Annotated in this window: 59 protein-coding genes, 1 tRNA gene and 1 pseudogene (2 of these 61 cut by a window edge); 44 read left to right on the plus strand and 17 right to left on the minus strand. The window is 68.9% G+C overall.

The window, feature by feature from the left end:
• On the plus strand, positions 1–171 hold the 3' end of the coding sequence (locus AC27L4_RS01560; RefSeq protein WP_487140190.1) for an NAD-dependent epimerase/dehydratase family protein. 726 nt of this gene lie to the left of the window's left edge; 171 of the gene's 897 nt are visible here — the last part of the coding sequence; the start codon falls outside the window, past its left edge; its stop codon occupies positions 169–171.
• Positions 172–295: 124 nt separating this feature from the next.
• Here AC27L4_RS01560 and AC27L4_RS01565 read toward each other — a convergent pair whose 3' ends face one another.
• Positions 296–1,033: an aspartate/glutamate racemase family protein gene (locus tag AC27L4_RS01565; protein ID WP_487140191.1), complete on the minus strand. Its 738-nt coding sequence runs from the start codon at positions 1,031–1,033 to the stop codon at positions 296–298.
• Positions 1,034–1,171: 138 nt separating this feature from the next.
• Here AC27L4_RS01565 and AC27L4_RS01570 point away from each other — a divergent pair, with 138 nt between their 5' ends.
• From AC27L4_RS01570 to aspA, 5 genes are all read left to right on the plus strand, one after another.
• A complete protein-coding gene (locus tag AC27L4_RS01570; RefSeq protein ID WP_487140192.1) occupies positions 1,172–2,599 on the plus strand; it encodes an NAD-dependent succinate-semialdehyde dehydrogenase in 1,428 nt (475 codons plus the stop codon).
• Between the two features lie 10 nt (positions 2,600–2,609).
• Complete coding sequence (locus tag AC27L4_RS01575; RefSeq protein ID WP_487140193.1) at positions 2,610–3,896, plus strand: NAD(P)/FAD-dependent oxidoreductase; 1,287 nt, start codon at positions 2,610–2,612, stop codon at positions 3,894–3,896.
• 39 nt (positions 3,897–3,935) lie between these two features.
• Positions 3,936–4,889, plus strand: coding sequence for an NAD(P)-binding domain-containing protein (locus tag AC27L4_RS01580; protein WP_487140194.1), 954 nt, complete (start codon positions 3,936–3,938; stop codon positions 4,887–4,889).
• Positions 4,890–5,108: 219 nt separating this feature from the next.
• Positions 5,109–6,005, plus strand: a complete 897-nt coding sequence (locus AC27L4_RS01585) for a LysR family transcriptional regulator (protein WP_487140196.1) — start codon at positions 5,109–5,111, stop codon at positions 6,003–6,005.
• A gap of 211 nt (positions 6,006–6,216) precedes the next feature.
• Entirely contained in the window at positions 6,217–7,629 is a 1,413-nt protein-coding gene (gene aspA, locus AC27L4_RS01590) for an aspartate ammonia-lyase (protein ID WP_487140197.1), read from the plus strand.
• Positions 7,630–7,643: 14 nt separating this feature from the next.
• Here aspA and AC27L4_RS01595 read toward each other — a convergent pair whose 3' ends face one another.
• Entirely contained in the window at positions 7,644–8,267 is a 624-nt protein-coding gene (locus tag AC27L4_RS01595) for a helix-turn-helix domain-containing protein (RefSeq protein ID WP_487140199.1), read from the minus strand.
• Between the two features lie 376 nt (positions 8,268–8,643).
• On the opposite strand from AC27L4_RS01595, the gene AC27L4_RS01600 reads away from it, so the two are divergent.
• From AC27L4_RS01600 to AC27L4_RS01620, 5 genes are all read left to right on the plus strand, one after another.
• On the plus strand, positions 8,644–9,885 hold the full coding sequence (locus tag AC27L4_RS01600) for a branched-chain amino acid ABC transporter substrate-binding protein (RefSeq protein WP_487140200.1): 1,242 nt from the start codon (positions 8,644–8,646) through the stop codon (positions 9,883–9,885).
• Positions 9,886–9,985: 100 nt separating this feature from the next.
• Positions 9,986–11,077: a branched-chain amino acid ABC transporter permease gene (locus tag AC27L4_RS01605; RefSeq protein ID WP_487140201.1), complete on the plus strand. Its 1,092-nt coding sequence runs from the start codon at positions 9,986–9,988 to the stop codon at positions 11,075–11,077.
• Entirely contained in the window at positions 11,074–12,792 is a 1,719-nt protein-coding gene (locus AC27L4_RS01610) for a branched-chain amino acid ABC transporter permease (RefSeq protein ID WP_487140202.1), read from the plus strand. Before AC27L4_RS01605 ends, AC27L4_RS01610 begins: the two co-directional genes overlap by 4 nt.
• Complete coding sequence (locus AC27L4_RS01615) at positions 12,792–13,640, plus strand: ABC transporter ATP-binding protein (protein ID WP_487140203.1); 849 nt, start codon at positions 12,792–12,794, stop codon at positions 13,638–13,640. The genes AC27L4_RS01610 and AC27L4_RS01615 overlap by 1 nt, the downstream gene beginning before the upstream one ends.
• Positions 13,640–14,341 carry an ABC transporter ATP-binding protein gene (locus AC27L4_RS01620; protein ID WP_487140941.1) on the plus strand — a complete coding sequence of 234 codons (702 nt, stop codon included), beginning with the start codon at positions 13,640–13,642 and terminating at the stop codon, positions 14,339–14,341. Before AC27L4_RS01615 ends, AC27L4_RS01620 begins: the two co-directional genes overlap by 1 nt.
• A 121-nt stretch (positions 14,342–14,462) precedes the next feature.
• On the opposite strand, the gene AC27L4_RS01625 is transcribed toward AC27L4_RS01620, so the two are convergent.
• The 5 genes from AC27L4_RS01625 to AC27L4_RS01645 all read right to left on the minus strand — a co-directional run bounded on the left by AC27L4_RS01625 (position 14,463) and on the right by AC27L4_RS01645 (position 18,315).
• Positions 14,463–16,181 (minus strand): GMC family oxidoreductase, encoded by a 1,719-nt coding sequence (locus AC27L4_RS01625; RefSeq protein WP_487140204.1) that lies wholly within the window; start codon positions 16,179–16,181, stop codon positions 14,463–14,465.
• 159 nt (positions 16,182–16,340) lie between these two features.
• The gene (locus AC27L4_RS01630) at positions 16,341–16,841 is read right to left on the minus strand and encodes a hypothetical protein (RefSeq protein WP_487140205.1); all 501 of its coding nucleotides are present in this window, start codon (positions 16,839–16,841) and stop codon (positions 16,341–16,343) included.
• A 34-nt stretch (positions 16,842–16,875) separates the two neighbouring features.
• The gene (locus AC27L4_RS01635) at positions 16,876–17,358 is read right to left on the minus strand and encodes a hypothetical protein (RefSeq protein ID WP_487140207.1); all 483 of its coding nucleotides are present in this window, start codon (positions 17,356–17,358) and stop codon (positions 16,876–16,878) included.
• A gap of 223 nt (positions 17,359–17,581) precedes the next feature.
• On the minus strand, positions 17,582–18,025 hold the full coding sequence (locus AC27L4_RS01640; protein WP_487140208.1) for an SRPBCC family protein: 444 nt from the start codon (positions 18,023–18,025) through the stop codon (positions 17,582–17,584).
• Positions 18,026–18,240: 215 nt separating this feature from the next.
• Positions 18,241–18,315, minus strand: a tRNA-Gly gene (locus AC27L4_RS01645).
• Positions 18,316–18,699: 384 nt separating this feature from the next.
• On the opposite strand from AC27L4_RS01645, the gene AC27L4_RS01650 reads away from it, so the two are divergent.
• From AC27L4_RS01650 to AC27L4_RS01735, 18 genes and pseudogenes are all read left to right on the plus strand, one after another.
• A complete protein-coding gene (locus tag AC27L4_RS01650) occupies positions 18,700–19,065 on the plus strand; it encodes a calcium-binding protein (protein WP_487140209.1) in 366 nt (121 codons plus the stop codon).
• A gap of 10 nt (positions 19,066–19,075) precedes the next feature.
• Positions 19,076–19,186, plus strand: a pseudogene (locus AC27L4_RS01655) (hypothetical protein); the annotation flags it as partial.
• Positions 19,187–19,209: 23 nt separating this feature from the next.
• Positions 19,210–19,644: a calcium-binding protein gene (locus AC27L4_RS01660; RefSeq protein ID WP_487140210.1), complete on the plus strand. Its 435-nt coding sequence runs from the start codon at positions 19,210–19,212 to the stop codon at positions 19,642–19,644.
• Positions 19,645–20,191: 547 nt separating this feature from the next.
• Positions 20,192–20,326 carry a hypothetical protein gene (locus AC27L4_RS01665; protein ID WP_487140211.1) on the plus strand — a complete coding sequence of 45 codons (135 nt, stop codon included), beginning with the start codon at positions 20,192–20,194 and terminating at the stop codon, positions 20,324–20,326.
• A gap of 96 nt (positions 20,327–20,422) precedes the next feature.
• Positions 20,423–21,259, plus strand: a complete 837-nt coding sequence (locus AC27L4_RS01670) for a calcium-binding protein (RefSeq protein ID WP_487140212.1) — start codon at positions 20,423–20,425, stop codon at positions 21,257–21,259.
• A gap of 235 nt (positions 21,260–21,494) precedes the next feature.
• Entirely contained in the window at positions 21,495–22,565 is a 1,071-nt protein-coding gene (locus tag AC27L4_RS01675) for a calcium-binding protein (RefSeq protein ID WP_487140213.1), read from the plus strand.
• Positions 22,566–22,731: 166 nt separating this feature from the next.
• The gene (locus tag AC27L4_RS01680; protein WP_487140214.1) at positions 22,732–23,031 is read left to right on the plus strand and encodes a hypothetical protein; all 300 of its coding nucleotides are present in this window, start codon (positions 22,732–22,734) and stop codon (positions 23,029–23,031) included.
• 278 nt (positions 23,032–23,309) lie between these two features.
• Positions 23,310–23,702, plus strand: coding sequence for a Co2+/Mg2+ efflux protein ApaG (gene apaG / locus AC27L4_RS01685; protein ID WP_487140215.1), 393 nt, complete (start codon positions 23,310–23,312; stop codon positions 23,700–23,702).
• A gap of 188 nt (positions 23,703–23,890) precedes the next feature.
• Positions 23,891–25,075: an acetylornithine transaminase gene (locus AC27L4_RS01690; protein ID WP_487140943.1), complete on the plus strand. Its 1,185-nt coding sequence runs from the start codon at positions 23,891–23,893 to the stop codon at positions 25,073–25,075.
• A gap of 5 nt (positions 25,076–25,080) precedes the next feature.
• On the plus strand, positions 25,081–26,022 hold the full coding sequence (gene argF, locus AC27L4_RS01695) for an ornithine carbamoyltransferase (RefSeq protein WP_487140216.1): 942 nt from the start codon (positions 25,081–25,083) through the stop codon (positions 26,020–26,022).
• Entirely contained in the window at positions 26,019–26,993 is a 975-nt protein-coding gene (locus AC27L4_RS01700) for an Hsp33 family molecular chaperone (RefSeq protein ID WP_487140217.1), read from the plus strand. Before argF ends, AC27L4_RS01700 begins: the two co-directional genes overlap by 4 nt.
• A 140-nt stretch (positions 26,994–27,133) precedes the next feature.
• A complete protein-coding gene (locus AC27L4_RS01705; RefSeq protein ID WP_487140218.1) occupies positions 27,134–27,535 on the plus strand; it encodes a DUF190 domain-containing protein in 402 nt (133 codons plus the stop codon).
• Between the two features lie 29 nt (positions 27,536–27,564).
• The gene (gene crcB, locus AC27L4_RS01710; protein ID WP_487140219.1) at positions 27,565–27,957 is read left to right on the plus strand and encodes a fluoride efflux transporter CrcB; all 393 of its coding nucleotides are present in this window, start codon (positions 27,565–27,567) and stop codon (positions 27,955–27,957) included.
• Positions 27,957–28,373: a fluoride efflux transporter CrcB gene (gene crcB, locus AC27L4_RS01715; RefSeq protein WP_487140220.1), complete on the plus strand. Its 417-nt coding sequence runs from the start codon at positions 27,957–27,959 to the stop codon at positions 28,371–28,373. The genes crcB (AC27L4_RS01710) and crcB (AC27L4_RS01715) overlap by 1 nt, the downstream gene beginning before the upstream one ends.
• 127 nt (positions 28,374–28,500) lie before the next feature.
• On the plus strand, positions 28,501–29,046 hold the full coding sequence (locus tag AC27L4_RS01720) for a response regulator (RefSeq protein ID WP_487140221.1): 546 nt from the start codon (positions 28,501–28,503) through the stop codon (positions 29,044–29,046).
• A complete protein-coding gene (locus AC27L4_RS01725) occupies positions 29,046–29,570 on the plus strand; it encodes an Hpt domain-containing protein (protein ID WP_487140222.1) in 525 nt (174 codons plus the stop codon). Before AC27L4_RS01720 ends, AC27L4_RS01725 begins: the two co-directional genes overlap by 1 nt.
• A gap of 38 nt (positions 29,571–29,608) precedes the next feature.
• A complete protein-coding gene (gene argE / locus AC27L4_RS01730; protein ID WP_487140223.1) occupies positions 29,609–30,778 on the plus strand; it encodes an acetylornithine deacetylase in 1,170 nt (389 codons plus the stop codon).
• Between the two features lie 36 nt (positions 30,779–30,814).
• The gene (locus AC27L4_RS01735; protein ID WP_487140224.1) at positions 30,815–31,420 is read left to right on the plus strand and encodes a flavin reductase family protein; all 606 of its coding nucleotides are present in this window, start codon (positions 30,815–30,817) and stop codon (positions 31,418–31,420) included.
• 6 nt (positions 31,421–31,426) lie between these two features.
• On the opposite strand, the gene AC27L4_RS01740 is transcribed toward AC27L4_RS01735, so the two are convergent.
• Positions 31,427–31,960 carry a hypothetical protein gene (locus AC27L4_RS01740; protein WP_487140225.1) on the minus strand — a complete coding sequence of 178 codons (534 nt, stop codon included), beginning with the start codon at positions 31,958–31,960 and terminating at the stop codon, positions 31,427–31,429.
• An 88-nt stretch (positions 31,961–32,048) separates the two neighbouring features.
• On the opposite strand from AC27L4_RS01740, the gene AC27L4_RS01745 reads away from it, so the two are divergent.
• The 5 genes from AC27L4_RS01745 to AC27L4_RS01765 all read left to right on the plus strand — a co-directional run bounded on the left by AC27L4_RS01745 (position 32,049) and on the right by AC27L4_RS01765 (position 37,311).
• Positions 32,049–33,092 (plus strand): lytic transglycosylase domain-containing protein, encoded by a 1,044-nt coding sequence (locus tag AC27L4_RS01745; protein ID WP_487140226.1) that lies wholly within the window; start codon positions 32,049–32,051, stop codon positions 33,090–33,092.
• A 3-nt stretch (positions 33,093–33,095) separates the two neighbouring features.
• On the plus strand, positions 33,096–34,250 hold the full coding sequence (locus AC27L4_RS01750) for a DUF2336 domain-containing protein (protein ID WP_487140227.1): 1,155 nt from the start codon (positions 33,096–33,098) through the stop codon (positions 34,248–34,250).
• A gap of 137 nt (positions 34,251–34,387) precedes the next feature.
• Positions 34,388–34,798 (plus strand): large conductance mechanosensitive channel protein MscL, encoded by a 411-nt coding sequence (mscL, locus tag AC27L4_RS01755; RefSeq protein ID WP_487140228.1) that lies wholly within the window; start codon positions 34,388–34,390, stop codon positions 34,796–34,798.
• 177 nt (positions 34,799–34,975) lie between these two features.
• Entirely contained in the window at positions 34,976–36,172 is a 1,197-nt protein-coding gene (locus AC27L4_RS01760; RefSeq protein ID WP_487140229.1) for a pyridoxal phosphate-dependent aminotransferase, read from the plus strand.
• 464 nt (positions 36,173–36,636) lie between these two features.
• On the plus strand, positions 36,637–37,311 hold the full coding sequence (locus AC27L4_RS01765; RefSeq protein WP_487140230.1) for a response regulator transcription factor: 675 nt from the start codon (positions 36,637–36,639) through the stop codon (positions 37,309–37,311).
• 113 nt (positions 37,312–37,424) lie between these two features.
• Here the strand turns inward: AC27L4_RS01765 and AC27L4_RS01770 are convergent, their stop codons facing one another.
• Entirely contained in the window at positions 37,425–38,009 is a 585-nt protein-coding gene (locus AC27L4_RS01770) for a hypothetical protein (RefSeq protein ID WP_487140231.1), read from the minus strand.
• A gap of 161 nt (positions 38,010–38,170) precedes the next feature.
• A complete protein-coding gene (hemA, locus tag AC27L4_RS01775; RefSeq protein WP_487140232.1) occupies positions 38,171–39,406 on the minus strand; it encodes a 5-aminolevulinate synthase in 1,236 nt (411 codons plus the stop codon).
• Between the two features lie 256 nt (positions 39,407–39,662).
• Here hemA and AC27L4_RS01780 point away from each other — a divergent pair, with 256 nt between their 5' ends.
• The 5 genes from AC27L4_RS01780 (at position 39,663) to groL (ending at position 44,465) form a co-directional block, all read left to right on the plus strand.
• Positions 39,663–40,199, plus strand: a complete 537-nt coding sequence (locus AC27L4_RS01780) for a GNAT family N-acetyltransferase (protein ID WP_487140233.1) — start codon at positions 39,663–39,665, stop codon at positions 40,197–40,199.
• A gap of 26 nt (positions 40,200–40,225) precedes the next feature.
• Complete coding sequence (locus tag AC27L4_RS01785) at positions 40,226–41,068, plus strand: DMT family transporter (protein ID WP_487140234.1); 843 nt, start codon at positions 40,226–40,228, stop codon at positions 41,066–41,068.
• Between the two features lie 35 nt (positions 41,069–41,103).
• Positions 41,104–42,255: an MFS transporter gene (locus tag AC27L4_RS01790; RefSeq protein WP_487140235.1), complete on the plus strand. Its 1,152-nt coding sequence runs from the start codon at positions 41,104–41,106 to the stop codon at positions 42,253–42,255.
• A 203-nt stretch (positions 42,256–42,458) separates the two neighbouring features.
• A complete protein-coding gene (gene groES / locus AC27L4_RS01795; protein ID WP_487140236.1) occupies positions 42,459–42,773 on the plus strand; it encodes a co-chaperone GroES in 315 nt (104 codons plus the stop codon).
• A gap of 48 nt (positions 42,774–42,821) precedes the next feature.
• The gene (groL, locus tag AC27L4_RS01800) at positions 42,822–44,465 is read left to right on the plus strand and encodes a chaperonin GroEL (RefSeq protein WP_487140237.1); all 1,644 of its coding nucleotides are present in this window, start codon (positions 42,822–42,824) and stop codon (positions 44,463–44,465) included.
• Positions 44,466–44,639: 174 nt separating this feature from the next.
• On the opposite strand, the gene AC27L4_RS01805 is transcribed toward groL, so the two are convergent.
• Positions 44,640–45,056: a nuclear transport factor 2 family protein gene (locus tag AC27L4_RS01805; protein WP_487140238.1), complete on the minus strand. Its 417-nt coding sequence runs from the start codon at positions 45,054–45,056 to the stop codon at positions 44,640–44,642.
• A gap of 121 nt (positions 45,057–45,177) precedes the next feature.
• Positions 45,178–46,383: a D-alanine--D-alanine ligase gene (locus tag AC27L4_RS01810; protein WP_487140239.1), complete on the minus strand. Its 1,206-nt coding sequence runs from the start codon at positions 46,381–46,383 to the stop codon at positions 45,178–45,180.
• Between the two features lie 152 nt (positions 46,384–46,535).
• Here AC27L4_RS01810 and AC27L4_RS01815 point away from each other — a divergent pair, with 152 nt between their 5' ends.
• Complete coding sequence (locus AC27L4_RS01815; protein WP_487140240.1) at positions 46,536–47,222, plus strand: Crp/Fnr family transcriptional regulator; 687 nt, start codon at positions 46,536–46,538, stop codon at positions 47,220–47,222.
• A 2-nt stretch (positions 47,223–47,224) separates the two neighbouring features.
• Here the strand turns inward: AC27L4_RS01815 and AC27L4_RS01820 are convergent, their stop codons facing one another.
• Together AC27L4_RS01820 and AC27L4_RS01825 are read right to left on the minus strand one after the other, a co-directional pair.
• Positions 47,225–47,476: a type II toxin-antitoxin system Phd/YefM family antitoxin gene (locus tag AC27L4_RS01820; RefSeq protein ID WP_487140241.1), complete on the minus strand. Its 252-nt coding sequence runs from the start codon at positions 47,474–47,476 to the stop codon at positions 47,225–47,227.
• Positions 47,477–47,583: 107 nt separating this feature from the next.
• The gene (locus AC27L4_RS01825; RefSeq protein WP_487140242.1) at positions 47,584–49,257 is read right to left on the minus strand and encodes a thiamine pyrophosphate-binding protein; all 1,674 of its coding nucleotides are present in this window, start codon (positions 49,255–49,257) and stop codon (positions 47,584–47,586) included.
• 110 nt (positions 49,258–49,367) lie between these two features.
• Here AC27L4_RS01825 and AC27L4_RS01830 point away from each other — a divergent pair, with 110 nt between their 5' ends.
• The 3 genes from AC27L4_RS01830 to AC27L4_RS01840 are packed head-to-tail and all read left to right on the plus strand — an operon-like array spanning position 49,368 to position 50,628.
• Positions 49,368–49,691 carry an ArsR/SmtB family transcription factor gene (locus AC27L4_RS01830; protein WP_487140944.1) on the plus strand — a complete coding sequence of 108 codons (324 nt, stop codon included), beginning with the start codon at positions 49,368–49,370 and terminating at the stop codon, positions 49,689–49,691.
• A complete protein-coding gene (locus AC27L4_RS01835) occupies positions 49,684–50,163 on the plus strand; it encodes an SRPBCC family protein (protein ID WP_487140243.1) in 480 nt (159 codons plus the stop codon). Before AC27L4_RS01830 ends, AC27L4_RS01835 begins: the two co-directional genes overlap by 8 nt.
• Before the next feature lie 3 nt (positions 50,164–50,166).
• Positions 50,167–50,628, plus strand: coding sequence for an SRPBCC family protein (locus AC27L4_RS01840; protein ID WP_487140244.1), 462 nt, complete (start codon positions 50,167–50,169; stop codon positions 50,626–50,628).
• Positions 50,629–50,677: 49 nt separating this feature from the next.
• On the opposite strand, the gene AC27L4_RS01845 is transcribed toward AC27L4_RS01840, so the two are convergent.
• The 3 genes from AC27L4_RS01845 to AC27L4_RS01855 all read right to left on the minus strand — a co-directional run bounded on the left by AC27L4_RS01845 (position 50,678) and on the right by AC27L4_RS01855 (position 53,530).
• The gene (locus tag AC27L4_RS01845; protein WP_487140245.1) at positions 50,678–51,682 is read right to left on the minus strand and encodes a sugar-binding protein; all 1,005 of its coding nucleotides are present in this window, start codon (positions 51,680–51,682) and stop codon (positions 50,678–50,680) included.
• Between the two features lie 63 nt (positions 51,683–51,745).
• Positions 51,746–52,726, minus strand: coding sequence for an ABC transporter permease (locus tag AC27L4_RS01850; protein WP_487140945.1), 981 nt, complete (start codon positions 52,724–52,726; stop codon positions 51,746–51,748).
• A gap of 60 nt (positions 52,727–52,786) precedes the next feature.
• Positions 52,787–53,530 carry an ATP-binding cassette domain-containing protein gene (locus tag AC27L4_RS01855; protein ID WP_487140246.1) on the minus strand — a complete coding sequence of 248 codons (744 nt, stop codon included), beginning with the start codon at positions 53,528–53,530 and terminating at the stop codon, positions 52,787–52,789.
• Positions 53,531–53,704: 174 nt separating this feature from the next.
• Here AC27L4_RS01855 and AC27L4_RS01860 point away from each other — a divergent pair, with 174 nt between their 5' ends.
• Positions 53,705–54,379, plus strand: the 5' portion of a protein-coding gene (locus AC27L4_RS01860) for an ROK family transcriptional regulator (RefSeq protein WP_487140247.1). Its footprint extends 504 nt past the window's final position; 675 of the gene's 1,179 nt are visible here — the first part of the coding sequence; it begins with the start codon at positions 53,705–53,707; its stop codon lies beyond the right edge, outside the window.

The raw sequence follows: 54,379 nt of genomic DNA on the forward strand, positions 1-54,379 counted from the left end.
GACGGCATCACCGCCACCGTTCCGACCCGCGAATTCCTCGCCCGCTATGCGCCGAACACGCCCGTCACCCGCGAACTGGGCGAGTTCGAGGCGCCCCTGTCGAACCGCAAGGCGCGCGAGGTGCTCGGCTTCAGGCAAGCCCATGACTGGCGGCGCTACGTGACCCTCTGAGGAAGAGCCGCCGGCGAGCCCGCCCTGAAGCGTTTTGCGATTTGACGGAATCGCGTCAAGTCGCAAAGATGCGTCGAAACAAGGGGTTAGAGAAAGACGCGCCTCCGCCAGAACGCGCTTTGCTCTAATAGGTCCCCGCATAGCGGCGGCGCGCCGTGGCCTGGCGGACGTGGTCGATCATCGTCAGGAAGTCGAACACCGGCCGGCCCACGGCGTCCTGGACGGCGCGGGCATAGGGCGGCAGGTTGGAGCATTCCAGCAGGACGGCGCCGATGTCGGGTCGCTCGGCCACGAGGGCCCGGGCCACCCCGACGACTTCCGCCTCGACCGCGTCCGTGTCGAGCGAGCCGCGCTCGTCCAGGATGGCGTATCGGAAGGCCGGCTGATCCTGCATGCCGCGGACGTGCACGGGGCGGCTGCGGTGCGGATAGGCCCTGGCGAGCAGATCGTCGGTCAGCCTCGGCCGGTTGGCGCAGATGATGCCGATCGACCGGTCCGGGCCGAGCAGCGAGGCGATGAACGGCAACTGCAGCAGGCTCGACAGCATCACCGGGACGGAGAGCGCGGCGGCGACGTCGTCCTGGAAATGCAGCATGTAGCCGCAATCGCTGGTGATGGCCTTGACGCCGCCGGCCTCGAGCCGCCTGGCCGCTGCGATCACCGCCGGCGCCGCCGAGCGGTCGCCCTGGTTGATCAGGCTGTCGATGGTGACGTCGTACACCGTCTCGTAGAGCACGGGATAGGCATAGCTCGAAGCATTGCCGACATCGCCGGGCGGAAACGGGTTCGAACAGGCGATCAGCAGGATGCCGATCTCGTGCCCGTAGCTCTGCGCCTGCGGACGCACCGTGTAGATTGCCACGCGCCGTTTTCCTCCCATCGATGGCCGACGATGCGTGCCTGGTCGCCACGGCCATCGCCTTGGTCGATTTTATCCACTATAGAGGAATCAACGCAAGCCTTCGCGCCTGTCGGCGCTCTCTTCGGCGAGACGGCAACAATGACCCATGCGCGGCCTTATCTCCTGATCGACGGCGAGCGGATCGGCCCCGACCGCCGCGGAACCCGGCCCGTGCTCGACCCCGCGACGGCGCAGCCGATCGCCGCGGTGCCGGTGGCGACACCGGACGACATCGCGGCCGCGGCCGCGGCCGCCGGGCGAGCCTTCCCCGCTTGGCGCGCGACCGCCAGCCACCGCCGTCAGGAGATCCTGCGCGGGGCGGCCGCTGCCTTGCGCCTGCGCCGGGAGGAGGGCGCCCTGCTCATCACGGCGGAGCAGGGCAAGCCACTGGCCGAAGCCCGCGTCGAGGTCGACGTCGCCGCCGAGACCCTCGAATGGTTTGCCGACGAGGCGCGCCGGTCCTATGGCCGCCTGATCCCCTCGCGCCTCGCCGGCCATCGCCAGGTCGTGGAGATCGAGCCCGTCGGCCCGGTTGCAGCCTTCGCGCCCTGGAACTTTCCCATGGTCAATGCCGTGCGCAAGATCGCGCCGGCCCTGGCCGCCGGCTGCACCGTGGTGGCCAAGCCGGCGGAGGAGACGCCGGGCGCGCCGCTGCTGCTGGCCGAATGCCTCATCGGCGCCGGCGTGCCGGACGGCGCGCTCAACCTCGTCTACGGCGAGCCGGCGGCGATCTCCGATGCCCTGATCCGCGCCCCGGCCATCCGCAAGATCTCGTTCACCGGCTCGGTTCCCGTCGGCAAGTCGCTGGCAGCCCTGGCCGCGCAGCAGGGCAAGCGGGCGACGATGGAGCTCGGCGGCCATGCGCCCGTCATTATCCTCGACGATGCCGATCCCGTCCGTGTCGCCGAGCTGGCGGCGCTGGCCAAGTTCCGCAATGCCGGCCAGGTCTGCAACTCGGCCACGCGCTTCTATGTGCAGCGCCGCATCTACGCCGCCTTCCTCGCGGCCTTTTCGCGCCAGGCCGGGGCCATCACCGTCGGCAACGGTCGCGACCTCGCCACCCGCATGGGGCCTCTGGCCAATGAGCGGCGCGTCGCGGCGATGCGGCGTTTCGTCGAGGACGCCCGCCGGCTGGGCGGCGGCGTCGTCGGCGGTATGCGGACCGGCGAGGCCGGCTTCTATTTCCGGCCGACCATCCTGCACGATGTCCCGGATGCGGCGCAGGCCTGGCGCGAGGAGCCCTTCGGACCCTTGGCCCTGGTCGCGCCTTTCGACGATCCGGACGAGGCGCTCCACCGTGCCAACGACATTTCCGTCGGCCTCTCCTCCTTCGTCTTCACCGAGAGCGCCCGGCGCCAGCGTCATCTCATCGACGGGCTCCAGGCCGGGCTCGTCGGCGTCAACACCTTCACCGTCAGCTTTCCCGAGACGCCGTTCGGCGGCGTCAAGGAGAGCGGCTACGGCTATGAGGGCGGCATGGAGGGGCTCGAGCCTTACACCATCCGCAAGTTCGTCCATGTCGCCTGAGGCCAGGGCCATGGCAGGGACGGGGCGCGCGGCCGTGACCGGGCAGGGCTACGACGTCGTCATCATCGGCGGCGGCATGGTCGGGCTGTCATGCGGCCTGGAGCTGCAGCGGCGCGGCCGCACCGTCGCCGTCGTCGATCCCGGCGATGCCGAGCGCCGGGCCTCCTATGGCAACGCCGGCGTGCTCAGCCGGGGATCGATCCTGCCGGTGATCGGCCCGGGCCTGTGGCGCAACCTGCTGCGCTACGCGCTGGGACGCGACCCGGGCGTGCGCCTGCGCTGGCGCGCCTTCGCGGCCGTCGCGCCCTGGCTGCGCGGGGCGCTCGACGTCGCCAACGAGGCGGCCTGGCGGCGCTCCGCAGCGGCGCTCAACGGCTTGTGCGCCGGCGCCTATGACCGGCACATGGCGCTGGGCGAGATCGCCGGCACCCGCCCGCTCATCCGGCGCGAGGGCTGGCTGCGGCTCTATCGCGGCGAGGCCGCCTTTCTCGCCGGCGCGCTCGAGCGCGACATCCTCGCCGACAACGGCGTGCGGGCCGAGCCCCTGGACGCGGCGGCGATCCGCGACCTCGAACCGTGCCTGGCGCCGCGGTTCAGCCATGGACTGCTGTTCCCCGAGACCGGGGCGGCGGACAGTCCGGGCGAGGTGGTGCGCCGCTATGCCGAGGCCTTCCTCCGCCGCGGCGGCGTCATCGTCGCCGGCCGCGCCGAGCGGATCGACCGCAGCGAGGCCGGCGTCCATGTCGGCGCCGCGGGCCGGACCCTTGCCGGCGGCCACGTCGTGCTCTGCGCCGGCGCGTGGTCCGGGCCGCTGGCCCGCGCGCTCGGCTGCCGCGTGCCGCTCGCGGCCGAGCGCGGCTATCACGTGCACCACGGCCTCGCTCCCGGCGCGAGCCTGGGGCGGCCGATCAACGACACCGGCGGCGGCTATGTCGTCTCGCCCATGGACGGCGGCGTGCGTATCCTCAGCGGCGTCGAGCTGGCCCGGCCGGACGACCCGCCCGACCATGGCCAGATCGAGCATGCCGCCGCGGATGCTGCCCGCATCCTGCCGATCGGCGGGCGCCGCGGCGGCGTGTGGCTGGGCAGCCGGCCCTCGACGCCGGACGGCTTGCCGGTGATCGGCCCGGTGCCGGGAGACCGCCGGGTGATCCTGGCCTTCGGCCACGGCCATATCGGCTTCTCGACGGGGCCGATCACCGGCGAGATCGTCGCCCGGCTGATCTGCGGGGAACCGCAGTCCCTGCCGGTCGGGGCGTTCCGGCCCGACCGCTTCGGGTGGCGGCAGCCGGCGTGACCGGCCTCGCCCCCGTTTGCCCCGAATGGAGAGCCCGCCATGACACCGCCTTCGTCCCTGCTCTACCTCTCGCGCGCCGATGTCGTGGCCTGCGGCCTCTCGGCCGCCGATGTCGTCGCCGCCGTGGAGGAAGCCTTCCGGGACAAGGCGACGGGACGGGCGAAGACCGCCAAGGGGCTGGTGATGCCCTATGGCGCGCAGGCTTCCTTCGCCGCCAAGGGCGGCTGGTGGGGCGACTACGCCGCGGTCAAGTGGTACGGCTATTTTGCCGGCAACGCCCGGCTCGGCCGGCCGGATTTCCGGCCCATGATCATCGTCAATGAGACGGCCGGCGGCCTGCCCGTGGCGGTGATGGACGGCACCTGGATCTCGGAGGTACGGACCGCGGCGATCACCGCCGCCGCGGCCCGGCGCCTGGCCGATCCGGAGGCCCGGAGCGTCGGCTTCATCGCCTGCGGCGCCCAGGCCCGCGCCCATGTCGACGCCCTGCGGGCCGTGGCCGGCGTCGATGTGGTCCGCGCCTATAGCCGCCGGCCCGAGACCGCAGCGGCCTTTGCCGAGAGCCTGCGCGCGGCCGGCTGCGATGCCCGCGCGGTGACCCAGCCGGAGGAGGCGGTGCGCGACATGGACATCGTGGTCAGCAGCGTGCCGCACATGTCCCTCGCCGAGGGATTCCTCGATGCGGCCTGGACCATGCCGGGCGCCTTCGTGTCGATGGTGGATCTCGGCTTCAGCTGGCGGCGCGCTTCCATGGCCGCGTTCGACGCCGTCGTCACCGACGATCTCGACCAGGACCGGGGCGCGACCGGCCTCAACTATGACGGGCCGTTCGAGGCCGACCTGGCGGGAATCGTCGCCGCGCCGCCGGCGCCCTGGCGCCGGGCGCGCCGGGCCATGATCTTCGCCGGTTCCGGGCTCACCGACATCGCGGTCGCCGGGCGCATCCTCGAACGGGCGCGGCAGCGCGGAATTGGCACGTCCTTGGCGCCGTAGGAGCATCTCCGCCGGCGGCGTGGCGAAGCCAGCGTCCCAGGCTGCACCGGGCAGGCTCTCCCGACCTGCTTGCGCTCAAGGGGCCGAGCCGCATTGATTTTGCCTTGGAGATGCAAAATCAATCGTGGCGAAAGCCGCGGGAAGCTGCTCAGGCAGGCCACATGCCGTCTCGGCATGACCGGCCGGCAAGCCGGGAGCCTCCGCCGAAGGGAAGCAGCCTTGGAACTCAAATGGCTCGAAGACTTCCTCAGCCTGGCCGAAACGCGCAGCTTCTCGCGCTCGGCCGAGGTGCGGGGTGTGACCCAGTCGGCGTTCAGCCGGCGGATTCGCTCGCTCGAGGTCTGGCTGGGGGGTGCCCTGCTCGATCGCAGCACCTACCCGATCGCCCTGACCCCGGAGGGACGGCAGTTCCGCGAGGTGGCCGAGGAGGCCGTGCGGCTCCTGGTGACCAGCCGGGCCGAGTTCCGCAGCAGCGCCGAGCAGGCGAGCGCGCCGATGCTGGCGGTCACGGCGCTGCACACGCTGTGCCTGACCTTCCTGCCGCAATGGTTGTCGCAGATGCGCCGGGCGGTGGGGCCGCTCGCCAGCCGCGTGCTGCCGGACAATTTCCACACCTGCGTCCAGGCGCTGGTGGAAGGCGGCTATGACTTCCTGCTGACCTTCCACCACCCGAGCGTCTCGGTGCCGCTCCATCCCGAGCGCTTTCCCCATCTGACCGTCGGCCGCGACAGCCTGGCGGCGGTCGCGGCCCGGCCGGAGGAGCGGGCATGGACGGCAGGCGAGGGGCGGGTGCCGCTGCTGCATTATTCGCGCGGCTCGTTCCTCGGGCTGCTTGCCGCCGTCGCGCAGGCGCGGGAAAGCTCGCCCGCCACCTACCTCGCTCACACCAACGAGAATTCCATGGCCGAGGCCCTGAAGTTCATGGCGCTGGCCGGGCATGGCATGGCTTGGCTGCCGCGCAGCCTCGTCGCCCGCGAGATCGCCGACGGCTCGCTCGTCGTCATGGCGCCGGACATGCCGATGGAGATCAGGCTCTATCGCAGCGCCGACCGCTCGCGTCCCTTGCTGGATCGGGTGTGGAGCGCCGCTCGCCAAGGTTATGCAATTTCGGAATAGTATCGGCGATCATAGCATTGGCGGCGCCGATGCCGGAATGCTAGTGACGCCTGCAGGATAAGTCGTTCGTCTTCGTTCGAAAGTTGGCGGCGTCATTTCCTCATATAAAATTATAGGATCGAAACGGAACTCTCGATTTCAAGTAAATCAGAGAGTGTTTCTTGGAAAACGTGCCATTATAATGGAATGGCGCGGAAGGATGCTTGTTTCCATGTCTGCTGTTCGCCTTGAGCATGATCTTATCGGCGAGCGTGAAGTGCCCGCCCATGCCTATTATGGCATCCACACTCTGCGCGCCCTGGAAAATTTCCCGATCAGCGGCCAGACTCTGGCGACCTGCCCCGAACTGATCCAGGCCCTGGCGGCGATCAAGCAGGCTGCGGCGCTTGCCAATTGCGACCTCGGCCTGCTGGGTCACGAACGGACTCGGGCGATCGTCACGGCCTGCGAGGAGATCCGCGCCGGCGCCCTGCACGACCAGTTCGTGGTCGACCTGATCCAGGGCGGGGCCGGCACCTCGACGAACATGAACGCCAACGAGGTGATCGCCAACCGGGCGCTGGAGCTGATGGGCCGCCGGCGCGGCGAGCATGCGGCGCTCCACCCGAACGAGCACGTCAACATGGGGCAGAGCACCAACGACGTCTATCCGACCGCGCTGAAGATCGCCGCGTGGTTCGCCATCGCCCGGCTGGTCGAGGCCATGGCCGTGCTGCGTGCCGCCTTCGCGGACAAGGCGGCCGAGTTCGCCGACATCGTCAAGATGGGCCGCACCCAGCTGCAGGACGCCGTGCCGATGACGCTCGGCCAGGAATTCGGCACCTATGCCACCATGCTGGCCGAGGACGAGGCGCGGCTGGCGGAGGCGGCCGGACTGATCCGCGAGATCAACCTGGGCGCGACCGCGATCGGCACCGGCATCACCGCTCACCCCGACTATACCGCCCTGGTGTGCGCGCGGCTGGCGGCGATCACCGGCATCGATCTCGTCACCGCCCCCGATCTGGTCGAGGCGACGCAGGATTGCGGTGCCTTCGTCCAGCTGTCGGGCGTGCTCAAACGGGTGGCGGTGAAACTGTCCAAGACCTGCAACGACCTGCGACTGCTGTCCAGCGGACCGCGCGCCGGCCTCAACGAGATCAACCTGCCCGCCCGCCAGGCCGGATCGTCGATCATGCCCGGCAAGGTCAATCCGGTGATCCCGGAGGTGGTCAACCAGGTCGCCTTCGAGGTGATCGGCAACGACGTCACCATCACCTTTGCCGCCGAGGCGGGGCAACTGCAGCTCAATGCCTTCGAGCCGGTGATCGCCTACAGCCTGTTCCGCAGCCTCGACCATCTGCGCGCCGCCTGCCTGACGCTGGAGAAGAACTGCGTGCGCGGCATCACCGCCAATCGCGAACGGCTGCGCGCCAGCGTCGAGCAGTCGATCGGCATCGTCACGGCGCTCAATCCCTATATCGGCTATGCCAACGCCACGGGCGTAGCGTTGGAGGCGCATGCGTCGGGACGCGGCGTTTACGAGCTGGTGCTGGAGAAGGGGCTGCTGCCGCGCGAGCAACTCGACGCCATCCTGCAGCCGGAGCGGCTGACCCGGCCCCAGCCTCTGGCCGGGCGGGAATAGCTCCTGCCGGGCCGTCAGGCCCGGACCGTCACCGACAGGGCGCGGCCGACCGGACCGCCCGGCACCGAGACGAAGGCGTGGCCGATGCGGGCGTCGAAGGAGACGCTGTCGCCGGCCTGCAGGGTCACCGGCTCGGGCTGCCCCTCCTGATAGAATAGGATCGGGCCATCGAGCACATAGACGATGTTGTCGTCGTCGTGCCGGTCAAACCGCTCGAACTGGGCGATGTCGGTGGCATCCACGTAGAACTCGACCGCGACCATCGCCGGCGTCCGCTCGACCGCGGAACGGACGAGCCGGATGCGATAGTGGGAGGCCGGGAGAAACTCGCCCTCGCCGGCGCGCGTCACCGAAGCGCCGCAGCGCGCTTCCGTCCGCTCGTCGGTCAGCAGCTCGGTCATGCTGAGGCCGAAGCCGGCGGCGACCTTGTGCAGGGCGTTGAAGGTCGGCGACATCTCGTGCCGCTCCAGCTTCGACAGGCCTGACTTCGACACGCCGATGCGTTCGCTGGCCATTTCGAGCGTCCAGCCCCGATCGAGCCGCATCCGCCGGATGCGGTCCGCGAGCCGCTTGGAGGATGCGGCCAGCTGCGATCCCTTGGCCGCTGCGGGCTGAAGGAAGGGCGGCGGTTTCGGCATGCGGGGATATCCTCGGTTTGCTGGCGCGCCAAGGCTTCGCAGCCGCGTGGCGCGTCGTCAATCGGTGGCGCCGGCAGGCCGGGCAAAACCACGGGACAGTGGCGATTGACGTTTCCTCTATGGTGGAATAGGCTTCGCCATCAAGTCATGAAGACGGGAAGATACGTATGACCGACGTTACCGGCTGAGTCTGGGGCGTACAGGGGACGTTTTCCCGAAATGATCGAATGTCAAACGCTCTCCGCAAAGGTGTTTGCGGGGAAAGGGAGCTTCTGCTTCCGCTCCACGGGAGCGGAAGCATCTCGAAACAAGAACAATCGGATTGCCATCTTGAAGCCGAGAACTGTCGAAGGCCTCGGCGTTGCGGGAGAACGACATGACCGTTAGGGGACAATGGCTGGGAAGGCGTCCATCGGCGGGGCTCGGCCTGGCCCTGCTTCTCGGCCTGACGACGAACGCGGCGGCGCAGGCCGATCTCGGCACCGTCCGCATCGCAGCCGGCGCGCCCATCCAGATCGGCGGATACTGGGTGCTCTCGGGGGGCGACGCCGCTCTCGGCACCGATCAGAAGCGCGGTGTCGAGCTTGCCATCAAGGACCTGCCCGACGGCATCCTCGGCCACCCCGTGCGGCTGATCGCCGAGGACAGCCAGTGCAGCGCCGAAGGCGGCCAGACGGCCGCCACCAAGCTTGCCGCCAACCCGAACATCGTCAGCGTCGTCGGTCCGTCCTGCTCGAGCGAGGCGACCGCCGCGGCGCCCATCCTGTGGAAGGCCGGCATCGTCAGCGTCGGCACCTCCGCGACCGCTCCGGCGCTCACCGCTCCCGATCGCAAGCCGGACTATCAGGGCTTCGTGCGCACCGTGTTCAGCGATGCCGACCAGGGGCCGGCCGACGCCAAGTGGCTCTTCGGCGTCGAGAAGGCCGCCAAGGTGGTGACGATCCACGACGGCAGCCCCTACACCCAGCAGCTCACGGTGGAGTTCGCCAAGACCTTCCGCGAGCTCGGCGGCACCGTGCTCTCCCAGGAGGCGATCGCGCCGACCGATGTCGACCTGCGGCCGCTGCTGGCGCGCATCGCCACCGAGAAGCCGGATGCGATCTATATGCCGATCTTCGTGCCGGCTTCCGCCCAGATCCTGAAGCAGGCCAGGCAGATGCCCGCCTTCGAGAAGGTCGTCTTCATGGGCGGCGGCGGCATCATGACGCCCGACATCCTCGATGCGGCCGGTGACGCGGTGATCGGCTTCTACGGCGGCTTTCCCGACGTGACCCCGGAGGCGCAGGGCCGCGGCTATCCCGAGCTTCTGGAAAAATACAAGGCCGAGTACGGCGAGGCGCCGATATCGGGCTTCGTCGCCAACGCCTACGATGCGGCGACGCTGGTGAAGCTGGCGATCGAGAAGGTCGGCAAGCGGGAGGCCGACGGCTCGCTCTCCATCGACCGCGCCGCCCTGCGCGATGCCATCTACGCCACCCGCTTCTCCGGCACCAGCGGCGATATCGGCTGCGACGCCAACGGCCAATGCGCCACGTTCAAGGCCGGCGTCTTCCGTTTCGAGAATGCCGACCGTTCGACCTTCGCCATCGGCACCAACCCGAAGAAGGTGTATCCCTGACCGTCCGGGCGCCCGATAGCTCCCGCCCGGTCGAAGCGGCGAGCGAGGGAGGCCCGGCCGGCAGCCGGCGTTCAGGGATGGCGCCGTGGAGTCGATGGCGATGACGGATCTCAGCGTGGCCACCCCGAGCCGCCCGCGCCGGACGCGGCGCCGGATCAACGGGGTGGCGATCTTCATGTGGGGACTGCGGCTCTTCGTCGTCGCCGTCGTCCTCGCCGGCACGGCGGCGACCCTGCTGCACGGGCGCTACGGCGCGGCGCAATGGGTCGACTTCGCCGTCTTCGGCCTGACCCTGGGCAGCGTCTATGCCCTGATCGCGCTCGGCTACACCATGGTCTACGGCGTCCTGCGCATGATCAACTTCGCCCATGGCGACGTGACCATGACCGGCGCCTTCGCCGGATACTTCGCGGCCACCGCCGCGGTGCAGACCGGTCTTCTGCCCTCGCATCCCGTGCTGGCCCTCGCCTGCACCTTCGCGGCGGCGATGGTCACCTGCATGGCGGTGGCGCTGCTGGCGGAGCGCTTCGCCTATCGCCCCTTCCGCAACAGCGCCGGCCAGGCGCCGCTGATCTGCGCCATCGGCGTCTCCTTCGTGCTGCAGCAGACCGTGCGCGGCGCCTTCGGCTCGGGCGTGAAGTCCTATCCGATCACCGGCTGGCACGATGCCGCCGTGGAGGTGCTCGGCGTCCGGCTGCCGATGATGAACCTGTTCGTCCTGGCCTGCGCCGTGATCTCGATGGCGGTGCTCTACCTCATCGTCCACCGCACCCGCATGGGCACGGCGATGCGGGCGGTGTCGGAGGACAAGGCCGCCGCGGCGCTGATGGGCGTCGACGTCGACCGCGTCGTCGTCTTCACCTTCGCGCTCGGCGGCGCGATGGCGGGCGTGGCCAGCGTCTGCTACGCGCTGATCTACCAGCAGGTGCATTTCTTCATGGGCTTCTCGCCCGGCATCAAGGCATTCGGCGCCGCCGTGCTCGGCGGCATCGGCAGCATCCCCGGGGCGATGTTCGGCGGCCTGTTCCTCGGGCTGATCGAGGCCGTCGGCCCGGCCCTGTTCCTGGACGGTCTCGGCATTCCCGCGCCCTACCAGCTGCGCGACGTCATCGGCTTCCTCGTCCTCCTGATGGTCCTGATCTTCCGGCCGCACGGGCTGTTCGGAGAGCGCATGTCGAAGAAGCGCGCATGACCGGCCCGAGCGAGCCGTCGACGATCGCCATGGCCGCGCCCGAATCCGTCGTGTCGCCGGGTATCGGCGCGGGAGAAGGGGGGCTGCGCCTGGGGCTGAAGGCCGGCGCCGCCTGCGGCCTGGTGCTCTGCTACGCCGCGGTCATCGGGCTGCTCGTGCTGCTGCACGGCCGCCAGGTGGTCGCGGGAACGATCAGCCTGGCCCAGGCACTGATCCCGCTGGCAGCCTTCGCGGCCGGGGCGGTCGCGGCCGGGCGCGGCGGGCAGCCGGGCCGGCGGATCATTGCCGGGCTCGTCGCCGGCCTCGTCGCCGGCGCCCTGCTGGCCGGATTCGCCGCGCTCGCCGGCACGTGGAACCTGCGCGGCGTGTTCATCGCCCTGTCGCCGCCGCTGGTGCGCCTGCTCACGGCTGGGCGGGGCCTTGCCACAGGGAGCGCGCTGCTCGTCGGCGGCGGCACCCTCGCGGGCGGGCTCGGCGCCGCCGCCATGCTGCTGCCGCCGCGCCTGCGGCGCGCCCTGCTGGCCGGCCTGTCGCTCGCCTTGGGCTTCGGCATCTTCCAGGAGCTGATCCAGGCCGTGCTCGGGTCCAACGCGGTCTTCGCCGCGATCGGCGCCGTCCTCTACACCTGGGAGGGGTTGAAGCCGTCCGGCGCCCTGATCCTCTTCGCCGTCGGCGCCGCCCTCGGCGCGATGCCGAAGCGGCCGGCGGTTGCCGGGGCGACGGAGAAACGGGGCCTTGCCCGCCGGTACGGTCCGGCCCTGCTGCTGGCCGTCGGCCTCATGCTGGTGCCGCTCGCCGGTGGCCCCTATGTGTCGCAGGTCTTCCTGCTCATCGGCCTCTATCTCCTGATGGGCATGGGATTGAACCTCGAACTCGGCCTCGCCGGCCTGCTCGACCTCGGCTTCGTCGCCTTCTTTGCCACCGGCGCCTATGTCACCGCCCTGCTGACGGCCGACAGCCCGCTGGCCCTCTCTTCCTATACCAGCCTGCCCAGCCTGTCGTTCTGGGCCAGCCTGCCGCTCGCGGTGCTGGCCTCGGTGATCGTCGGCGTCCTGTTCGGCGTGCCGGTGCTGGGCGTCAAGGGCGATTATCTCGTCGTGGCGACGCTCGGGCTCGGCGAGATCGTCCGCATCGTCGTGCAGTCGGACGCGGCGGCGCCGCTTCTCGGCGGCGCGCAGGGCATCCTGCAGATCCCCAAGCCCCGCATCGGCGACTGGGAGCTGAACGGCGCCGTGGCGCTGTTCTACCTGACACTCGTGGCGGCTGCCCTTGCCGGCTACTGCGCCTTCTGCCTGGAGCGTTCGCGCCTCGGCCGGGCCTGGATGGCCCTGCGTGAGGACGAGGACGTGGCCCAGGCGCTCGGCATCAACCTCGTCGCCTGCAAGCTGCTCGCCTACGCCTTCGGCGCCGCCTTCGCCGGCCTCGCCGGCGCGATCTTCGCCGTGATGGTGAACTCGGTCTTCCCCAGCAGCTTCCAGCTCCTGATGTCGATCAACGTGCTGGCGCTGATCATCGTCGGCGGCCTCGGCAGCCTGCCGGGCGTGGCCCTGGGCGCCGTCGTGCTGATCGGCCTGCCGGAGGCGCTGCGCGAGTTCGGGGAATATCGCTATCTCTTCTACGGCATCGCCCTGGTCCTCACCATGCGGCTGATGCCGGACGGGCTGTGGCCCGCCCATGGCCGCCGGGCGTCGGCCGCGGCCCGGGCGAGGGCGTGATGGCGGACGACGTTCTCCTGCGCGCCATTGGCATGGGCATGCGCTTCGGCGGCCTCGTCGCGGTCGGCGGCCTCGACCTGGAGGTGCGGCGCGGCCGGATCTGCAGCCTGATCGGCCCGAACGGCGCCGGCAAGACCACGGCCTTCAACTGCCTGACCCAGCTCATCGTCCCGACCTCGGGCGAGGTGCATTTCGACGGCGAGCGCATCGACGGGCTCCTGCCCGACATGGTGGCCGCGGCCGGCATCGCCCGGACCTACCAGAACATCCGGCTGTTCCGCGGCATGAGCGCGCTGGAGAACGTCCTGGTCGGCATGCACATGCATCTGCGCGGCTCGAGCTGGTGGGGCTCGATCCTCCGCCTCCCCGGTACGCGCCGCAGCGAGGCGGAGGCCCGCGTGGAAGCCGGGCGGCTGCTCGACTTCGTCGGCCTTGCCGGCCGGGGCGGCATGCAGGCGCAGCACCTGTCCTATGGGGAGCAGCGCCGCCTCGAGGTGGCGCGCGCCCTGGCGACGCGGCCCAGGCTGCTGCTGCTCGACGAGCCGGTCGCCGGCATGAATCCGGGTGAGACGGAGGAGATGGCCCGCTTCATCCGCAGCCTGCGCGACGAGCTCGGCATCACCATCCTGCTCATCGAGCACCAGATCAAGATGGTGATGGGCCTGTCGGACCAGGTCGTGGTGCTCGACCATGGCATGAAGATCGCCGACGGACCGCCGGCGCTGGTGCAGCGCGACCCCGCGGTGATGAAGGCCTATCTCGGCAGTCCCAAGAGCGAGCTGGGGCGCGAGGCGCGGCGCCATGCCGCCGACAGCATCGCGGCGACAAGCGGGAGGATGCGGTCGTGATCCTTGAGATCGACCGGCTCTGCCTGTCCTACGGCGCCATCGAGGCGGTGCGGGGCCTGTCTCTCGGCATCGACCAGGGACGCCTGGTCGCCCTGGTCGGCGCCAACGGCGCCGGCAAGAGCTCGACCCTCAACGCGGTCAGCGGCCTGGTGACCCCACGCAGCGGCACGATCCGCATCGACGGACGCTCGACCGCCGGCCTGAAGCCGCACGAGGTGACGCGTCTCGGCGTGGTGCAGGTTCCGGAGGGGCGCCGCATCTTCGGCCGCCTGACCGTCGAGGAGAACCTCTTGATGGGCGCCTTCTCGCGCAACGACCAGCACGCCATCGCCGAGGACCGCGACCGGATGTTCGAGCTCTTCCCGCGCCTTGCCGAACGCCGCCGCCAGGTGGCCGGCACGCTGTCGGGCGGCGAACAGCAGATGGTCGCCACGGCGCGCGGGCTGATGGCGCGGCCGCGCCTGCTCCTGATGGACGAGCCCAGCATGGGCCTGGCGCCATTGGTCGTCGAGCAGGTCTTCGAGACCATCCAGGCGATCAACCGGGCCGGCACGACCGTCCTCCTGGTCGAGCAGAACGCGCTGATGGCGCTGGAGATCGCCGACCACGCCTATGTCGTCGAGCACGGCCGGATCGCCCTGGAGGGGGCGGGTCCGGATCTGGCGCGGGACGACCGCGTCCTGGAGATCTATCTGGGCTGAGGCTCGGGAGCCTGGCCGGCATGTCCGGCAAGGGCGCGAGAAGCCCGCTCCCGACCGGGAGAAAGAACTCTTCAGGGATTATGGTAGCTGCCTAAATATTCCATTGCACGCCTTCGCTTTTTCAGCGCGGCCGTCCGGCGGCGATGAGGTGGTCGGCCATCTTCTCGCCGATCATCATCGTCGTCAGGTTGGTGTTGGCGCAGGGGATGGACGGCATCACCGAGGCGTCGGCCACCCGCAGGCCCTCCACCCCGTAGACCCGCCCCTGCGGGTCGACCACCGCGCCGGGATCGCCCGGCCCGCCCATCCGGCAGGTACCGCAGGGGTGCCAGTCACCCTGCACCCCCGTCCGTATCCACTCTTCCATCACGGTCTCGTCGGCCATCACCCGCTGCAGCGTGAAGCGGGAATCGATGGCCGTGCCGAGTGCCAGCCGGCGGGCGAGGCCGCCGGCGTCGAGCAGACGGGCGGCAATGTCGGCCTTGAGGCTGTTCCACCGCGTCGGCTCCGTCAGCCGGCGCAGGGATTCGGCGTAGATGCCCGGCCAGAAGCTGTGCAGGAAGCCGGCGGCCGGATCGCTGGAGAGGATGTCATGGACGAAGCGTGCCGCCGTCCTGAAGCGGTCGAGGTCGCGGCTGTCGGACAGATAGTTGAAGGCGATGAACGGCTCGGTCGCGGCGTCGGGACCAGCAAGGCGGACGAAGCCTTTCGAATAGGCCTTGTTCGGCCCGAAGTTCACGGTCGCCAGCCGCGCGCCCAGCCTGTTGCGGGCGAAGCGGCCGGAGACCGTCAGCTTCATGTCGACGGGTGGACAGTCGCGGTGGCCGGAGCTCCAGCGCATGTGCAGGAGGAAGCTGTTGCGGACATGGCCGGCGAGCTGGCCTTCGGGACGCAGGTGGATGCCGAAGCCGATCAGCGGATGATCCTGGAGATTGGCGCCGACACCGCGGCGGTCGGCCCGCACGGCGATTCCCATCTCCTGCAGGTGGTCGCCCGGGCCGATGCCCGCCCGCATCATGAGGGCAGGGGTGTGCAGCGCGCCGGCGGCGAGCACGATGTCCGGCGCGGTCACCACCGTCGCGCCGCCATCGCCGCGCAGCCGGACGCCGCTCGCGCGGTTGCCGTCGAACAGGATGTCCTCGACCGTGCGGCCTGCCAGGATCGTCAGGTTGGGCCGGCGACGGGTGGCGTCGTCGAGGTAGCCGGCCGCCGCCGAGACGCGATGGTCGTAGGCGTTGTTGCGGGCGAAGGGAAAGCAGCCGTCGCCCGCCTGCTCGTGGCAATCGTCGAGGTAGCCGATGCCGCGCGCTCCGACCGCATCGCGAAAGGCGAGGGCGAACCGGCTCCAGTGCTCCGGGAAGGTGCGCCGCACCGGGATCGGCCCGTCCCGGCCGTTCAGTGGTCCGGCAAAGTCCATGTCGCGCTCGACGCGCTTGAAATAGGGCAGGCAGTCCTCGAACGACCAGCCGTCGGCACCCAGCGCCTGCCATTCCGCATAGTCGGCGGCCAGGCCGCGGATGATCACCTGGCCGTTGACCGAGGAGCCGCCGCCCATGACCCGCGCCTGCTCGTAGCGGCGCGGCGTCATCGCAGCCCGGATCTCGGCCGGCGACTTGTTGCCGATCCGGTCGACATAGGCGACCAGCTCGGTCCAGTAGCGGTCGGGGCGGAAATAGTCGGGGAGGAAGGCGTCGCCATAGATCGCCGGCGGCACCGCCTCGGGCGGCGTGTCCGGGCCGGCCTCGATCAGGCAGACGCGCCGGCCGGGATCCGCCGACAGGCGGTTCGCCAGCACGCACCCGGCCGAGCCGCCGCCCACGATGACGATGTCGAACTGCATGCAACGTGGCTAATTCCACTATAGAGGAAAGTCAAGCCACGGGACGACGACGCCTGTGTCGGGGACTGTCGAGCGCGGCCGCGAGCTCGACCACGCCCACGCGCGACCGGCTGCTCGCCCTCGCGCACAGCCGGGACAACGCCCCCTTCGATCGCGCCTCTAGTCACAGAAGCCGCGCTGTTCCACCAACAACCAGCGGCCACGCCTGTAGGCCAGGTCATAGCTGCCCACGCAGACCTCCTGATTGAAGGAAACGACGAGTCTACCCCGCTTGCCGGCTTTGGCATCGGCGCCCCAGGTTTTCCCCGCGATCATCACCGAAGCCGCATTTCCGGCAACAAGCTCGCGCTTGGGGCGGGCGGCCTCCGGATCGCCCGTCTCGCCGTGCTCCCGATGAATTTTTTCAGGCATATGCAATGACACGTACTTTTCCGCGTCGGCCCCGGATTTGCACATCAATGCGTCGATCAAGTTCCAGGCTTCCTCGCGCTTCCGTTTGCCGGCGACCTTGAAGACTTCTCCCTTCAATCGTGCCAGTTCGTCTGGCGAGCAGGCCGCAGGATACTCGACGCCATAGGACGTGATTTTTGACGGAAGCTCCTCCGCTGTCAGGGAAGTTGCATAACTGCACAGGCTGCACGCCAGCAAGATTCTCAGCATCGTGGAATCCCCCCGATCCCGGCCCGATCCGCCACTACTCGACGAAACAGGAGACCTCACCCGTGAATGCCGTCGTCTTGTCTTCGCCGCTATCGTTCAGGATGAATGTCGACAGCTTGTAGGTGCCCCTGTAAGTCTCGTCGTCACCTGTGGACCTGGTGCGAATCTCCAGCCGGACCGATCCGAATGGTTTGCCGGCATCGCGCTCCTTGTAGAAGCCAAGGCGAAGGTCCTCGCCATCCAGCCAGAATTGTGGCCGATCGGCGTCGACGAGGGTGATTTTGCGCAAGTCCGGCGCGACCCCCTCGTCGAAGATTTCCAGCACGCCCTCGAGGTTGAAGGTGCCGCCCCCGCCGCGCGTCACGCCCGCCCCAACGCCGAAGCGGACGGACTTGTCCTCGGTCGAACATTCAAGCCCGCCGGACGCTGCGGCGGGCAAGGTTGCAGCCGCGAGGAAAAGACCGCCCAGAAGAACCGGAAAGGCCATCGGCCTGCTCGCCGGCTTGTGGTTGCGCATGGAGCGAACTCCCCCTCGATTCAATGCGCGCCAACCCTGCCCGCTGGAGGTTTCGGGCGTTTTTCCGGATGTTTCAGGCGTGTTTCATCCCCCCGTCCGGACGCCGCGACCGGCGCCGTCTGGAGAGGCCCGATGTCATTGTTCGCAGCGGGCTTCGTCGCCGCCCCGAAACGGCGGTCGGATCGCGTGATCGGCCGGTGCGGTCCTGCAGTCGCCCAAGCCGCTATTGATTGATCTCCGGCTCGACAAGCCTCGCCAGATTGCGCAGCGATTCCTGCCAGCCGAGATAGCAGGCCTCGGGTGGAATGAGGTCCGGCACGCCGGACTGCTCGATATCGACCTCGGTACCGCACGAGACTTTTTTCAGCGACACCGTCACCTGCATCTCGCCGGGCAGGTTGGGATCGTCGAATTTATCCGTGTAGCGCAGGCGTTCGCCGGGGACGAGCTCGACATATTCGCCGCCGAAGGCATGGCTTTGGCCCGTGGTGAAATTCCGGAAGGACATTTTGAATGTGCCGCCGGTCATCGGTTCCAGATGGTGCACGGTGCAGGCGAAACCGTTGGGCGGAAGCCATTTCGCCAGCGCGTCCGCCTCGATGAACGCGCGATAGACTTTCTCCGGGCTGGTCGCCAGTACACGGTGCAGGCGTATGGTGCTGGGCATGTCGCTCTCCTCATGAAGGAACGGAACGGACGTGGACGCCGTCAAGCCGGCGCTGTCCCAAGGACGAACGAGACCTTGCCTATCCGACTCGGGATCTCGAATTTCGTCAAATCGGCGACCTGCAGCGCGTCGCCCACCGGCACAGGCCTGGAACGGGTGGAAAATAGGCGCTCTCCGCACCGGTCTGACAAAACAGTCTAAGTGCTTGAAAAAACTGGAGCGGGCGATGGGAATCGAACCCACGACATTCAGCTTGGGAAGCTGACGTTCTACCTCTGAACTACACCCGCAAAAGGATATTGAAATCGTCTGGATTTCAACTCCTTGCCCGCCCCCGCAGCATTTCCGCGAGAGCGAGACCTCCTTGTACCCGGTTTCTTCCGCCACGATCAAGCCCATCGAGCCGCCCCCGCGCTTTTTTCGACGGGCCCCCGCGGCACGAGGCTGTGCCACCGGTGCCGCGTCCCGGGACGTACGATCGACGGCGGCCGGCTCGCCCGGACCGGGAAAGGTTCTGAGCCAGATAGTCCTCGGCAAGCAAGTGGTCCCGGCTGTTTGTGTCGTGCCTCACCGATGCTAGTGTGTACCCGTGATGAAGGCTGGCCATCGGGATTGCGTTCATAATTGTTTTGAGAGAGATAATCAGTATTTATTGCAAAAGGCAATTTGAAGCAATGGCAAGGATTGATGGCACGATTGCCAATGATATTCTGACTGACACTCCGGACTTCGACATCATCGAAGGATTCGGAGGGGACGACAGGATCGAAGGCCTGGGCGGCAACGACAGTCTGGACGGCGGCACCGGCAGTGACAGGTTCGACGGCGGGACCGGCGACGATTTCATCTGGATCGATCGCGCCGCCGCCGGCGTGGTGCTGTCCTTCGCGATGGCCGGCGTGGCGCTGTCCTTCGCGATGGCCGGCGTCGGCAGCACGACGACGCTGGTCGGCGACGGCACCGCCGTCGTCAACGGCGAACGCATCAGCCTGGCAGGAGGCAGCGCGGGCAAATACCTTCGTCACGCTCGGCGGCAATGACGCGTTCTACGGCAATGGCGACGACGACGTGCTCAGGGCCGGGGCTGGTGACGATGCCCTCGTCGGCGGCCCCGGCAAGGATACGCTCGACGGCGGCGCCGGCGTCGACGGGGCCTGGTAAACCGCGAGGCGGGCGATATCCGCGTGACGTTGAGCGGCGCGACGCCGGCCACGCTCACCATCGACGGAGGGGCCGAGGACACGCTGGTCAATATCGAGAACGTGACCGGAGGCTATGGCAGCAATTGGCTGACCGGCGCCGGCAAGGCCAATGTCCTTGACGGCGGATGGGACGGAGACAACCGCCTTGAAGGCGGCGGCGGCAACGACACGCTCAAGGGCGGGGCCGGCAACGACATCTTCGTGTTCCACGGCAATGACGGGGCCGACAAGGTGACGGATTGCGAGGATGGGGCCGACAGGTTCGACCTCTCGGCTGTGGCCGGGGTCGACGGCATCGGCGACCTGGCCGTCACCACATCGAGCGCCGGCGTGCCGGTCGACTACGGCAGCGGCAGTTTCCTGGTCGCGAACGTCGCCGATGCCGCGGTGATCGGGGCGAGCGACTTCATCTTCTGAGCGTTGGCGTCCCGGCCGGCTCGGTCCCAGGCTGTCGCCGCGATGGTCCGGCATCGGGGCGGCCTGTTGGTGGGAACATCCTGCTCCGTCCGGCGTTCTGTCAAACGGGTGTCTCCAAGCGCCCAAGCGCTCGCGAGAGCTGAGGAAAGGGCCCGGCGCCAGCCGGGTCCTTTCTGCCGTGCGCAAGCCCAGGGCCGGCCGCGGCGGACGCCGGGCCGTGCACCCGGCGGTCCCGGGCCGATATCATCTCCCGCCTCCATCGCCATGCAGGTGCCGTGCGGACATGCCGGTCGTACCGAGGCAAGCCGCGCGCCCCGATGGAACGTCGTCCTTGCCGGCTCGGATCGGCTTTCAGAGCCTCCGGCCAAGCTTCAGGTCCTTCATCCCGACGAAATTGTTTGCCGGCCGGGATTGGTGCTGGACAAAGGTCCTTTCGCCAGAAATTCCTCATCGGACATCCACGGCCTTCACGGCAGCAAGACCAAATCGTGATATACTCGATTTATAACGCTGCGTGAGCATTCAGCGGGTGTCGGAAGACCGAAACATGGCAGCAACGATCAAGGTCCTGACGGTTGAAGACTCGAATTTCATCGGGGTTGCCCAGGGCGTGGCGGCGAATTTCACCGTCACCGGCATATCTGCGACGGAGCTCGTCCTGAGGGGGGCAATGGCGGCGTGATCACCATGGAGGGCACCGGCTTCACCTTCATAAAGATCGATAATTATCTTATTCCGAGCTTCGCCACGGTGAGGGATGGCCTTCTCAAGCGGTAGGGTGGACAAGATTCTGTTCAGCGACCTTTCCGCCAGCACGTCCGATATCGTTGCGGCGCTGACGAGCAACGCGGCCTCGGCCATCAATCTTCTCGGGGATGCCACGTTCATCGGCAGCACCGGCAGCGACGTGGCGGTTCTCGGCACAGGCAATGACTCGCTGCGCGGCGGAGCCGGCGCCGACAGGCTGGCCGGCGGCGACGGCAACGACACCTATGCCGTCGACAATGTCGGAGACGTCGTCAGCGAACTCGGCACGGGCGGTATCGACAGGGTCTATTCCTCCATCACGTTCAGCCTGGGCGACGCCGCGCACGTCATCGGCGATGTCGAGCATCTCTCGCTGACGGGGGCCGCCGCCATCAACGGGACGGGCAACGCCCTGAACAATGCGCTCAACGGCAACAGCGCCGCCAACACCCTGAAAGGGCTCGCCGGCAACGACAGCATCAACGGCGGCGGAGGCAACGACGTGCTGGTCGGCGGCGCGGGGCGCGACGGGCTGACGGGTGGGCTCGGAGCTGACCGGTTCGTGCTCCACGCAGCCTCGGAGAGCGGCGTAACGTCCGCCGCCCGCGATGTCATCTCGGACTTCAGCCCCGCCCAAGGCGACAGGATTGATCTGAGGCTGATCGACGCCGACACGAGCGTTGCCGGCGACCAGGCCTTCAACTTCGTCGATACCGCCGCCTTCTCTCATCACGCGGGCGAACTGCGCTACGTCGTCCAGAGCGGCGGCAGCTACATCTACGGCGACGTCAATGGCGACGGCACGGCCGATTTCTCGGTCCACCTCGCCGGCGTCGGAGCGCTCCACGGCAGCGACTTCTTCCTGTAGCATCGTCCGCCCATGTCACGCGGCACGGTGTCAGCGCCGGAGCCGGCTGCCGGGGGCGGCCCATCCAGACCGCGCTTCCGGGCGGAAAGTGTTTGCGCGTCCCCCCGCTTTGGTGCTCACTGTGCTCCCACGGCGCAATATTTCCTTTTAGGAATATGCGGTGTCCGGGCAATTTGACGGGACTCTCAAGATAGAACGCTGCGCGAGCAGTCCGCCCTCATCGGGAGAATGGAACATGGTGGCAACGATCAAGGTCTTGACGAAGGCAAATTCGAACTTCCTCGCTTTCGCCGAGGGAGTTGCGGAGGATTTCACGGTTACGAGCCACACGTCGACGAAATTCGTCATAACAGGCGCCAATGGCGATGTGATCACCGTCGAAGGCGCGGGCTTCGTCTTCACGACCATCAACGGCGTATTCGTCCCGGTTGCCGGCACGGCGACGACGATGACCTTCTCGACCGGCAGCGTGAACAAGATTCTGTTCAGCGATTTTTCGGTCAAGGTGTCCGACATCGCAACGGCGTTGCATACCGACCCGGCTTCGATCGGCGATCTTCTCGGCGACATCGCCTTCATCGGCAATGCCGGCAACGACGTGGCGGTGCTCGCGGGCGGCAACGACTCGCTGCGCGGCGGGACCGGCGCCGACACGTTGGTGGGCGGCAACGGCAACGACACCTATGCCGTCGACAATATCGGCGACAAGGTCAGCGAGGCCGGCACCGGCGGGATCGATGCGATCTATTCCTCCATCACGTTCAGCCTGAGCGACCGGGCCCATGTCCTCGGCTATGTCGAGAACCTGGCGCTGACCGGCACGGCGGCGATCAACGGCACCGGCAATGGCCTGAAGAACGCCGTGATCGGCAACGCCGCCGCCAACACCTTGAAGGGGCTCGCCGGCATTGACAGCCTCAACGGCGGCGGAGGGAACGACGTGCTCGTCGGGGGCGCGGATCGCGACGGGTTGACCGGCGGAGCAGGCGCCGACCGTTTCGTATTCAATGCGACGTCGGAGAGCGGCGTGACCAACACGACTCGCGACGTCATCTTCGATTTCAGCCGGGCTGAAGGGGACAAGATCGATCTCCGGCTGATCGACGCCGACACCACTGCCACCGGCAACCAGGCCTTCCACTTCATCGGCACCGGCGACTTCTCGCACCATGCGGGCGAACTGCGCTACGTCTCCCTGGTCAGCGGCGCCTATCTCTATGCCGACGTCAACGGCGACGGCACGGCCGATTTCTCGGTCCGCATCGCCAATGTCAACTCGGTCCAGTCCGGCGATTTCCTCCTCTGACCCGGCCGGCCGGCGGGCCGCGCCCGCCGGCCTTGCCTGTGCGGATCGCGGCGCCGTGGTCCACGGCGCATCGCGCTTGTGCATTGCAGCGATACCTCGTACAAATCGATCCGCCGGAGCGGGCGCCGGTTTAATCATACCGTCGTTTGTGAGGATGAGATTGACCATGGATGAACATCTGGTCGCGGCGACCCTGGCCGCAGCCGTGCTCGCCAAGACCGAATTGGGGGCCAAGAAGGATCCGGTCGCGACTGCAGCCTACATCTACCAGCGCACGCTGCGCAGCGTGCGCAAGGTCCACCAGTCGGAAGACGGGGCGCTGGCCGCGGAAGCGGACGCCGTCGACGATGCTGCCGCGCCGGTTCGCGGGAAGACGGGCGCCAAGCCGAAGAAGGGCGAAGCCGCCTCCGTCGCCGGTCGCCTCGGCCGCCTGCTGCAGCGCGAACAGCCCATCGGTTCCCAGTAAGAAGCCGTCCCGGACGCGCCGGGCACTTTGCCCGCTCCTCCTTCCCGGGATGGTGGGCGAGGGGCGGGGGCCGGCACAGCCTGCGGCTGCCGAAAGAGCCCCCCGTGCCGTTCGTTCGGTGTGACGGCGTCGTCCCTGACGGTGGACCGATCGAGCATGGCGGTTTGCCCCGGCGGTCCTGCCGCCGGCGGCGCCGCGCTCGCACAAGGGCATGGACGGCGGGCGGGCCTCGGACCTATTGTCGGGGATACCGTCCGCCTGCCAGGGAGCGATGCGCCATGTATCGTGCTGTCACGCGCCTCATCCGGGTCACTGTCGAGCCGCGTTACCTCGATCACGAATCCCAGCCGGAAGAAGGGCATTTCTTCTGGGCCTATACCGTCGAGATCGTGAACATGGGTCCCGAGACGGTCCAACTGCGGTCCCGGTTCTGGGAGATCACCGACGAGCTCGGCCGCCGCCAGGAGGTGCGCGGCGCCGGCGTGGTCGGCGAGCAGCCGGTCCTGGCGCCGGGAGAGCGCTTCGAATACACCTCCGGCTGCCCCCTGCCGACGCCCTCCGGCATGATGGTCGGCTCCTACGACATGACCAGCGAGAGCGGCGAGGCCTTCTCCGTCTCCATCCCCGCCTTCTCCCTCGACAGCCCGCATGTGCGCCGGGTGGTCAATTGACGCGTCCCGTGCGCCGTTGACATGACGGCGGGCGCGCATAATATTGATCTTGTAAAACGGCCGCCCCCCAATGGGCGGCGTTTTGATTTTTGGGGCTGTTTTCGCCCTCGGAGCCAACGAAAGCCAAGCACGTGACCAGCGCAACGCAACCGAACGTCCCGCACCAGGAAGCCGCCAAGTCCGCGATCCTGCCGACCTACGCCCGCGCGGATGTGACGTTCGAGCGAGGCGAGGGCGTATGGCTGATCACCGACACGGGCGAGCGCTATCTCGATTTCGGCGCCGGCATCGCCGTCAACGCCCTCGGCCACGCCCACCCGCATCTGGTCGAGGCACTCACCGGCCAGGCGCAGAAGCTCTGGCACACCTCGAACCTGTTCCAGATGCCGGGCGGCGAGCGCCTCGCCCGCCGGCTGGCCGACGCCACCTTCGCCGACACGGTGTTCTTCACCAATTCGGGGGCGGAGGCGTTGGAATGCGCCATCAAGATGGCCCGCAAATACCATGCAGCCAACGGCCAGCCGAACCGCTACCGCGTCATCACCGTCGAGGGGGCCTTCCACGGCCGCACCTTGGCCACCATCGCCGCCGGCGGCCAGAAGAAGTATCTTGAGGGCTTCGGCCCCAAGGTCGACGGCTTCGACCAGGTGCCCTTCGGCGATCCCGACGCGCTCCGGGCCGCCATCGGTCCGGACACGGCGGCGATCCTGGTCGAGCCGATCCAGGGCGAGGGCGGCGTGCGTGCCTTCCCGGCCCCCGTGCTGCGCGACCTCCGGCGTATCTGCGACGAAAACGGCCTTTTGCTGATCCTTGACGAGGTGCAGACCGGCGTCGGGCGGACGGGCAAGCTGTTCGCCCATGAATGGGCCGGCGTCACCCCCGATATCATGGCGATCGCCAAGGGCATCGGCGGCGGCTTCCCGATGGGCGCGTGCCTCGCCACGGCGGAGGCCGGCAAGGGCATGACCGCCGGCGTGCACGGCACCACCTTCGGCGGCAACCCGCTGGCCATGGCGGTCGGCAACGCCGTGCTCGACGTGGTGCTGGAGGAGGGCTTCCTTGCGCGTGTCGCCGAAGCCGGCCTGCTGCTGCGCCAGCGCCTGGCCGAGCTGCTCGACCGGCATCCCGGCGTGCTGGAGGAGGTGCGCGGCGAAGGCCTGCTGCTCGGGCTGAAGGTCCGCGGCTCGCTGCCCGACTTCGTCACGGCGCTGCGCGCCGAGAAGCTGCTGACGATCCCGGCCGGCGACAATGTGGCGCGGCTGCTGCCGCCGCTGATCGTCAGCGACGAGGACATCCGCGAGGCGGTGAACCGCATCGACGCCGCCTGCCGCGCCATCGAGCGCGCGCGGCCCCAGCCCGCCGCCGCGGAGTGACCGGCATGATCAGGCATTTTCTCGATCTGTCGGAGCTTCCGGCATCCGAGCTGCGGTCCGTGCTCGACCGGGCCGCGGCGATCAAGGCGCGGCGCGTCAAGGGCGAGGTGGCGCAGGAGCGCCCGCTCGTCGGCAAGATGCTGGCCATGGTGTTCGAACGTCCCTCGACCCGCACCCGCGTCTCCTTCGACGTCGGCATGCGCGAGCTCGGCGGCGAGACGTTGATGCTGACCGGCGCCGAGATGCAGCTCGGCCGCGGCGAGACCATCGCCGACACGGCCCGGGTTCTGTCGCGCTATGTCGATGCCGTGATGATCCGCATGCTCGACCATGCCGCCGTGCGCGAATTGGCGGCGCATGCCAGCGTGCCGGTGATCAACGGCCTGACCAAGCTGTCGCATCCCTGCCAGATCATGGCCGATGTCCTGACCTACGAGGAGCACCGCGGTCCGATCCGCGGGCGTACCGTGGCCTGGGCCGGGGATGCCAACAATGTCCTCGCGTCCTGGGTCCATGCGGCACAGCGCTTCGACTTCACCATCCGGGTGGCGAGCCCGGCCGAGCTGGCGCCGCGCCCGGAGCTGGTGGCCTGGGCCCGCGACAACGGCGCGCGCCTCGAGCTCACCACCAACCCCTACGAGGCGGCCGACGGCGCCGACTGCATCGTCACCGACTGCTGGGTGTCGATGGGGGACGACGAAGGCCATCGCCACAACCTGCTGCGCCCCTATCAGGTCGACCAGCGCCTGATGGCGGCGGCGGCCAAGGACGCCCTGTTCATGCACTGCCTGCCCGCCCATCGCGGCGAGGAGGTGACGGACGAGGTCATCGACGGGCCGCAATCGGTGGTGTTCGACGAGGCGGAAAACCGCCTTCACGCCCAGAAAGGCGTGCTGGCCTGGTGTTTCGGCGTCGGCGGCGAAGCCGCGGCGAGCGTGCACCCGTGAGCGGCGAGGCCCTCTCCGGCGACGACCGGGTCCTGCCCTTCCAGGCCGAGGGTCTGGACGTGCGCGGCCGCGTGGTGCGGCTGGGGCCGGCGATCGACACGATCCTGCGCCGGCATGCCTATCCCGAGCCGGTCGCCCGGGTGCTGGCCGAGGCCACGGCGCTCGGCCTGCTGCTCGGCACGACGCTGAAGTTCGACGGCCGCTTCATCCTGCAGACCCGGACCGACGGCCCGGTGCGCATGGTGGTGGTCGACTTCCAGGCGCCGGACCGGGTGCGGGCCTGCGCCACCTTCGACGCCGCGGCGCTCGACGCCGCGGTGGCCGACGGGCGGACCGGGACGATCGAGCTGCTCGGCGCCGGCCATCTCGCCATGACCATCGACCAGGGGCCGGACATGGCGCGCTACCAGGGCGTCGTCGCGCTGGAGGGAGAGAGCCTGGAGCAGGCGGCGGACCAGTATTTCCGCCAGTCCGAGCAGATCCCGACGCGGGTGCGCCTGGCCGTGGCCGAGAACTTCGCCGCCGGAGAGGAGCCGACCTGGCGCGCCGGCGGCATGATGATCCAGTTCCTGCCCGCTTCCGTCGAGCGCATGCGCATGGCCGACCTGCCGCCGGGCGATGCGCCCGCGGGCGCCGACATCCTGGCCCAGGCCGAGGACGATGCCTGGGTCGAGGCCAAGCTCCTGCTCGGCACGGTCGAGGATCATGAGCTGACCGATCCGACCGTCTCCTCCGAGGAATTGCTCTATCGTCTGTTCCACGAGCGCGGCGCCCGCGTGTTCGAGGCCCAGCCGATCGTCGAGAAGTGCCGCTGCTCGCGCGAGGCCGTCACCGGCATGCTGCGGACCTTCTCGCCGGGCGACCGCCGCGACATGGTGGCCGACGACGGCTCGATCACCGTCACCTGCGAGTTCTGCAACACCGCCTACAAGTTCGAGCCGGCGGAGGCCGCGGCGCTGCTGGAGGCGTAGGCGCTTTTTGAAGGCGGGCGCGAGGCGACGCTTCCGGCCTGGCGCATGTGCGGCCATAATCGGCGGGGCTCGAGCGCCGTGCCGGCGAGATGTCGCCGGCGCACGGCCGGCCCCGAGTCGCGGACAGGAGGAGACCGGCGATGCAGATTCCGCAGCACGCGTCGCTTCTCAGGGTTTTCGTCGGCGAGGACGACAAGGCGGACGGCAGGCCCCTCTACGAAACGATCGTCCTGCGCGCCCGGGAGGCCCATCTGGCCGGAGCCACCGTGCTTCGCGGCCCGCTGGGTTTCGGGCGGTCCAGCAGGCTCCATACGGCCAAGATCCTGCGGCTTTCCCAGGATCTTCCCGTGGTGATCGAGATCGTCGACCGGGCCGAGAAGATACGGGACTTCCTTCCGGTCCTGGAGGCGCTCGCCCAAAGCTGCCTGATCACGCTTGAGAACGTCACGGTCATCCGCTACGGCGAGGACGGAACCGGTCTTCTCCCGGACGATGCGGGCCCTGGGGACGATCCCGGCAAGGCTTCGGGCAATGCCGGCTGATCGCGACACCGGGCACCGACCGATGTGCCATGAGCTTTGAAGCCTGCCTCGTCGTGCTCGCCGGCGGCTTCCTCGGCGGAATCCTGCGCTTCTTCGTCTCCGGCTTCGTCGGCCGGCGCGTCGGCGAGACTTTTCCCTGGGGGACGCTCGTGGTCAACGTCTCGGGGGCGCTGGCCATCGGCTCCCTGGCCGGGCTGGCCCGGGCCGCGGGCGGCCTGTTCGCCGGCGAGCTGTTCCGGGCTTTCGTGTTCGTCGGCATCTGCGGCGGCTACACCACCGTCTCCTCGTTCTGCCTGCAGACCTTGAACCTGGCATTCGGCGGCGAAGGTCGGCTCGCCTTCCTCAACGTCGTTCTTTCGGCCGGCCTCTGCGTCGCCGCCGTCGCGACCGGATTCTGGTCCGTGGTGAGGCTGCTCGGGTGATGCGGCATGCGTCCAGACGCGCGGCTACGACCCGCCTCTATCTCGCCGTCGGCTGCGGGGCGGCGCTCGGCTCGCTCCTGCGCTTCCTCGCCGGGGGCGTCATCAGCACGGATCTGGGGCTGAGCCCGCTATGGGCGACGGCCTTCGTCAACGTCGTCGGCTCCTTCGTGATCATGGTCTTCGCGACGCTGACGGGCCCCGACGGCCGTCTCGTCGTCGGAGCCGAGGGGCGGCAGTTCGTCATGGGCGGCATCTGCGGCGGCTTCACCACCTTTTCCGCCATGAGCCTCGACACCTTCGGCCTGCTCCTGAGCGACGATCCCCGGCTCGCCGCGACCTATCTGGTCACGGTCGTCACCCTGTCGCTCGCCGCGGCCTGGGCCGGCTACGGCGTGGCGGTGCGGATCAACCGATAACCGCTCGCGTCGGCCCGTGTGCGCCCGGGGTCTCGCGAAGCCCGGTGCTTCCGGTCGACGGGCGGCGCGTATAACCATGCATTAACCATGAGGGCGGCATCGTCGCGGGGGAGGCACGTTCAGGCGCATGATCCGGATCGACTTCAACAAGCTGCGGTTCCTCGTCATCGACGACAACGCGTATATGCGCCGCATCGTCCGCACGCTGCTGCACGGCTTCGGCGCGCGCGAGGTCTATGAAGCCGAGGACGGCGCTTCGGGCCTGGAGGCCTTCACCAATTTCTCGCCCGACATCATCATCGCCGACTGGGCCATGCCGATCTTCGACGGGCTCGAGCTGACTTCGATGATCCGGCAGCCCGGCGCCAATGCCAATCCCTACGTGCCGATCATCATGCTCACCGGCCATTCGGAGAAGCGGCGGGTGATCGAGGCGCGCGACACCGGCGTCACCGAGTTCCTGGCCAAGCCGATCTCGGCCAAGGCGCTCTATCAGCGCGTGCTCAACGTGGTCGCCAATCCGCGCCCCTTCATCAAGACCAAGACCTATTTCGGCCCCTGCCGGCGGCGCAACGTGCACGGCGCCTATGCCGGGCCCGAGCGCCGCAAGGGCGGAGCGGCCGACGTGATCCCGCAACCGGCCCTGATCGACAAGGCGCGGGGGGCGGTGTGATGCCGGAGGGCAGCGACGAGGTTCGCACCGAGGTCTTCGAGGACCACGAGGTCCAGCACCCGCCGCACCATCTGAGCAAGGCGATCGCCGCCGACAGCGGCGGCCCGGCCATCGACCTCGGCGCCATCGCCCGGGCGGAGCGGGCGCTGGCCGAACTGGCGGTCGAGTTCTCCGCCTGGATGCGCAACGAGGTCAAGGTGCTCCACGCCGCGCGCAACATCGTGCGCGAGCGTGGCTTCGACCCCGACACGCGCGCCGCCCTGTTCCGCGCCGCCCACGACATCAGGGGCGAGGCGGCGACCTTCGGCTATCCGCTCGCCGGCCAGGTGGCGGCCAGCCTCTGCCGCATCCTTGAGGGGATCCTCGACGATGCGGCCATGCCGACGCGCCTGATCGAGCAGCATGTCGACGCCGTCCGCGCCATCGTCCGCGAGGATGTGCGCGGCGATGGCGACGAGACGGCGCGGCTGGTGGTGCGCAGCCTGGAGGAAAGCGTCGAGAGCATCATCCGCGCCGCCGCCTGACGCCTTGCCTTCCGGCCCGATCGGTGCTTCGAAGGCGCATGGCCCATGCTGCACCGCACTTCACCCCGATCGAGATGACGGCGAAGCTCATCGGCTTCGACACCGTCAGCGCGAACTCCAACCTGCCGCTGATCGACTTCGTCGCCGGCTATCTCGCCGTCCACGGCGTCGAGAGCATCCGCCTGCCCAATGCGCAGGGCGACAAGGCGGCGCTCTTTGCCACCATCGGCCCGAAGGACCGCGGCGGCATCTGCCTCTCGGGCCATGTCGACGTCGTGCCGGTGGAAGGACAGGCCTGGACCCGGCCGCCCTTCGAGGCGGCCGTGCTCGACGGGCGCCTCTACGGACGCGGCAGCTGCGACATGAAGGGGTTCGTGGCCACCGTGCTGGCGCTGGTGCCGGAGTTCCTGGCCGCGAACCTGGCGACGCCGCTGCACCTGTGCATCTCCTATGACGAGGAGGTGACCTGCCATGGCAGCCTCGACGCCATCCGCCGCTTCGGCGGCGACCTGCCGATGCCGAGGGCCTGCATCGTCGGCGAGCCGACCGAGATGCGGGTGGTCGATGCCCAGAAGTCGCTGGCGAGCTACGTCACCACCGTCATCGGCCGGCCGGCGCACTCCTCCATGCCGGCGCTCGGCGCCAATGCCCTGCACGCCGCCGCCCATATCATCGCTGAGATCGACCGCATCGCCGACGATCTGCGCGAGCGCGGCGACCCGTCCGGCCGCTTCGATCCGCCCTATTCCACCACCCAGGCCGGCCTGCTGCGCAGCGGCGAGGCCGTCAACATCGTGCCCGAGCATGCCAGCATCATCTGGGAGTGCCGCGGCGTGCCCTCGCTGCCGCTCGACGAGGTGCCCGAGCGCATCCGCCGCTACAGCCGTGACGTGGTCGAGCCGCGGCTGCGCCGCACCGCGCCGGAGGCCAGCATCGTCACCGAACTCGGGGTGATGGTGCCGGATCTTGCGCCCGATCCCGGCTCCGCCGCCGAGGTGCTGGCATTGCGGCTCGTCGGCCAGAACCGGACCTTTGCGGTGGCCTACGGCACCGAGGCCGGCCATTTCCAGAAGGGCGGCGTGCCGACGGTGATCTGCGGCCCCGGTTCGATCGAGCAGGCGCACCGGGCCGATGAATGGATCGCGCTCTCGGAACTCGAAGCGTGTGCCGGCTTCCTGCGCCGGCTGGCGGCGACGCTCGCCGCCTGACGTCGTCCGGCCCCGCAACCCGATCGGCTTGATCCCATGTTCTACGAACCGCGCAAGGGTGACCACGGTCTGCCGCATGATCCGTTCAAGGCGCTGGTGGTCCCGCGGCCGATCGGCTGGATCACCTCGATGTCGGTGGCGGGCGAGATCAACCTCGCGCCCTATTCCTTCTTCAACGCCTTCCAGTCGCGGCCGCATCTCGTGGGCTTCGCCTCGGACGGACGCAAGGACAGCGTCACCTTCGTCGAGCAGACCAAGGAGTTCGTCTGCAATATCGTCTCCGAGGACCTCTGGCGGCAGATGAGCGCCACCTCGGCGCCGTTGCCGCGCGGCGAGAGCGAGATGGTCCATGCCGGGCTCGAGGCGGCTCCGTCGCGCCTGGTGGCGCCGCCGCGCGTCGCCCGCGCCGCGGCGGCCCTCGAATGCCGCTGGACCGAGACCGTCCATCTCAAGGATGCCGAGGGAGCGCCGAGCGAAGCCTATCTCGTCTGCGGCGAGGTGGTCGGCATCTTCATCGACGACCGTTTCATCGTCGGCGGCCGGGTCGACACCGCCGCGATGCGGGCGATGGCCCGGCTCGGCTACCAGGACTATGCCGTGGTCGAGCGCACCATGACGCTGGCACGCCCCGCCGGCGCCTGAGCAGGCTCATTCCATCCGGCGCCGGCCTTCGACCTCGAAGGCCGGCACGCCTGCCGCCCGTGCCGCCAGCCGCACCAGGGTCCGAGCGAGATCGCAGGCGGCGGCATCATCCTCGCCGAGGTCGCGGCACAGAGCCTGCGCGTCGAAGGCGAGGCCGGCGAGCCGCGGCGAGGCGGTGCGGAACGTGCCCATCTCGAACAGCGCCGCCGCGCTGGCGCCGGCGATGGCGACGATGAGGGTGCCGCGGTGCGCGAGACCCAGCTCGGCCTCGCGCACCGACAGGCGTACGTCGAGCAGCGTCACGTCGCGACCGCTGGCAGCACCGTCCAGCACGATGCCGTCCGGGGCGAGCGCCATGGCCGCATCGAGCTGGAGGGGGCTTTCCGCCGCATCGACCGGCGCGATCCGCACATAGAGGCCGGCGGCCCGCACCGGCGCCGGGCGGCCGGCCCCGGCCGCGAGGTCGAGTGCGACCAGGTCGGCCGCGGCAGCGCCCGGCTGGTCGAGGGCATCCGGCGAGAGGATCAGCAGCGATTTCATCCCGTTCCGGTTCATGCATTAAGGCGCGGTTTACCATAACGCCGCAGAGTGGCCGCATCGGCTTAGCGGATGATTGCCTGCCCCGTCCATGTTCCTGTTCAGCTCCACAGAGGCACGGCCGGCGGATCGCATCCACAGCGCGATTCGCAACGCGGCCCAGACCACGGGAACCGGCTTCGAGTATCTGCTGACCACCGCCCGGCGCGAGTCCTCGCTCGATCCCTCCGCCAGGGCGCAGACCTCGTCGGCCACCGGCCTGTTCCAGTTCATCGACTCCACCTGGATGCAGATGGTGAAGGAGGAGGGGCCGGCCCTCGGCCTGCAGGCCTATGCCGATACCATCCAGCGCGGCGCGAGCGGGCGCTACGATGCCGCCAGTCCCGAGGCGCGCCGCGCCGTCCTGGCCTTGCGGGAAGACCCCGATGTCAGCGCCCTGATGGCCGGCGCCTTCACCCGGCGCAATCATGACCACCTCGCCGACGCTCTCGGGCGCGAGCCGAGCAGCGGTGAGCTCTATATCGCCCATTTCATGGGCGCGGGCGGCGCGGCCAGCCTGATCCGCCTGGCGGCGACCGACGGCGGCGCCAATGCGGCCGAAGCCTTCCCCCGGCAGGCCGCCGCCAACCCGGGCATCTTCTACGACAAGGCCGGGCAGGCTCGCCCGGTGGCGCAGGTCTATGCCCGGCTGGTCCGGAATTTCGATGCGGCCCAGGCGCCGACGGCGGTCGCCGCAGCCGGCGCTCCGGACGCGGCGGAGAAGCTGCCCGCCAATCCGGCGCTCTGGCTCGCCATCCCGGCCCACAACGCCTATGTGGCCGAGCCCCGCGCGGCGGCCGCGGCAGCCTCGCCCTTCCAGGCCCTGTTCCGGACCGAAGGCGGCGCGCCGATCTCCAACTATGTCGCCGCCACCTGGTCGAGCCTCGGGCCGGTGCCCGCGGCAGTCGCCGAGCCGGCGCCGGTCCGGATCAGGCCGGAGCGACACGGCGAGGCCTTGCGGCCGCCGGTCGCCCCTCCATCCGTGCCGCAGGCGCAGGACACGGATGTGGTCTCCGCCATCGGCGCCTTCTTCTCCAGCCTGTTCACAGCATCCGCCGCCGCGCCCGCCGCGTCCGGCAAGCGCGGGAGTTCATGATCGATGATCGTGCGTCAGTTTCTGCAATGGGTCCAGACCGCCCCGCCGGGCGAGCGCGCCGACGCCACCAGCGCCCTGGCGCGGGCCTATCTGCATTCGCCGCTGGACGCGGCGGACAGGGCTTCGGCCGAAGCGGCGATGGTGATGCTGCTCGACGATCCCTCGCCCATGGTGCGCGAGGCGCTGGCGGTGGCGCTGGCGGCATCGCCGCGGGCGCCGCATGCGGTCATCCACGCCCTTGCCCATGACCAGGGCGACATTGCTTCCGTCGTCCTGGCCCAGAGCCCCGTGCTGACCGAAGTGGAGCTCGTCGACGCGGTCGGCGCCGGCGACTGGCGGGCGCAATGCGCGGTGGCGTGCCGCTACAGCGTGCCGGCGACCCTCAGCGGCGCCATCGCCGAGGTCGGGGGCGTCGACGCCTGCATCGCGCTGCTGCAGAACACCGGCGCGGTCATCACGCCCGGGGCCCTGATGCGCATCGTCGAGCGCCATGGCGGCGACGCGCAACTGCGCAACGAGATGCTGTCGCGCGACGACCTGCCCGTCGGCGTGCGCCAGGCCGTGGTGGCGGCGCTCAGCGAGCACCTGTCCAGCTTCGTCTCCGGCAATGGCTGGCTCGGGGCCGATCGCAACCAGCGCATGACCGTCGAGGCGCGCGAGAAGGCCACCGTCGCCATTGCCGGCACGGCCGGCGCCGGGGAGATGCGCGGCCTGGTGCAACACCTGCGCCGTACCGGCCAGCTTACGGCGGCCCTGATCCTGCGGGCGCTGCTCTCGGGCAATGTCCGCCTGTTCGAGGAAGCGCTGTCGGATCTCTCGGGCATGCCGGTCGGGCGGGTCTCGGGCTTCGTCCATGCCAGCCGTTCCGGCGGCTTCGAGGCGCTCTACCGCAAGGCCGGCCTGCCGCCCAGTGCCTTCCCGGCGTTCCGGGCCGCGCTCGACGCGCTGCACGAGGAAGGATTCGGCGAGAGCGCCGCCGGGGACGCCCGGCTGTCGCGTCGCATGACCGAGCGTGTGCTGACCACCGTCGGCGCCCTGCCGAGCGAGGATGTCGGGCAGTTGCTGCTGATGCTGCACCGCTTCGCCGCGGAGGCGGCCCGCGACGAGGCTCGGGTCATCGCCGACGATCTGGTCCGGGACGTGCTGATCGCGGCGTGACGGCTTGACCCGCCGACATTCGGGTCAGGCACCGGAAGCTTTCATGGTCGGGCTTTTGCTCGCGCCGACCTTGTTCTAGCGTGGCGACGCATCGGGCGCCGCCACGCGCGCCCCTGATCCGTGCTGGGAGGTCTCGCATGCTGAAGGAATTCAAAGAATTCGCCATGAAGGGCAATGTCGTCGATCTCGCCGTCGGCGTGATCATCGGCGCGGCCTTCGGCCGGATCGTGGAGTCGCTGGTCGGCGACATCATCATGCCGATCATCGGCCGGGCCACCGGCGGCCTCGATTTCTCCAACATGTATGTCATGCTCAGCGGCACGGCCCCCGAGAATGCGAGCCTGACCGAGGCGCGCAAGTTCGGCGCGGTGTTCGCTTACGGCAACTTCCTGACCATCGTGGTCAACTTCCTGATCGTCGCCTTCGCGCTGTTCCTGGTGATCAAGGGGATCAACCGCTTCAAGAAGCAGCAGGCCGCCGCCGCCCCGGCGGAACCCCCGGCCGACGTCAAGCTGCTCACCGAGATCCGCGACCTGCTGAAGAAGTGACGGGTCGTTCCGCCGATCGGCAAAATCCATCGATCCATTCCAACAATTGATCCGGCCGCGGGCGGTTTGGGCTAAGCTTGCGCTGCGTCGGCCGGTGCGGGCGTGTCTCGTTCCGTCGGGGCCGGGGCGGCGCATCCGGCTCCGCGCGATCGAGGGACAGCATTGAAGGATGCTTGCGTGACCAGTGCCGCCCGAACGACCGCCGCTCCCTCGCTGCTGGACGACTTGCGCCCGGAGGCCCTCGGCGCTCCGGAGAGCGGCATCGTCGAGATCATGAACTATGCCCGCCTGCGCGAGGGGCTGATTCCCCTCTGGGTCGGTGAGGGCGACCTGCCGACGCCCGCCTTCATCACCGAGGCCGCGACCCGGGCCCTGGCCGCGGGCGAGACCTACTACACCTGGCAGCGCGGCATTCCCGAGCTGCGCGAGGCACTGGCACGCTACAACACGGCCTTGTTCGGCAAGCAGGTCGGCCCCGAGCGTTTCTTCGTCACGGAAGGCGGCATGCATGCCATCCAGACCTGCATGCGCATGGTGGCGGGGACAGGGGACGAGGTGATCGTGCCGAGTCCGGCCTGGCCCAACGCGGCCGCCGCCGCCGGCATCGCCGGCGCCACCCCGGTGCCGGTGGCCAAGACCTATACGGATGGCGGCTGGCGCCTCGACCATGACCGCGTCGCCGCCGCCGTGACGCCGCGGACCAGGGCGATCTGCGTCAATTCCCCCTCCAATCCCACCGGCTGGATCGCCAGCCCGGAGGATCTGCGCTTCCTGCTCGACCTTTCGCGCCGGCACGGCTTCTGGATCATCGCCGACGAGATCTACACTCGTTTCGTCTATGACGGCGAGCGGGCGCCCTCGTTCCGCGATATCCGCGAGGAGGACGACCGCATCCTGTTCGTCGACACCTTTTCCAAGAACTGGTCGATGACCGGCTGGCGGCTCGGCTGGATCGAGGCGCCGCCGGAACTCGGCCAGGTGATCGAGAACCTCGTGCAGTATTCGACCTCCGGCGTGGCCGCCTTCATGCAGCGCGGCGGCGTGGCGGCGCTCGACCGGGGGGAGGGGTTCCTCGCCCACCAGATCGCCCGCGCCAGGCGCGGGCGCGACATCGTCTGCCAGACGCTGGGCGAGACCGGGCGGGTGCGCTTCGCTCCGGTGCGGGGCGCCTTCTACCTGTTCTTCTCGGTCGACGGGAAGCCGGATGTGCGCCGGCTTGGCCTGGAGATCGTCGAGCAGGCCAATGTCGGTCTCGCGCCGGGGACGGCCTTCGGCGCCGGCGGCGAAGGCTTCATGCGCCTGTGCTTCCTGCGCAGCCCCGAGCAGCTTCAGGAGGCCGCCGGCCGCCTCGCCGCCTGGCTCAGGCGGACCTGAGGCCCGGCTCCGCCCGATCGCGCCGGCCGATGGCGTCTACGGGAGCCGACGCGCCGTCCATGAAAGGGCGCGGAAGAGACGGGAGCGCCCTCCCGGCCGCGGCGTGACGCTGCGGCCTCGCATCCTGCCGAGTCGGATCGACCGGCATCCCAGATGCGGATGGCCGGCAACGGGCGCCGTCCCGGCCTTGTCCCGGTCCCATGCGGCGCCGCCCGCATGATCATCCGCGGCGCCGCAGGCGTCGACGGTCCGCTGCCGTCTGATCGGGAGGAGGAAAACGATTGCGTGCGGCGTGGAAAACCTTCTCGCGGAAAGAGCGAAAAGTCATGCAAATCCCGGCACATAGGGCTCGGTTATTGACGTACTGCTCGGTATTATCGTAACTTCCTCGAAGTCTCGCCCCTGTCGAAGCGGGCGGCGAGGACGGGCGACCGCCATTCCGCATGCATGAGGAGGCTGGTTCGATGGGGATCACGGGACTGGGGGTCAGCCGGGCGCCGCACCCGGACATGGTCCAGGAGGTCGTGGTCGTCGACGAAGCGGCTGCGCTGCACGCAACCCTGTCGCTGGAATTCTCGCGCGACGCCGTCATGTTGACGCGGGTGCCGGACCGGGCGGCCTGCCTCGAGCTCGTCGCCGGCCGCGCGCCGGCGGCGATCGTCATCGACCTCGGCCCTTCGCCGCAGGCCGGGTTCGACCTGCTGCGCGACCTGCGGCTGCGCCGCTGCCCGGCTCCGGCCATCGTCACCAGTGCCGGCGCCAGCATTCGCCTGGCTGTCGAGGCGATGAAGCGCGGCGCCGCCGATTTCTTCGAGATCCCCTTCGATGCGGGCCCTCTGGCCACCCGCCTGCGCGACATGCTGGAGGCGGGCGATCCCTTGCACGGTCAGGTGATCGTGACCTCGACACCCCTGCCGGGCGCCGCCATCATCGGCCTGCCTTCGCGCGACGTCCTCACCCGCCGCGAGCACGAGGTGCTGTCGCAGATCGCCGGCGGCGCCTCCAACAAGGAGGTCGGGCGGCTGCTCGGCATCTCGCCCCGCACCGTCGAGGTGCACAGAGCCCGCATCATGGAGAAGCTGGGCGCGCGCAACGCCGCCGACCTCGTGCGCATCGTCATGTCCGAGCAGCGGGTCTGACCGGAGAGGCCCGCTGCACCACCCCATCGTCAGGAAAGGTCCCTTCACTTCCTGTCGTCTCAGCCAAGACCGGTCGAGCATCGGTCTTGGCTGCTTTTTTTACGGCGAGGCGTTCAGATGTAGGCCAGCACCGGCACGGTGATCATCAGCAGCATCGTCACCGTCACCGTGAAGGCGCTGCAGAAATAGACCAGCCGCCTGAGGTAGCGCACCTCCTCCTCCATCTCCTTGAGCGCCTGCGGATGCGACAGGTCCGCCTGCCAGTTGGGCGGGTGCATGATGCAGCGGATGCACAGCACGGCGATCAGCAAATAGAGCGCCAGCTCCGACACCATGACGCTGCGTTCGATGGTGCTCTGGGCGACGTAGTTCATCAGGATTCCGGCCGTGGCCACCATCACCGAGACATGGGTGAGCACGGCGGACGCCTTGACGTCGATGAAGCCGATCTCCCGGCGGACGGATTCGAGCTTGGACAGCCCCGCCTCGGCGTCGTCGCCGGCCGTCTCCGGCCCCGGCCGCAGCACCCAGCGCTTCAGGATCCAGTCCAGCGTCTCCACCGCCGCCGCGTGGCTGGCAATGCCGTGCCCCGGCCCGCCCCCTTGGGCGGCCATGGCGCCGCCGGAATCGGCGGCCGTGGTCTGCTCGGCGGCAAATTCCTCCGTCGGGGCCCTGGGGCGCCTGGGCACTTTGCTCATGCTGCGGCTCCTGCCTTCGCTCGCCGGGCTGTTCCGGCTGGACGGCGAATCCAAGACGCCGCTGCATGAGCGTCGATTGCGTCAGTCTCGGGGCAGGCACGCCCCCCGGACGCGGTGCACGGACCGCCTGTGGAGCGGCCGGGCGAAAAAAAGCCGCAGTGTTACTCCGCTGCCATGGCGCGTGCCTGGAAGGGCAGGCCGAGCCGGTCCCAGACGGCCACCAGCGCCTCGGCGAGGCCGGCAATCAGCGCGTCGGTGTGAAAGGGGGTCGGCGTGATGCGCAGGCGCTCCGTGCCGCGGGGCACCGTCGGATAGTTGATCGGCTGGATGTAGATGCCGTGCTCGCGCAGCAGCAGGTCGCTGGCGGCCTTGCACAGTTCGGGATCGCCGACGATGACCGGCACGATATGGGTCGGCGACGGCGCCACCGGCAGGCCGGCGGCAGCCAGCGCCGCCTTGGTCTTGGCGGCATTGGCCTGCTGGCCCTGCCGCTCGACGTCGGAGGTCTTGAGATGGCGGATCGCCGCCTGGGCCGCCGCGGCGATAGCCGGGGGCAGGGCGGTGGTGAAGATGAAGCCGGCGGCGTGCGAGCGCACGGCGTCGACCACCGGCGCCGCTCCGGCGATATAGCCGCCGAGGGCGCCATAGGCCTTGCCGAGCGTGCCCTCGATCACGTCGATGCGGTGCATCTCGCCGTCGCGTTCGGCGATGCCGGCGCCGCGCGGCCCGTACATGCCGACCGCATGCACCTCGTCGATATAGGTCATGGCGCCGTAGCGCTCGGCGAGATCGCAGATCCGGCCGATCGGGGCGATGTCGCCGTCCATCGAATAGAGGCTCTCGAACACGATCAGCTTGTGGCGCTCCCTGCCCGCGGCGCGCAGCAGATCTTCCAGGTGCTCGACATCGTTGTGGCGGAAGATCGCCTTCTCGCAGCCCGACTGTCGCACGCCCTCGATCATCGAGTTGTGGTTGAGGGCGTCGGAGAGGATGAGGCAGCCCGGCAGCAACTTGGCCAGGGTCGAGATGCCGGCCTGGTTGGAGATGTAGCCGGACGTGAAGACCAGCGCCGCGTCCTTGCGATGCAGGTCGGCGAGCTCACGCTCGAGCCGCACCACCGCGTGACTGTTGCCGGAAATATTGCGGGTGCCGCCGGCGCCGGTGCCCGAACGCCGGGCGGTGGCGGCCATCGCCTCGATCGGGGCGGGATGGCAGCCCATGCCGAGATAGTCGTTCGAGCACCACAGCACGATCTCGCGCGAGCCGTCCGGCCCGTGCCACAGCGCCAGGGGGAAGCGATCCGCGCTGCGTTCGATATCGGCAAAGACGCGATAACGCTTCTCGCGCTTCAGCGCGGCCACGGCTTCTTCGAAGATCGCGGTGTAGGGGGAGGGCATTCTCGTCTGCTTGCTCGCTTCGGATCGTTTCGGGGGGCACTCATACCGCCATTCCGTGTCCGGTGCACGGTAGAACGATGATTAGAGGCGTTTGGTCGCGGCGCAGTGCGTCCGGACACGCGGCGGATCGCCTCGGCTCCGGCCCGCTTTCCGCCCGGGGCTCGGCCGTCCAATCGTTTTCCTGATTGCTCTCATCAGCTTTTGTCGATTGCCCGGCGCCGCGCCTGCGGCTATCACGCCTGCCGAGATCCGTTCGATGACATCCCAAAGCTCCATCACCATCCGCGAGGCGACCGACGCCGACGGCGAAGCCTTGAGCCGCCTGATCGCCGGCGTGTTCGCCGAGTATGACGGCGTGCTGTTCGCACCGGAGGAGTTCCCGGAACTGCAGGCCGTGGCCAGCGCCTTCGCTGCCAGGGGCGGGCGGATCTGGGTGGCGGTCGATGGCGGAAGGATCGTCGGCAGCTTCGGCGTTGTCATGACCGCGCGGCCCGGCGTCGCCGAGTTCTTCAAGGTCTATCTCGACCGGTCCCTGCGTGGCAAAGGCATCGCCCGGCGCCTCTGCGAGCAGGCGCTCGCCTTCGCGCGGGCGGCCGGGGCCGAGGCGATCACGCTCTGGTCGGACATCAAGTTCGTCGACGGCCACCGCTTCTACCGGCGCCAGGGCTTCGTGCGCATGCCCGGTGTGCGTGCCCTGCACGACGTGTCGCAGACGTTGGAGATCGGCTTCCTCCTCACTGGGATTGCCGATCCGGCCGTCCGGGGAACCGGCGCCGCCCTGGCTGCGTCATGAGGACCGAGGATTCCCTCCGCCCCGTCATGGTCGCGGGGCTCGGCGTCGCCGTGCTGTCCTGCATGGACGCGGTGATGAAGCTGGTCTCGGGCGCCTATCCCATCGGCCAGGTGGTGGGCCTGCGCTACAGCTTCGGCGCGCTCTTCGGCGTCATCGCCTTCCTGGCCATGGGCGGCGGCACGCCGGGCTGGCCGGCGATCCGGCGCAACCTCGGCCGCGCCGTCGTCGTGCTCGCCACCGCGACCTGTTTCTTCACCGCCATCGCCCGGCTGCCGCTGGCCGAGGCGATCGCGCTCACCTTCATGGCGCCCCTGATCATGGCCCTGCTCGGGCGGATGATCCTGAAGGAGCCGATCGCCCCGCGCGCCATGATCGGCATCGCCGTGGGCCTCGCCGGCGTCGTCATCATCGCCCAGGGGCAGGAGAGCGGCACGACCCACAGCCTCGATCCTCTCGGCCTGGCCGCGGCGCTCGCCTGCGCCTTCTTCTATGCCCTCTCCATGGTGCTGATGCGCCAGCAGAGCGCCAAGGACTCCACCATCACCATCGTGGCGCTGTCGAACGCGCTCGCCTTCCTTCTGGTGGCTCCGGTGATGGCGATCCAGTGGCAGGCGCCGAGCGGAGCGCACCTGATGGCTTTCGCCGCCGCCGGACTGCTCGGCACCTGCGGGCATCTGTGCATGGCCTGGGCCTATTCGCGCGCCCATGCCGGCAAGCTCGGCATCCTGGAATATACCGGCTTCCTGTGGGGCTCGACCTTCGGCTTCCTGTTCTTCGCCGAGATCCCGACGACCTGGACCTTCGCCGGCGCGGCGATGATCGTGGCGGCCTGCGCCTTCGCCGCCATGGGCCGGGCCAAGGCGGCCTGAGCCGCCGGCACCCCGGGCCCGCAGGAACGATGCCCATGCCGATTCGCATCCCCATCCTGCTCTCGGCCGGCAATTTCGTCATCGGTCTCGGCGCCTTCGTGGTCATCGGCCTGGTCTCGCCCATCGCCCGCGCCTATGGCGTCACGCCGGACGAAGCCGGCGGGGTGATGACCTGGTACGCCGTCGCCTATTGCCTCGGCTCGCCGCTGGCCACGGCGTTGACCGGGGCCATGCCGCGCCGGGCCGTGCTCGCCGGCGGCCTGGCGGTGTTCGCGCTGGGCGTCGGGCTCGGCGCGCTGGCCCCGAGCCTGGTCCTGCTGGAACTGTCGCGCGTGCTCGTCGCCCTCGGCGCCGGCCTCTACACCCCCAGCGCCGCGGCGGTGACGGTGGCGCTGGCTCCGCCGGAGCGGCGGGCGACGGAGCTGTCCGTCGTCTTCGCCGGCCTGACGCTGGCGCAGGTGATGGGCGTGCCGGTCGGTGCCTGGGCCGGCTATGCCCACGGCTTCCAGGCGACCTTCGCGGTGGTGGCCGTCCTCGCCGTCCTCGCTGCGGCCGTGGTCTGGTGGGCGACGCCGGCGGCGCTGGCGTTCCAGCCGGCCTCGCTCCGCCTGCTCGGCGACACCCTGGCGAGGCCGCGCTACCTTGCGGCGGTGCTGTTCACCACCACGCTGATGGCGGCGGTCTATGTCGTCTACACCTATCTCGGTCCGCTGATCGAGCAGCGCTACGGCTTCCAGCGCGATGGCGTCACGGTCTATCTCCTGCTGTTCGGTGTCGCCGCCGTGTTCGGCAATTTCGTCGGCGGGCTGTCGGCCGATGTCATCGGCCCGTCGCGGACGCTGGCCATCCTGAACCTCGTCCAGCTGGTCATGCTGCCGACCATCGCCGTCGCCCCGCTCGGCGCCGTGGCGATGGGCGCGGCGGTGACGCTGTGGAGCCTCAGCGGCTGGTCGTTCATGACGCCCCAGCAGACCCGCCTCGTCGCCGTCGGGCCGGACCGCGCGGCGGTGATGCTGGCGCTCAATGCTTCGGCCATCTATCTCGGCGTCGCCGTTGGCTCGGCGATCGGCGGCTTCGCCCTGCGCGAAGGCGGCTGGCCGGCGGTCGCCGTCGCCGCCGCAGGCGTGGCGGCCCTTTCCCTCGCCCATCTCCTGCTGTCGGACCGGCTCGCCGCCCGGCGAGCCTGATGCCGCGCCGCGTGCGGCGATGGCCCGGCTGCGGCAGCTCGATCAAGTTGCTCCGACAAGCCTTGACTCGCGCGGGGGGGATTATTACATCCGGCTCGGCTTGGTTGGCACTCGCCGAGGCTGAGTGCTAGCAATTGCCGACAACACCTTCGATGTGGAAACGCTGGGCGCGTCCGCGCCGGCCGCACAAGAGGAAGACACACATGCAGTTCCGTCCGCTCCACGACCGCGTGGTCGTACAGCGCGTCGATGCCGAGGAGAAGTCCAAGGGCGGCATCATCATCCCCGACACCGCCAAGGAAAAGCCCCAGGAGGGCAAGGTCATCGCCGTCGGCCCGGGCGCCCGCGACGAGTCCGGCAAGCTTCAGCCGCTCGACGTCAAGGCCGGCGACCGTGTCCTGTTCGGCAAGTGGTCGGGCACCGAGATCAAGCTCGATGGCGAGGATTACCTGATCATGAAGGAATCCGACATCATGGGCGTTCTCGTCACCACCGAAAGCAAGAAGCAGGCTGCTTGAGCCTTTCTTGAGAGTTCGGTCCTCCAATCCCGTTTCAGGAATAGCGATATGGCTGCCAAGGAAGTCAAATTCTCGTCCGACGCGCGCGACAAGATGCTGCGCGGCGTCGACATTCTCGCCAATGCCGTCAAGGTCACCCTCGGCCCGAAGGGCCGCAACGTCGTGATCGAGAAGTCGTTCGGCGCTCCCCGCATCACCAAGGACGGCGTCACCGTCGCCAAGGAGATCGAGCTCGCCGACAAGTTCGAGAACATGGGCGCCCAGATGGTGCGCGAAGTGGCCTCGAAGACCAACGACACCGCCGGTGACGGCACCACCACCGCGACCGTGCTGGCCCAGGCCATCGTCCGCGAGGGCGCCAAGTCGGTGGCCGCCGGCATGAACCCGATGGATCTGAAGCGCGGCATCGACCTCGCGGTCACCGCGGCGATCAAGAGCATCGCCGACCAGTCCAAGAAGGTCGCCAACTCCGCCGAGATCGCCCAGGTCGGCACCATCTCGGCCAACGGCGACGCCTTCATCGGCGGCGAGATCGCCAAGGCGATGCAGAAGGTCGGCAACGAGGGCGTGATCACGGTCGAGGAGGCCAAGAGCCTCGACACCGAAGTCGACATCGTCGAGGGCATGCAGTTCGACCGCGGCTACCTCTCGCCCTACTTCATCACCAACGCCGAGAAGATGATCGCGGACCTCGAGGACCCCTACATCCTCATCCACGAGAAGAAGCTCTCGGGCCTGCAGGCCATGCTGCCGGTGCTCGAAGCCGTCGTCCAGACCGGCAAGCCGCTGGTGATCGTCGCCGAGGACGTCGAGGGCGAGGCTCTGGCCACGCTCGTCGTCAACAAGCTGCGCGGCGGCCTCAAGATCGCCGCCGTCAAGGCTCCGGGCTTCGGCGACCGCCGCAAGGCCATGCTCGAGGACATCGCCATCCTCACCGGTGGCCAGGTGATCTCCGAGGACCTCGGCATCAAGCTCGAGAACGTGACGCTCCAGATGCTCGGCCGCGCCAAGAAGGTGACGATCGAGAAGGAGAAGACCACGATCGTCGACGGCGTCGGCAAGAAGAAGGACATCGAGGGCCGCGTCGCGCAGATCAAGGCGCAGATCGAGGAGACCACCTCGGACTACGACCGCGAGAAGCTGCAGGAGCGCCTGGCCAAGCTGGCCGGCGGCGTCGCGGTGATCCGCGTCGGCGGCTCGACCGAGGTCGAGGTCAAGGAGAAGAAGGATCGCGTCGACGACGCGCTCAACGCCACCCGCGCCGCGGTGCAGGAAGGCATCGTCCCCGGCGGCGGCGTCGCCCTGCTGCGTGCCAAGGCCGCTGTGGGCAAGGTCTCCTCCGACAACGCCGACATCCGCGCCGGCATCAAGATCGTCGAGCGGGCTCTCGAAGCTCCGATCCGGCAGATCTGCGAGAACTCGGGTGTCGAGGGCTCGATCGTCGTCGGCAAGATCCTGGAGAACAAGTCCAAGAGCTTCGGCTTCGACGCCCAGTCGGAAGAGTATGTCGACCTGCTCGAGAAGGGCATCGTCGACCCGGCCAAGGTCGTGCGCACCGCCCTGCAGGACGCCGCCTCGGTCGCCTCGCTCCTCATCACCACCGAGGCGATGATCGGCGAAGCCCCGAAGGCTCCGGCTCCGGCTGCTCCTCCGGGCGGCATGGGCGGCGGCATGGGCGGCATGGACTTCTAAGTCCCACGCCGCTCGCGGCGCGGCTTGCACGGACCGGGGAACCGGTCCGTGTGGTCACGCCGAGCATCGAGATCAGGACATCCGGGCCGGCCGAAGGGCTGTGCCCGGATTTCTTTTGGCGTCGTGCCTGCAGCCCTTGTTTCCCGGAACGACGCCTTTGTCGGGCGCGGCGGATCAGGCCTCGCGCACCAGCATCATGCTGGCGGCCATGTGGGTGTCGCAGAACTGCTGGAAGTCGCTGATCTTGCCGTCGCGGATAGTGATGAGGTCGAGCGTCTCGGTGTCGACCGACGCGTTCCGGGGCGTGTAGCGCATCCGGCCGCGGCTGTGCACGACGGCATGGTCGCCGTCCACCATGATCGAGGTGATGTGGTAGTCGGCCCAGTCCCAGTCGCGCGCCAGCTGGACGAGGAGCTCGCGAATGGCCGCCCGCCCGGTCACGGGCCGGGTCAGGGGTGCCAGCATGGGGTTGCCGACCAGCCGGAACGTGGCGTCGTCGGTGAAGCTTTCCAGCGTGCCGTCGATATCCTCACGCCGCCGCAGCGCATAGCTCGTGCGCAGCATCTCCTCGATCAGAGTCCGCCCAGTCATCGTCGTTCCCTCGCGTGAAACCGGACTGCGGCAGCCCACTCGCGTGTTGCCGCAACGGAATATACACGCGAGAGGGCCGCGCGGCCACCCGGTTGCGGGGCGGCGCGGCGAGCCCCGGGCGTCAGGGGCGCTTGAACAGGCGCGCGTCGGTCGGCGTCGGGTCGCTCGGCAACTGCGCAGCGCGGTGACGCAGGCGAGCTTCCTCGATGAGGTGGTCGAGCAGAGCGGTGAACAGCACGGGCTTTTCCGCCGCCTCCCAGAGGAAATAACCGAAGGAGCCGGGGCAGGGGTTGACCTCGTTGAGCCAGACTTCACCGGTCGCCTCGTTCGACAGGAAGTCGATGCGCGGCGCGCCCGTTCCGCCGACGGCGACATAGGCCTCGCTCGCCCAGCTGCGGATCTTGCGCTCCAGCTCGGCCGGAAGCTCCGGGTTGATGTCGCGCGTCAGGGACAGCATGCCCTGGCTCGAGGCGCCGGGCTGCTTGGTGCCGGTCTTCTTCGAGCCGCCGCCGGACATGTACTTGGTCTTGAAGTCCAAGAGTTCGGTCGCCCGCTTCGGCCGCTCGATCGCCGAGGTCCTGACCTCGCCGCCGAGCCGGCTGACCGCGACGTTATACTCGACCAGGTTGGCGACGAAGGGCTCGATGATCGCCGTGGTGTCGAACTTGAAGATGCCCGGCAGGACGCTGCGCACCGTCTCCAGGTCGTCCGCCTTGGCGACGCCGATCGAGGAGCCGAGATGGGCCGGCTTGACGATCACAGGGAAGGCGATGTTCTGCAGGGCCGCCTCCAGCACCGCCTTGTCGGGGACGAGGCCGGTGGCGGGGCGTTCGACCACCGCGTCGACCAGGACGCCGATGCCGCGTCCGGCGATGGCGCGCTTGGTGATCGCCTTGTCCATCATCACCGCCGAGGCAAGGAGGCGCATGCCGGTATAGGGGACGTTGGCGGTCTCGAACACGCCCTGGATCGCGCCGTCCTCGCCGATGCTGCCGTGGAAGGCGAGCAGGGCGACGTCGAAGCCGATCGGCTCGGGCTTCTTGGCGAAGAGCCTGGGCTTGATCCGCGGCATCAGCACGCCCTTGCCGGCACTGAGGTCGAGGTCGACGCGCGTGAGCGCGGCCCTGGTGGCTTCGTCGGGGATATAGTTGGCCCGGTTGCGCAGGGCCTCGCCGATGAGCCAGGCGCCGTCCGTGGCGATGTAGACGGGGAATGCGTCGTACTTGGCCGTGTCGAGCGCGTTCAGCGCCTGCAGACCGGACACCACGGACACGTCATGCTCGGGCGAACGCCCGCCGAACAGCACCGCCACGCGCGTCTTCGCCATGATGTTTCCCTGGGCACAAAGCGATTCGTCCCGAGCAAACTAAGGTGCACAAGATGACGAGGCAAACGCCAAGCCTTGCTTGCGGCCGTGCCTTGTCGCACGATGAGAGGAGGGGGGGCGCGGGGGGCCGCCGCTCGCCCGGCGGATGGCCCATGTCGAACACGCTCTCGATGATCCCCCTGTTCAAGTCGCTGGATGCCGCGACGCTCAAGGCCTATGACGGCCGCGTGCGCTGGGCCAAGTTCGAGGAGAACGAACTCGTCATCGACTATGACGACAATTCCAACGACGTCTATTTCATCCTGTCCGGCCAGGTGCGCGTGCTCTATCGCACCATCACCGGCAAGGAGGTCATCCTCAACGAGATGACCGGCGGCCAGTTCTTCGGCGAATTGTCGGCGATCGACGGCGTCGGGCGCTCCGCCAACGTCACGGCGCTCAACCGTTCGCAGATGTGCATCATGTCGGGCACCGTGTTCATGGAGCTCGTCACCCATTCGCCCGCGGTGTGCCGGCAGATCCTGGCGATCCTGGCCGCTCGTATCCGCTTCCTCAACACCCGCCTGGCCGAGCATTCCTTCCTGCAGACCAAGCATCGGCTCTATGCCGAGCTGATCCGCCTGTCGCAGCCGCGCGCCGGCCAGCAGGGCCAGCGGGTGGTGTCGCCGCCGCCCTTCCACCACGACCTCGCCGCCCGCATCGGCTGCCGTCGCGAGGCGGTGTCGCGCGAGCTCTCGGCCCTGGAGAAGGAAGGGCTGGTGGCCAAGAATCGCGGCGCGCTGGTGCTGGTCAACCCGGACGAGCTCAACAAGCGCATCTCGGCGGCGCTGTCGGATTAGATTCAGAGGCTCTCGCCGCTCAAGGCGCGGGCGGGCTTGCGCGGTCGTTCGGGAATGTCTGCGGGGTCGCCGGGAAACGCCAGCAGCAGGTCGGCGAAGCTCGGAACCTTCGAAATCCACTCCCATTCCTCAAAGGAAACGAGCACGGCGTCCTTGCGGCCATGACGGAAGACGATGGTCGGCTCGCCGGCCACGGCCCGATCGACCACGGCGGAAAGCGTCGCCTTCGCGTCCTTGAGCCGGATTTCCTTCACGGGATTGTTCCCTATGACAACCGATAGTCACATATGGGCCGCCCGGCCTCGAACACGGAGAAAACCGTCGCCACGAATCGAGGCTGGATGGGGAGATCGGTCGATGCTCAGCCCTTCAGCGCCGCCTCGCGCAGCCCGCTCAGCGTCGCGGCGGGCGTGATCGCTTCCGGGTCGAGCCGACAATGCAGGATCGCCGGCTTGCCGGAGGCGACGGCGCGCTCGAAGGCCGGGCCGAACTCGGCCGTGGTCTCCACCCGCTCGCCATGGCCGCCGAAGGCCTCGGCATAGGCGCGGAAGTCGGGGTTCTTCAGCACCGTCGCCGAGACACGGCCCGGGAAGGTCCTCTCCTGGTGCATGCGGATGGTGCCGTACATGCCGTTGTCGACCACCACGACGATGATCGGCAGGTCGTATTGCACGGCCGTAGCGAACTCCTGGCCGTTCATCAGGAAGCAGCCGTCGCCGGCAAAACACACCACCATGCGGTCGCGATGGAGCGTCTTGGCCGCCACCGCCGCCGGCATGCCGTAGCCCATCGAGCCCGAGGTCGGGGCGAGCTGGGTGGCGTAGCGGCGGAAGCGCAGATAGCGCTGCACCCAGATGGCGTAGTTGCCGGCGCCGTTGCAGATGATGGCGTCCTCGGGCAGGCGGTCGCGCAGCCAGCGCAGAGCCGCGCCGTACTGGAAGGCGCCGGGGATGCCGGCCGGCTCGTCGGTCCAGCCATGGAAATCGGCATTGGCGGCGCGCGTGTGCTCGCTCCAGCGCGGCGCGGACGGCGGCTGCAGCCGCTCCAGCGCCGCCGCGAAGGCGCGCGGCGTGGCATGGATGGCCAGGGCCGGCTGGTAGACGCGGCCGAGCTCCTCGGCGCCGGCGTGCACATGCACCAGGGTCTGGCGCGGCGTCGGGATGTCGATCAGCGTATAGGACGAGGACGGCATCTCGGACATGCGCCCGCCCGCCAGGATCAGGAGATCCGCCTGCTTGACACGTGCGGCGAGCCGCGGATTGGGGCCGATGCCGACATCGCCGGCATAGTTGCGATGGTCGGCCGGGAACAGCATCTGTCGCCGGAACGAAGTGGCGACCGGCAGGTCGAAGCGCTCGGCAAAGCGCACCATCGCCGCCACCGACGGTTCCGACCAGCCCGAGCCGCCGACCACGACCAGCGGCTTTTCAGCCTCGTGCAGCAGTCTCTGCAGGCGCAACATCTCGGCTTCGCCCGGTGAGGTCTCGACCGGTTCGACCCGCGCCGCGTCCGCGGCCGTGGCCTCCTCGGCCAGCACGTCCTCGGGCAGGGCGATCACCACCGGACCCGGTCGGCCCTGCATGGCGACGCGGAAAGCGCGCGTCACCAACTCGGGGATGCGGTCGGCACGGTCGATCTCGACCACCCATTTCGCCATCGAGCCGAAGAAGGCCTTGTAGTCGACCTCCTGGAAGGCCTCGCGTTCGCGCATGCCGCGCTCGACCTGGCCGATGAACAGGATCATCGGCGTCGAATCCTGCTGGGCGATGTGGATGCCGTGCGAAGCGTTGGTGGCGCCCGGGCCGCGGGTCACCATGGCGATGCCGGGCCGGCCGGTCAGCTTGCCGGCGGCCTCGGCCATCATCGCTGCGCCGCCTTCCTGGCGGCAGACGGTGACGGCGATGGCGGCATCATGCAGGGCGTCCAGCACGGCCAGGTAGCTCTCGCCCGGCACGCAGAACACAGTGTCGACGCCTTGCGCCAACAGCGCGTCGACGATCAGGCGTCCGCCGGTTCTAGACTTGGGCTCGGTCATGGCAAGGGCTCCGCGGCACAGGTCCGTCATACGGACAGGCGGCAGTGCCGCGCAAGCGGGAAACGGCGACGGGTTGACATGCAACCAAATGGTTGCCTATTATCATCGCCATGAGCATGGACGTGGTCTTCAAGGCCCTTGCCGACCCGGCCAGGCGGCGCCTGCTGGACAGCCTCCATGCCCGCAACGGGCAGACCCTCGGCGAGCTGTGCGCGGGGCATGCCGTGACGCGCCAGGCCGTGACCAAGCACCTCGCGATCCTGGAGGAGGCGAGCCTGGTGACGACGGTCCGGCGGGGACGGGAGAAGCTGCACTACCTCAATCCGGTGCCGATCCATGAGATCGCCGACCGTTGGATCGGCAAATATGAGCGGGGGCGCCTGGACGCTCTCGCCGATCTCAAGCGCAGGCTCGAAGGAGCACCCGATGGCTGAGCTGACGACGGAAAGCACGGTTTATGTGATCTACATCGCCGCCGCGCCCGAGGCGGTGTGGGCGGGGCTGACCTCGAGCAGCTTCACCAGCCGCTATTTCTTCGGGCGCACGGTCGATTCCGACTGGCGCGTCGGCTCGCCCTGGCTCCTGCGCGCGCCGGACGGGCGCGCCGACGTGACCGGGACGGTGATCGAGAGCGACCCGCCCCGAAAGCTCGTGCTCGGATGGAAGGTTCCGGGAAACGCCGACTATCCCGATCTGCCGGAATCGATCGTCACCTATGAGATCGCGCCGGCGGGCGAGGGTGTGGTCCGCCTCACCATGACCGAAGCCCACCCCACGCCCATTCCCGTCCATCTGCTTGAGGGCGGGCGGAGCGGCTGGCCGATCATCCTCTCCGGCCTCAAGTCCCTGCTCGAGACCGGCAAGCCGCTGAACATCGCAGTCCCGCATCCCCCGAAGGAGGATTGAGCCATGGCCGGCGACCGCTTCGTCTACGTCACCTATATCCGCACCACGCCCGAGCGGCTCTGGGAGGGGCTGACCAGCCCGGACTTCACCCGCCGCTACTGGTCGGGCTGCCGGCACGACACGACCTGGCAGCCGGGAGCCTCCTGGAAGCTGATGATCCCGGACGGGCGCGTCGGCGACAGCGGCGAGGTGGTGGAGGTCGACCGGCCGCGGCGCCTCGTGTTGCGCTGGCGCAACGAGTTCGTGCCTGAGCTGCGGGAGGAGGGCTATTCGCGCTGCACCTTCGTGCTGGAGCCGGACGGTGGCACGGTCAAGCTCACGGTCACCCATGAGATCGACCGTTCGCCGTCGCAGTTCATCGCGGCGGTGTCCGGCGGCTGGCCGGGTATCCTGGCAAGCCTGAAGAGCCTCCTGGAGACCGGCAGCCAGTTGGAAGGCACCGACCGCTGGCCGGAAGGCCTGTGACGTCACCCATGAGCGCCGGCGCCCGCAGGCGCCGGCGTCGGGGCCGCGGTCAGTTCTTGCCGCAGGTGGTCAGGGCGTTCTCCGGGGTGCAGACCTCGGTGCCGGTGATGATCATCGGCGGCAGGGTCTTGCCCTTGGTCAGGTCGTCCAGCGCCTTGATGGTCTGGAAGCCCATGTCGTAGGGGCGCTGGCCGATATTGTAGTGGCTGAGACCCTTGGCCAGCAGCGGCAGCTGCGGTCCGAAATTGTCGCCGAACACCACGACCAGCTCCTTGCTGTCGAGGCGCGCCTTCAGGGGCTCCATGGCCTGGGTATAGGCCTGCGGGGCGTACTGGGCCCAGCCGCCGACGGCGACGAAGGCGTCGAGCGTCGGATTGTTCGTCATCACGTCGCGCACCTGCTGGGCGGCGAGGGTGATGTCGTCATTGTTGTAGACGGGGCAGCCGGCCGGTTCCGTCCAGCCGTTCTGGCCGGTCAGGCGCTCGACCGGCTTGTCCTTCGGGGCGCCGGCGAGCGTGTCGCGGATGCCCTGCACGCGCGCCTTGAGGTTTTCCGAGGCCGGAGCGCCGGACTGGATGCAGACCGTGCCGCCCTTCTTGTGCGCCAGGACCTTCTGGGCCAGGGCGATGCCGAACTCGTAATTGTCGGTGCCGATATAGGTCGAGCGCAGCCCGGCGTCCTCCGGCAGCACGTCGGTGTCGAAGGTGACGACCGGGATGCCCTTGTCCTTGGCCATCTTGAGGATGCGAGCCATGGCCTTGGGGTTGCCGGCCGAGATGCCGAGCCCGTCGACGCCGCGGGTGATCACGTCCTGGGCGAGCTGCACCTGCTTGGCCTCGTCATATTCGGTCGGGCCGATATAGGTGCACTTGACGTCGCCGAGCTCCTTGGCGGCGGCCTTGCAGCCATGGTCGATCGGCGGGCTGAAGGCGTTGTTGAGCACCTTGAACACGAGGGCGAACTCGCGCTCGGCGGCGCTGGCCGGCGCGGCGGCGAGGCCGACTGCCAGGCAGGCCAGCGACAGGCCGGTTCCGAGGCGTGCGATCAGTGACATGGGTTTCCTCCGTTGCAGTCCTGCTCTTGGCCGTTCGCCATGTCGGCGCGGCCACGTCCCGCCCTAGCGTTTCATCGAGCGGATTCTCTCCAGCAGCACGGCCGCGAGAATGAAGCTTCCCACGAACGTGCCCTGCCAGAATGGGTTGACGCCTGCGATCAGCAGGGCGTTGCGGATGACCTCGACCAGCACCGCGCCGATGGCGGCGCCGAGCGCCGTGCCGAAGCCGCCGGTGAGGCTCGCGCCGCCGATCACCGTGGCGGCAATCACCTGCAGCTCGTAGCCGGTGCCGATGGCGTTGGTGACGGCGCCGAGCCAGCCGACAAGGAACACGGCGGTGACGCCGGCCATCAAGCCGCCGAAGGCGTAGGCCGAGATCTTGATGAGGTCGACCGGGATGCCGGCCAGGCGTGCCGCGTCCTCGTTGCCGCCGATGGCGAAGACATAGCGGCCCCAGCGCGTCATCCGGAGCAGGAAGTGCAGCAGGAGGACGCCCGCGACAAGGGCGTAGACCACGTTGGGCAGGCCGAACGTATAGCCGCCGCCGAGCGCGATCATCGCGTCGCCGGCCTGGCCGAAGGTGTAGAACACCTCGTTGTTGGTGACGACCAGCGCCAGGCTGCGGCCGATCGACAGCGTCGCCAGCGTGACCACGAAGGGCGGCAGCTTGAGATAGGCCACGACCGCGCCGTTGAAGCCGCCGCACAGCGCGCCGAGCGCCAGCGTCGCGGCGATGCCGGCGCCGAGCGGCATGTCGGCGTTGAGCAGCATGCCGTAGGTGACGCCGCACAGGCCCAGGATCGAGCCGACCGAGATGTCGATGCCGCCGCTGATGATGACCGGTGTCATGCCCAGCGCCATCAGCCCGATGAAGCAGGCGTTCTGGAAGACGTTGAGCAGGTTGCCGGGCGTGGCGAACTTGGCCGAGATCAGCGAGACGACGAGGCCGAGGGCCAGGATGGCGAGGGCGATCCAGGTTTCCTGGGCGCCGAGCAGGCGGGCGCCGAGCGAGCGGTGCGGCACGCGCAGCAGGTCCACATGCATGCCCGGGGCTTCGTTGGGAGAGGACACGGACTTCTCCGGCGTTGGATCGGAAAGGGGGCGTCAGGCGGAGCGGATGGCGCCGGTGATGAGGCCGGTGACCTCTTCAGGGCTGGTTTCGGCGATCGACTTGTCCGCCACCTTGCGCCCGCGCCGCATGACGACGACGCGGTCGCAAACCTCGAACACGTCGGGCATGCGGTGGCTGATCAGGATGACCGACAGGCCCTGCTCCTTCATGCGCCGGATCAGCGCCAGCACCTCGGCCACCTGCCGCACGCTGATGGCGGCGGTCGGCTCGTCCATCAGCACGATCTTCGACTGCGCCAGCCGCGTGCGGGCGATGGCGACGGCCTGGCGCTGGCCGCCCGACATGCGGTTGACCAGGTCGGCCGGACGGGTCTCGGACTTCAGCTCGCCGAACAGCTCGGCGGCACGCAGGTTCATGCGGCGATGGTCGAGCACCCGGATAGGCCCCATCCGGGTCATCAGTTCGCGGCCGAGGAAGACATTGGCCGCGGCCGTCAGATTGTTGCAGAGCGCCAGATCCTGATAGACGACCTCGATGCCGTGGCGGCGCGCATCCGCCGGGCCGGTGAACGCCACCGGCTGGCCGTCCATGGTGAAGGTGCCGGAGGTGGGCTGGAAGTTGCCGGCGATGGTCTTGACCAGCGTCGACTTGCCGGCGCCGTTGTCGCCCATCAGGCCCAACACCTCGCCCTTGTGGATGTCGATCGAGACGTCGTCCAGCGCGCGGATGGCGCCGAAATCCTTCACGATGTGCTCGAGACGCGCCAGCAGCGCCATGATGCTCCATCCCTACGGTTCAATTTGTTTTCTTGGAAAACTAAGGTCGGTATGGTTTCGCCGTCAATGGGGTAATCACTGGAGGCGTGTGAAATTTCCAAGCAGTCGTCGAGCGACTTGACGCAATCATGATCCATAATTAGTTTTTGTCCAATACAAATTGGACCGCCGGTCTTGACGACGATTCAGGCCCTCCGCCAGTTCAACGAAACCCGCGCCCTGGCCGCCGTGTTCCGTGCCGGCGGGATGAGCCGGGCCGACTTGGCGCGTGCCCTCAACCTTACCCGTTCCACCACCGGCAGCCTGGTGCAGAGCCTGATCGACGACGGCCTGCTGCGTGAGCGACAGGAGGACGGCGCGGACGCGGCCGCCCGCGTCGGCCGCCCCGGCATCATGGTCGAGATCCGCGGCGATGGGGCCTTCTTCATCGGCGCCGATATCGGCGTCGACCGCATCACCGCCCTGGCGATCGACCTCGCAGCCGAGTGCCGCTGCGAGGTGGCGGCCCCGTTCCAGGGGGCCGGCTGCGATCCGCGGACCGCCGTCGACCTCACGGCCGACCTGATCGGCCGTGTGCTGGCGGCCCTCCCCGCCGGATCGCAGGCCCGCGGCGTCAGCGTCGCCGTGCCGGGATTCCTCGCCGCCGACCAGGCGACCTACCATGCCCCGATCCTCGGCTGGCACGGCGTCGATCTGGCCGGCCCTCTCGGCGAACGGCTCGGCGCCGGCCTGCCCATGCTCCTCGAAAACGACGCCAACGCCTTCGCCGTGGCCGAGACCTACCGGCGCGCCGAGGACGAAGTCTCCGACTCCCTGGTGGTGCTGATCGAAAGCGGGGTCGGCGGCGGC

It is taken from the genome of Labrys sp. Lb11 (genome assembly GCF_057554225.1).

Bases quoted from the DNA above. Each gene is read 5' to 3' on its own strand.
- AC27L4_RS01705 (WP_487140218.1), top strand. From the start codon at position 27,134: ATGCAGATTCCGCAGCACGCGTCGCTTCTCAGGGTTTTCGTCGGCGAG.
- AC27L4_RS01665 (WP_487140211.1), top strand. From the start codon at position 20,192: ATGGCAGCAACGATCAAGGTCCTGACGGTTGAAGACTCGAATTTCATC.
- AC27L4_RS01675 (WP_487140213.1), top strand. From the start codon at position 21,495: ATGGTGGCAACGATCAAGGTCTTGACGAAGGCAAATTCGAACTTCCTC.
- AC27L4_RS01770 (WP_487140231.1), bottom strand. From the start codon at position 38,009: ATGAGCAAAGTGCCCAGGCGCCCCAGGGCCCCGACGGAGGAATTTGCC.
- AC27L4_RS01735 (WP_487140224.1), top strand. From the start codon at position 30,815: ATGTTCTACGAACCGCGCAAGGGTGACCACGGTCTGCCGCATGATCCG.
- AC27L4_RS01625 (WP_487140204.1), bottom strand. From the start codon at position 16,181: ATGCAGTTCGACATCGTCATCGTGGGCGGCGGCTCGGCCGGGTGCGTG.
- AC27L4_RS01855 (WP_487140246.1), bottom strand. From the start codon at position 53,530: ATGGCGCTGCTGGCGCGTCTCGAGCACATCGTGAAGGATTTCGGCGCC.
- AC27L4_RS01650 (WP_487140209.1), top strand. From the start codon at position 18,700: ATGGCAAGGATTGATGGCACGATTGCCAATGATATTCTGACTGACACT.
- AC27L4_RS01595 (WP_487140199.1), bottom strand. From the start codon at position 8,267: ATGCCGAAACCGCCGCCCTTCCTTCAGCCCGCAGCGGCCAAGGGATCG.
- AC27L4_RS01805 (WP_487140238.1), bottom strand. From the start codon at position 45,056: ATGACTGGGCGGACTCTGATCGAGGAGATGCTGCGCACGAGCTATGCG.
- AC27L4_RS01635 (WP_487140207.1), bottom strand. From the start codon at position 17,358: ATGCGCAACCACAAGCCGGCGAGCAGGCCGATGGCCTTTCCGGTTCTT.
- apaG (WP_487140215.1), top strand. From the start codon at position 23,310: ATGTATCGTGCTGTCACGCGCCTCATCCGGGTCACTGTCGAGCCGCGT.
- AC27L4_RS01765 (WP_487140230.1), top strand. From the start codon at position 36,637: ATGGGGATCACGGGACTGGGGGTCAGCCGGGCGCCGCACCCGGACATG.
- AC27L4_RS01600 (WP_487140200.1), top strand. From the start codon at position 8,644: ATGACCGTTAGGGGACAATGGCTGGGAAGGCGTCCATCGGCGGGGCTC.
- AC27L4_RS01850 (WP_487140945.1), bottom strand. From the start codon at position 52,726: ATGCATGTGGACCTGCTGCGCGTGCCGCACCGCTCGCTCGGCGCCCGC.
- groL (WP_487140237.1), top strand. From the start codon at position 42,822: ATGGCTGCCAAGGAAGTCAAATTCTCGTCCGACGCGCGCGACAAGATG.
- AC27L4_RS01830 (WP_487140944.1), top strand. From the start codon at position 49,368: ATGAGCATGGACGTGGTCTTCAAGGCCCTTGCCGACCCGGCCAGGCGG.
- crcB (WP_487140220.1), top strand. From the start codon at position 27,957: ATGCGGCATGCGTCCAGACGCGCGGCTACGACCCGCCTCTATCTCGCC.
- AC27L4_RS01610 (WP_487140202.1), top strand. From the start codon at position 11,074: ATGACCGGCCCGAGCGAGCCGTCGACGATCGCCATGGCCGCGCCCGAA.
- AC27L4_RS01720 (WP_487140221.1), top strand. From the start codon at position 28,501: ATGATCCGGATCGACTTCAACAAGCTGCGGTTCCTCGTCATCGACGAC.
- AC27L4_RS01740 (WP_487140225.1), bottom strand. From the start codon at position 31,960: ATGAAATCGCTGCTGATCCTCTCGCCGGATGCCCTCGACCAGCCGGGC.
- AC27L4_RS01790 (WP_487140235.1), top strand. From the start codon at position 41,104: ATGCCGATTCGCATCCCCATCCTGCTCTCGGCCGGCAATTTCGTCATC.
- AC27L4_RS01630 (WP_487140205.1), bottom strand. From the start codon at position 16,841: ATGCTGAGAATCTTGCTGGCGTGCAGCCTGTGCAGTTATGCAACTTCC.
- AC27L4_RS01615 (WP_487140203.1), top strand. From the start codon at position 12,792: ATGGCGGACGACGTTCTCCTGCGCGCCATTGGCATGGGCATGCGCTTC.
- AC27L4_RS01570 (WP_487140192.1), top strand. From the start codon at position 1,172: ATGACCCATGCGCGGCCTTATCTCCTGATCGACGGCGAGCGGATCGGC.
- AC27L4_RS01815 (WP_487140240.1), top strand. From the start codon at position 46,536: ATGTCGAACACGCTCTCGATGATCCCCCTGTTCAAGTCGCTGGATGCC.
- AC27L4_RS01580 (WP_487140194.1), top strand. From the start codon at position 3,936: ATGACACCGCCTTCGTCCCTGCTCTACCTCTCGCGCGCCGATGTCGTG.
- AC27L4_RS01825 (WP_487140242.1), bottom strand. From the start codon at position 49,257: ATGACCGAGCCCAAGTCTAGAACCGGCGGACGCCTGATCGTCGACGCG.
- AC27L4_RS01680 (WP_487140214.1), top strand. From the start codon at position 22,732: ATGGATGAACATCTGGTCGCGGCGACCCTGGCCGCAGCCGTGCTCGCC.
- AC27L4_RS01575 (WP_487140193.1), top strand. From the start codon at position 2,610: ATGGCAGGGACGGGGCGCGCGGCCGTGACCGGGCAGGGCTACGACGTC.
- AC27L4_RS01745 (WP_487140226.1), top strand. From the start codon at position 32,049: ATGTTCCTGTTCAGCTCCACAGAGGCACGGCCGGCGGATCGCATCCAC.
- AC27L4_RS01605 (WP_487140201.1), top strand. From the start codon at position 9,986: ATGACGGATCTCAGCGTGGCCACCCCGAGCCGCCCGCGCCGGACGCGG.
- AC27L4_RS01640 (WP_487140208.1), bottom strand. From the start codon at position 18,025: ATGCCCAGCACCATACGCCTGCACCGTGTACTGGCGACCAGCCCGGAG.
- AC27L4_RS01835 (WP_487140243.1), top strand. From the start codon at position 49,684: ATGGCTGAGCTGACGACGGAAAGCACGGTTTATGTGATCTACATCGCC.
- AC27L4_RS01845 (WP_487140245.1), bottom strand. From the start codon at position 51,682: ATGTCACTGATCGCACGCCTCGGAACCGGCCTGTCGCTGGCCTGCCTG.
- AC27L4_RS01750 (WP_487140227.1), top strand. From the start codon at position 33,096: ATGATCGTGCGTCAGTTTCTGCAATGGGTCCAGACCGCCCCGCCGGGC.
- argE (WP_487140223.1), top strand. From the start codon at position 29,609: ATGGCCCATGCTGCACCGCACTTCACCCCGATCGAGATGACGGCGAAG.
- AC27L4_RS01785 (WP_487140234.1), top strand. From the start codon at position 40,226: ATGGTCGCGGGGCTCGGCGTCGCCGTGCTGTCCTGCATGGACGCGGTG.
- mscL (WP_487140228.1), top strand. From the start codon at position 34,388: ATGCTGAAGGAATTCAAAGAATTCGCCATGAAGGGCAATGTCGTCGAT.
- groES (WP_487140236.1), top strand. From the start codon at position 42,459: ATGCAGTTCCGTCCGCTCCACGACCGCGTGGTCGTACAGCGCGTCGAT.
- argF (WP_487140216.1), top strand. From the start codon at position 25,081: ATGATCAGGCATTTTCTCGATCTGTCGGAGCTTCCGGCATCCGAGCTG.
- AC27L4_RS01725 (WP_487140222.1), top strand. From the start codon at position 29,046: ATGCCGGAGGGCAGCGACGAGGTTCGCACCGAGGTCTTCGAGGACCAC.
- AC27L4_RS01780 (WP_487140233.1), top strand. From the start codon at position 39,663: ATGACATCCCAAAGCTCCATCACCATCCGCGAGGCGACCGACGCCGAC.
- AC27L4_RS01840 (WP_487140244.1), top strand. From the start codon at position 50,167: ATGGCCGGCGACCGCTTCGTCTACGTCACCTATATCCGCACCACGCCC.
- crcB (WP_487140219.1), top strand. From the start codon at position 27,565: ATGAGCTTTGAAGCCTGCCTCGTCGTGCTCGCCGGCGGCTTCCTCGGC.
- AC27L4_RS01810 (WP_487140239.1), bottom strand. From the start codon at position 46,383: ATGGCGAAGACGCGCGTGGCGGTGCTGTTCGGCGGGCGTTCGCCCGAG.
- hemA (WP_487140232.1), bottom strand. From the start codon at position 39,406: ATGCCCTCCCCCTACACCGCGATCTTCGAAGAAGCCGTGGCCGCGCTG.
- aspA (WP_487140197.1), top strand. From the start codon at position 6,217: ATGTCTGCTGTTCGCCTTGAGCATGATCTTATCGGCGAGCGTGAAGTG.